Origin of the sequence: Microbacterium sp. Root180, assembly GCF_001428485.1 — a bacterium.
Classification (GTDB): Bacteria; Actinomycetota; Actinomycetes; order Actinomycetales; family Microbacteriaceae; genus Microbacterium.
The window spans coordinates 1,382,243-1,439,913 of sequence record NZ_LMHS01000003.1; the positions used below are offsets into that span (position 1 = coordinate 1,382,243).

The window sequence follows — 57,671 nt, forward strand, 5'->3', positions numbered from 1 at the left end:
TGATCCGGCCGAAGCGGCGCACCTCGTCCGGGTAGCGTGAGGGGATGCCCCAGCCGGTCGACCTGCGAACGCTCGGCCTGGTCGTCGCCGGGGGCGCCGTGGGGGTCCTCGCCCGGGCCGCCGTGCTCGCACCGATGACCGATCCCGGTGCCGTGCCGTGGGTGACGCTCGGCATCAACGCGGTCGGCAGCCTCCTGCTCGGCTTCGTCGTCGGCCTGCTCGACGGGCGCCGACCGCGGTGGCGCGCCTTCCTCGGGACCGGTGTGCTCGGCGGGTTCACCACCTACAGCGCGTTCGCGGTGGAGACGGCTGTGTGGCTGTCGACACCGTGGCTCGCGGCGGGGCTGGCGGCGGCATCCGTCCTCGCGGGCGTCGCGGGCGCCGTCGCCGGACTCGCGATCGGCCGTCGGGTCGGCGGCGATCCGGTCGGAGCCGCGGAGCCGGAGGTCGCCGAATGAACCTCCTCGTCGTCCTCGGGCTCGCGGCGGCCGGCGGCGTCGGCGCCGGACTGCGCTACGTCGTCGATCGCCTGGTGCCGATGCGCGGCGGGTTCCCGCTCGGCATCCTCGTGGTGAACGTGACGGGCTCGCTGGCGCTGGGTGTCCTCACCGGACTCGGGACGGCGGTCGCCCCCGAGGTGGCGATCGTGCTCGGCGTCGGTCTGCTCGGCGGCTTCACGACCTTCAGCACCGTCTCGGTCGAATCGGTGCTCATCGCCGAGCGGAAACGGTGGTGGGATGCCGCGGCCAACCTTCTCGGAACGCTCGTCCTCGCCGTCGCGGCAGCCGCCGCGGGAATCGGGCTGGGATCGCTCCTCGCGGCATCGCTCACCTGATTGCCCTCACAGGCCGAGTTCAGCGGGCCGGATGAGATACTGAAGCCGATACATCTCCGTATCGGTGCGCCGCTCCGCGTGCAGCCGACCGCCCCATTCCTTCGAAGGCATCTGTGTCGAACCTCGCCGTCCTCAGCCTCAAGAACCGCGCGCTCATTGCGCTCGTGACGATCATCGCCGCCCTGTTCGGGTCGCTCGCACTCGTCAACCTCAAGCAGGAACTGATCCCGTCGATCGAGTTTCCCACGCTCATCATCGTCTCGGCCTACCCGGGCGCGTCGCCCGAGGTGGTCAACAACGACGTCTCCACCCCGATCGAGAACGCGATCCAGGGGGTGCCCGGGCTTGAATCGAGCACCGCGACCAGTACGACCAACGCGTCGATCGTGCAGGCGTCGTTCACCTACGGCACCGACCTCGCCACCGCGGAGCAGAAGCTCACCCAGGCGATCAACCGGATCAGCTCGCAGCTGCCCGAGGGCGTCGAGCCGAACGTCATCACCGCGAGCATCGATGACTTCCCCGTCATACAGCTCGCCGTAACCGGCTACGACGACCCGGAGACGATCCAGGCCGAGCTCGAGGCGTCCGTCATCCCCGACCTCGAGGACGTGCCGGGCGTCAACGAGGCGCAGATCGTCGGCGGCGTCGGCCAGCGCGTGACCATCACCCCCGACCAGGCGGCACTCGCCGGCGCGGGGTACACGCAGCAGGCGATCCGTGACGCGCTCGACCAGAACGGCGTGCTGTTCCCGGGCGGCGAGATCACCGAGGACGGCGAGACGCTCACCGTCCAGACCGGGACCAAGATCGAGTCGGTCGACGAGATCGCGGCGCTGCCGCTCGTGCCCTCGGACCCGGAGCAGTTCGAGGACGGCACCATCACCATCGGCGACGTCGCCACCGTGGCGCAGGAAGAGGACCCGACCACGACGGTCTCGCGCGTCAACGGCGAGCCCGCCCTGACGATCGCGGTGACGAAGCTCCCGGCCGCCAACACCGTGGACGTCTCGCGGGGCGTGCTCGCGATCCTGCCCGAGCTGGAGGATTCGCTCGACGGCGCCACCTTCACGGTCGTCTTCGACCAGGCCCCGTACATACAGGAGTCGATCGACACCCTTGCGAAGGAGGGTCTGCTCGGCCTGTTCTTCGCGGTGCTGGTGATCCTGATCTTCCTGCTGTCGGTGCGCGCGACGCTCGTGACCGCGATCTCGATCCCGACGAGCGTGCTGATCACGTTCATCGGCATCCAGGCGTTCGGCTACTCGCTAAACATCCTCACCCTCGGCGCGCTGACGATCGCGATCGGACGCGTGGTCGACGACTCGATCGTCGTGATCGAGAACATCAAGCGCCACTATGTGGGCGATGCCGGCAAGAAGGCGTCGATCCTGCTGGGCGTCAAGGAGGTCGCCGGCGCGATCACGGCTTCGACCATCACGACGGTCGCCGTCTTCCTGCCGCTCGCCTTCGTGGGCGACGTCACCGGTGAGCTGTTCCGCCCCTTCGCGATGACCGTGACGATCGCGATGACGGCATCGCTGTTCGTCGCACTGACGATCGTCCCGGTTCTCGCATACTGGTTCCTCCGTCCGGGCAAGCCGCTTCTCGACGCCAGCGGGGCGCCGATCGATCCCGAGCACCCCGATGCGCCGCCGAGCCGCCTGCAGAAGTCGTACCTGCCGGTGCTGCGCTGGACGCTCAAGCACTCGTGGGCCACGCTGACGCTGGCGGTGCTCGTGCTCGTCGGTACGGGTGCGCTCGCGGTCGTGGGTCTGCAGCAGGGATTCCTGAAGACGAACTTCCTCGGCGACTCCGGGCAGAACACGTTCACGATGACGCAGTCCATCGGCGCGTCCCCGAGCCTCGAAGCCGAGAGCGCGGCGGCCGAACAGGTCGAAGAGGCGCTCGTCGACATCGAGGGCATCGAAACCGTCCAGGTGTCGATCGGCTCAAGCGGCTCCGCCCTGCGCGACGCCTTCTCGGGCGGCGGCAGCGGGATCACGTATTCCATCACCACCGACCCCGCCGCCGACCAGGTGGCGCTGCGCGAAGAGGTGCAGCGAGCCGTCGCCGACCTCGATGACGCCGGAACCATCACCGTCGCGTCGTCGGGCGGCGGATTCGGTTCGAGCGACATCGCGATCGACGTCACCGCGCCCGACTCGGCGACGCTGCAGGAGGCGACCGACGAGGTCGTCGCCTCGGTGGACGGCGCCGAAGGCGTGGGCCAGGTCTCGACCAACCTGTCGGCGTCGCTGCCCTACATCGCGGTGATCGTCGACCGCGACAAGGCCGCCGCCGTCGGGCTGTCCGAGGTGGCCGTCGGCGCACTCGTGTCGAACACGATGCAGCCGCAGTCGATCGGGGTCGTCGAGATCGAGGACACCTCGCTCACGGTCTACTTGGCCGCGTCACAGACCCCCGATTCGCTCGACGCGCTCCGCACGCTTCCCGTGCCCAGCGCGGCCGGCGTGATCCCGCTCGAGCAGGTCGCCACGGTGGAGCAGAGCGAGGGCCCGACCTCGATCACCACCGAGGGCGGTCAGCGCACCTCCACGGTGACGGTCACGCCGTCCACCGACGACCTCGCCACCGCGACCGCCTCGGTGACCGCCGCGCTCGAGGGCGCCGAGCTGCCCACCGGAGCCGACGCCACCCTCGGCGGCGTCGTGACCCAGCAGCAGGACTCGTTCTCGCAGCTCGGTCTCGCGCTCCTCGCGGCCATCCTGATCGTTTACATCGTCATGGTCGCGACGTTCAAGTCGCTGCGCCAGCCGCTGCTGCTTCTGATCTCGGTGCCGTTCGCGGCGACCGGTGCGATCCTGCTGCAGATCATTACAGGCGTACCGCTCGGCGTCGCTTCGCTCATCGGCGTGCTGATGCTGATTGGCATCGTGGTGACGAACGCGATCGTGCTCGTCGACCTCGTGAACCAGTACCGCGAGAAGGGCCTCTCGGCCCATGACGCGACCGTGGCCGGCGGGTCTCGACGACTGCGCCCGATCCTCATGACGGCGCTCGCGACGATCTTCGCGCTCATCCCGATGGGACTGGGCATCACCGGTCAGGGCGGTTTCATCTCGCAGCCGCTGGCGATCGTCGTCATCGGCGGCCTGGTGTCGTCGACGGTGCTGACCCTCCTCGTGCTGCCCACGCTCTACAACCTCGTCGAGGGTGCCAAGGAGCGTCGCATCGCCCGGCGTCACGGCGACGGAGGCGCCGTGGTCGCGGACGGCCCCGACCCCGATGCACCCGAGCCGGGAGCGGTTGCCATGGCTCCCGTCCTGAGCCGCCGGGAGCGTCGCCTGCTCGAGTCGGGTGGCGCCGCCGTGGCGGTCACCGAGGCCGACGTGCCGGTGATCGAAGAGGGTCCCGACGTCGAGGTGTCGGATTCGCCGGCCGCGGTCGCAGTGTCGGTGATCGAGGAAGGTCCCGACGTCGAGGTGTCGGATTCCGCGCCCGAGGGAGACGTGCCGGTGATCGAGGAGGGTCCTGACATCGAGGTGTCGGATTCGGAGGTCGTGGCGGATGCTGCGCCCGAGGCTGAACCGGAGTTCGAGGTCGAGCCGGAATCCGCGGTCGAGGTGGTCGAGGCCGGGGACGAGGCAGAACCCGAGGTCGAGCCCGGGGTGGAGGCGGAGGCAGAGGCTGAGCCCAAGACCGATGCGGATGCGGATGCGGATGCGGATACCGACCAGCCTGCGCACGACGGCGAGTCGCCCGACGGCGACGGGGTCGAGGCATACGATCAGCCGGCCGACGAGTCCGAACGCACCGAATGACCCGGAGGTTCCCCCAGCACGGGTGATGCCCGCCTCAGACCGCTCGTCCTAGGCTCCAGCCGACGGATCGGGGGGGTCTGTTCGTCCCGCCCCTTCGCAGACCGAAGGAGTGGAATGAAGCCGGAACGATTCATGTGGCTCGTCGTCATGCCGATCATCGCCGTCGCGGCCGTGATCGCCCTGATCCTCACCGGGACCGTGGGCCGTGACTCCGACGAGGAGACCGAAGGCGAAGCATCCTGGACCTTCCTGGTCTACATGATGGGCGACACGAACCTCGAGCCGTACGCACTGGACGACCTCACCGAGATGGCCTCGGTCGGTTCGAGCGGCGAGCTCAACATCGTGGCCATGGTGGACCGCAGCCCCGACTATTCGTCGGACGGCGTGCTCGATCTCGATGACTGGGAGGACACCAAGCTGCTCGAAGTGCAGCAGGACGAGTTCGTCGAGCTCGCCGACCTGGGTGAGCTCAACACCGGTGACCCCGACACGCTCGCGACGTTCGTCGAGACCGCTGTCACCGAGTACCCGGCCGACAACTATGCGCTGTTGCTATGGGATCACGGCGGGGGCTGGTTGGGCATGGGCGCAGACGAGACCGACGGTGAAGATCCGCTCGGGCTCGACGAGATCGCCGCGGGCATTGACGCGGGGCTGGCCGAGACCGGCGTCGACAAGCTGGACATGATCGGCTTCGACGCGTGCCTCATGGCGACCTACGAGGTCGTGAGCACGCTCGCGCCCTACGCCGACTACATGGTCGCGTCCGAGGAGGTCGAGCCCGGCCACGGGTGGAACTACCAGCAGCTCGCCCTGATCGAGCAGCAGCCGCAGACCGATGCTCCGGCCCTCGCGTCCGCGATGCTCGACGGGTATTCGGAGCAGGCCGTGGAGGAAGGCACTGATTCCGACATCACACTCGGAATCCTCGACCTCGCCGGAGTCGACGAGCTGCAGGCGGCGATGAGCGACGTGGCCGAGGCGTACATCGACGATCCGGGTGCGTACACCCCGGAGCTGGCGTCCGCGCAGCAGGATGTGCTCGAGTTCGGCCGTGATCCGGACCCGGCCGACAGCATGTACCAGATCGACCTCGGGGGCTTCCTCGCCAACCTCGCCGAGAGCGGCGACGGCGAACTGGCCGCACGGGCGACCGAGGCGATGGACGCCCTGGACGCGATGGTGGTCGAGCACGTGGCGGGGCCGGCGACGGCGGCGTCGACCGGTCTGTCGATCTACTTTCCGCCGCTGCAGAGCTACTTCTACGACGACTATCTCGCGCTCCAGGGCGTTCCGACATGGCCGGCGACGCTCGCGGAGTTCTTCACGAGCGGAGCGCTGCTCGACGAGTCGTCCCGCGCTGTCTTCGACGACGATGCGATGCTGGAGGCGAGCTTCGGGGAGGACGGGCTCAGCGTGTTCGTGCCTCTGGAAGAGGGCACCGATGAGTCGGTGGTCGAGGCATCCGTGGCCGTCGGATTCGAGCGCGAAGGCGACTCGGTGTACGTGCTCGAGATGCCTGCCGAGCTCGTGGATGAGGACGGGCGAGTCGGAATCCAGGCCGACTACGACCTCACCTACATGCTCATCGGAGACGGCGAGGACGAGCACCTGGTGTACCAGAGCGTCGGCATCGATCCCGGCACCGGTCATACGGTGATCGACATCCCCCTGGATTACGTCGCGCCCGGCGACGACCCGGACGAGTTCGAGGACGCCCTTCTGTCCATCGTCCTCGACGACGACGGCACGATCCTGGAGGAGGACCTGTTCGCGCGCGACGCGAGCGGCACGCTCGGGGGATTCGAGCCCGACCCCGACGGCCTCTTCTTCCCCGTCGCCCTGGTGTCGACCGCCGACGGCGAGTGGGTCTACGAGCGCACCGGCGAGGTGGGCATCTGGTCGGACTTCGAGAACCTCGAGTACATCCTCGAGACGATCGAGCCGGGCACCGAGCTCATGCTCGACGTGTCTGTGCGGGACTACGCCGGCACGGGCGACTACGCGGTGTTCAGCGTCGAGGCCGAGTGAGGCAGATCAGTCGGTGCGATCCGCGGCTTCGAGGAAGCGGATGAAGACGGCGATCCAGCCGAAGATCAGCGCGAACACGATGATCTCGAACGCGGTGAGAGAGAAGTAGCCGACCGCCGGGATGAAGAGGATCACCGACGCGATGGTCGCGGCGAAGAACGACCACGACGCGACGAAGTAGGTGCGCGGCATCCCCCGCAGCAGGTTCGGACCGCTCACGAGCAGCACGATGAACATCGCGGCCATGCCCGACGCGGAGATGTTGTGCAGGGCGAGGTTCACGTCGACCGGGAAGATGCCGACGCACGCGAGCATGATGCCCATCACGACGAAGAGCACCGGAACGACCCGGGCGCCGCGCGGGTTCGCGAGCACTCCGGCAGCGACGAGCTGGTCCATGTCGTTTGCGATATACACCGCGAAGGTCGTGACGAGAAGGCCGCCCGCGATGAGCGTGCCGTTGAAGATCCAGCTCGACAGCGCGTCGAACGAGCCGAGATGACTGAAGTGGACCGTCCACCACTCCGGGTCGGGCGTGGTCACCATGGCCGTGAGCGTGCCGATGACGATGAACGCCATCAGAAGCGAGGACATGCGCTGCGTGGTCATGCTCGACGCCGAGAGATACACGATGTATGTCGTCAGGCCGAGCGTCACGGTCATGAGCACCACGGCCCAGAACGTGACCACCGGCAGTCCGATGAAGCCGAGAGCGAGCACGCGATAGAGCGCGTAGGTGGCGAGGAACGCCAGCACGGTGTGCACGATGACGACCGAGATCGTGTTCACGGTGAACTTCCACGAGGGAAGCGTGCGGCGCCACTCCTGCCCCGGACGCCGCCGCGCCCGCCAGTAGCCGATCGTCGATGAGACCGCCGCCACGACGGCCGCGCCGATCGAGGCCCACATCGCGAACGGGTCCTCGTCGGCGAGGGTGAGCCGCGCAGCGATGAAGGCGACGACGAGTCCGTACACGGCGCCGACCACGCCGCCGGCGAAGGCGAGATAGACCGCCTCGGACTCGATGCGGCGCGTCGGCGCGGGCGTTCCGTCGGGCAGCGTCGCGGGGCTGGGCGAGGTCATGGCGCCAGTGTAGAACCGGCGGATGCCGCGTCCCCGCGACGCGCCAGACGCGTCAGCGTCAGTGCGCTCTGTGGAGCCAGGGGCGCAGCATCCTCGTGACCCACGGAAGAACGAGGTACGTCATGAGCGGCGTCAGAAGGACAGTCGCGAGGAGGACGCGGAGTACGAGCGGCCAATCCGCGAAACCCGGGACGAAGCCGAGAAGCCACGACGCGAGGAGGTTCGTGGGGAAGAAGCCGAGCCAGATCGTGACGGCTTGCTTCCAGCGGGGCGGCGCTGCGGGAATCGGCTGCTGAATCGGGCCGGTCGGGTCTGCGGCATCCGCTGGTCCGGCGTGGCGAGTCTCGACGTGTGTCGCGAAGGGAGCGTCGAACCATCCTTCGATGCCGGTGCGGCGCTCGACGCGGACTTCACTCGCGAAGGCACGACCCGAATCGAGCCACCACGACCGCTGGGACGACTGCTCCCACGCTTCGAGGGTCGGGATGTCGCTGAAGCGGTAGAGCATGTACCAGAGGTCGCTGCCTTCGCCGGCGCGTACCCATCCCGAGCCGAGGAAACCCGCGAAGCCGGTCGCGAGATCTGTGCCGGCCTGCATCCAACTGGTCGCCTCGACCGTGCGAGATGGGTCGATGCGTCGTTCGATCGCAACGGTGATGGGGTGGGCCACGGGTTCTGCCATGACACCCATTCCACAGGATCGTGCTGCCGTTCGGCGACCTCGGCCGCGAGATCGGCGCGGTGGTGAGCCGGCGAGTCGGGGCAGGCGGCGAGCGTGCGGGGGAGCGTGCTCAGCCAGGCGCCGACCGACGCGAAGCCGAAGAACTCGAAGCATGCGAGCGTGATGAAGCCCGCAGTGAGGAGCACCATCCCCGTCGCGAGCAGCACGACGCAGAGCGCGGACACCGCCCGGAAGCGCTGGGAGAATCCGGGGATCCCGAGGCTCGACGCGACGATCGCGAGAAGCGAAAGGCCCAGACCGGCCGCCGCGATGTCGTGCATGACGGTGCTCACCGGGATGGGGATCAGACCCACGACGGTCAGATGCAGACCCGCGGATACGACGGACACGCGGAAGGCGCGCGCCGTGCGGCGTCCGGTTGTGGTGGGGAGTACGGTGACGGCGAGAACACCGTAGGTGGCGAGCAGGAATCCGGATACGATCGCCGTGCCGTTGAAGACGTGTCCGGAAAGATCGTCGAAGCTGCCGAGCCGGGAGAAGTGCAACTGCCACCACAGTGGGTCGCGCGTCGTGAGGATCGCTATGATCACTCCGGCGGCAAGCGCGGCCATTGCTCCGTTGCTGAAGTGATGGGCATGGTGACGGGCCCGATGTCGCGGCGCGGACGCGCGGGCGATCGGGGTGACGCTCAAGCGTTCGGGAGGGGCGAGGAGGGTCAACGGGCTCACGTTCTTCAGGTGCGGCGAGCCCCGAAGTCCCCGACCCCCCTAGTCGATTACCTCGGGGATCGTCGTGCTCTTTGCGGACGCGATCCCCAGATCAGCGGTATTGCCGCTGCCAGTATGATAACGCCCCAATGATGTAATTCCCCAGGGCGTATCCGAAATCAGGCATGAGCCGGTTCACAGGATGCACCGATACTCTGGAGTGGTCGGCTCTGGACACCGCGCTGTGCGCGGATGGGTTTGTGAGTCCAAGGGGCCGATGGTGGAGACGGATCCGTCTCGACGACCATCATCTGAATGGCCCCCGGCCGACGACAGTCCGGGTCTCTCCCTGCCGCTCCCAGCGGCGTCGCACGTATGCGATCGCGGAGTGCTGTTCCCACGAGAACGAACCCAGAAGGACACCCCGTGCCCAAGAACAAGAAGCCCGCGGGCGGTCGCCCCGCCAAGAATTTCGACCCCCGCTACGGCGCCAAGACGAACTACCAGGACCGCAAGCGCCGGCCCGGAGAATCGTCCGCCGGCACGGCCGGCAGCAAGAGCGCCGGTCACCGGGGACACCGCCCCGAGACGACGGATGCCGCACCCAAGCGTCGCTGGACGGCGCAGGAGCGCGTCGGCCGCGACGAGTCTCGTGGCATCCGCACCCACGGCCAGGGTCGCGACGACCGGCGTTCGTTCGACGACCGTCCGGCCCGTCGGGATGATCGTCCGGCGCGTTCGTTCGATGACCGCCCGCGTCGCGACGACCGTCCGGCGCGCCCGCAGGATGACCGTCCCCGCCGGGATGACCGTGGGGCGCGTTCGTATGACGACCGCCCGCGTCGGGATGACCGTCCGGCGCGTTCGTTCGATGACCGTCCGGCACGTCGCGATGACCGTCCGGCCCGTCGCGACGACCGTCCCGCGCGTTCGTTCGATGACCGCCCGCGTCGCTCGTACGATGACCGGCCCGCGCGCCCGGCACACCTCGATCGCGTCGATCGCGACGACCGGCGCTCGTTCGGCGACGCCCGCCCTTCGTACCGCCGCGATGACCGTCCGGCGCGTTCGTTCGATGACCGTCCGCGTCGCGACGACCGGCCCCGTCAGGACGATCGTCCGCGTCGCGATGACCGCCCGCGTCGGGATGACCGTCCGGCGCGCTCGTTCGACGACCGCCCGCGTCGGGACGACCGGCCCCGTCAGGACGATCGCCCGCGCCGGGATGACCGCCCGGCCCGCTCGGATTGGAACGCTCCCGCCCGCACGGCCGCACACGAGGCGCATGTCGACGTCGTCCACGAGCGCCTGCAGGCCGAGGCTGTGCAGGCCGGCGAGGTCGCGAATGTGACCTTCGGCGACCTCGGACTGGGCGAGAACATCGTCCGCACGCTCGCCGAGCTCGGCGCCGCGACGCCGTTCCCGATTCAGGCGGCGACGATCCCGCCGATCCTCGAGGGCAAGGACGTCCTGGCACGCGGTCGCACCGGCTCGGGCAAGACGATCGCGTTCGGCGCCCCTCTCGTCGAGAGCGTCCTCCAGTCGCAGGCGGGCCAGCGTCGCGAGTTCGCGCGTGCGCCGAAGGCGCTCATCCTCGCGCCGACCCGTGAGCTCGCGCTGCAGATCGACCGCACGATCCAGCCGATCGCCCGCAGCGTCGGCCTGTTCACCACGCAGATCTACGGCGGCGTGCCGCAGGGCCGTCAGGTGGGCGCGCTCCGCAAGGGCGTCGACATCATCATCGGGACCCCCGGCCGCATCGAGGACCTCGTCAAGCAGGGCAAGCTCGATCTCTCCCAGATCCGCATCGCGGTGCTGGACGAGGCCGATCACATGTGCGAACTCGGCTTCCTCGAGCCCGTGCAGCGGATCCTCCGCCTGACGGCGGAGGGCAGCCAGAAGCTCCTGTTCTCGGCGACTCTCGACCGTGAGGTCGCGGCGCTCGTGGACGAGTTCCTCGTCGACCCGTCCGTGTACGAGGTGGCCGGTGAGGACCAGGACTCCGGCACGATCGACCACCGCGTGCTGGTCATCGAGCACCGCGACAAGGCCGAGATCCTGACGTCGCTGGTCGACCGCGACGGCAAGACCCTCGTGTTCGCCCGCACCCGCGCGTACGCCGAGATGCTCGCCGAGCAGTTCGACGACGCCGGGATCTCCGCGCTCGCGCTCCACGGCGACCTCAATCAGGCCAAGCGCACGCGCAACCTCGAGAAGATGACGTCCGGCCGGGTCCACGTGCTGGTGGCGACGGATGTCGCGGCACGCGGCATCCACGTCGACGACATCGATCTCGTGGTCCAGGCGGACGCACCCGACGAGTACAAGACGTACCTTCACCGCTCGGGGCGCACCGGTCGCGCCGGGCGCTCGGGAACCGTGGTCACGCTGATCACGCGCCAGCGTCGCCGCCGTATGACGGAGCTGCTCGACCGCGCCGAGATCGACGCGCCGTTCGAGGATGCCGCCCCCGGCGACGACGTGATCGAGGAGCTCACCGGGCGTCAGCTCGCGAACGTCGACGCCTGACGACCCCGCCCGCGACGGCCGCCCGCGATCCTCGGATCGCCGGCGGTCGTTCGGCGTTCCGGGCGTCAGGCCGCGGCGGGCACGCGATCGATCCCGGCGACCGCGGCGGGGTCGGCGCCGAGCGACAGCAGCCGGGCTCGCAGCGCGGTGGCGGCGCGGTCGTACGGGTCGGCGCTGGCGTGCAGGAGCGATCGCGTGTTCGCGGCCTCGAGGAACGAGACGATCTCGAACGTGAGCTGGCGCGCGTCGTCGAGGCCCGGAAGCTCGCCGGCGGCGATCGCGTACTCGATCGACACCGTAAGGTAGTCCTCCCAGGCGCTCGAGGCGGCCATGACGGCATCGCGCACCGGACCCGGCCGCGAATCGAACTCGACCGAGGTCGCCGCGAAGAAGCATCCGCCACGGAAGACGCGCTCGTCGGAGTACGCGAGCCACGACGAGATCAGGGCGCAGACCCGTCCCAGTCCCCGTTCTGAGCCGGCGCGTGCCGGGGCGATGACGCGCTCGATGAAGACGTCCCGTGCGGCGGCGACCGTCGCGAGCTGCAACTGCTCCTTCGAGCCGAACAGCGTCGCAACGCCGCTCTTGCTGTGGCCTGCGGCATCCGCCAGCCGTCCGATGGTGAGGCCCTCGAGACCGTCCACCGACGCGGCGTCGATGGCGGCTGCGAGGATCACGCGCCGGGACTCGTCGCCGCGCGCGCGGCGGCCATCGCGGGGCTCTTGCACCATGAGTTCAGGTTACCGTACGATCGTTCGTATTCATACGTACGATCGTACGTACATCTCGATCGGAGAAGCCATGGATCTCGCACTCTCCACCGCCGGCTCGGCCGTGCGCGCCGCCGGGCGCGTGTCCCCGCGCTGGGGCGCCGCCGTCGCCCTGCCGCTCTTCGCGCGGGTGTCGCGGCCTCGGCCGGTGCACCCCGACGACCGTCCCACCATGGGAAGGGCGCGGCGGTCCAGCATCCGCATCCCCGGTCTCGATCGGCGCGGCGTCGATCTCACGGTCTACGAGTGGGGCCGCGGGACCAACGTCGTCCTGCTCGCCCACGGCTGGAACGGCCGGGCCTCGCAATTCGCAACGCTCGTGCGCGAGCTGGTGTCGGAGGGCTGGCGCGTGGTCGCGTTCGACGCTCCCGGGCACGGCGAGACTCCCGGCGGCGGCACGTATCTCGTCGACTGGACGGATGCGCTCGCCGGGCTGCAGCGCCGCTACGGCCGCATCCACGCCATGATCGGGCACTCCTTCGGCGGCCTCGCGGCGCTCGTCGCTGCGGGCGCCGGCGTGCAGGTCGACCGCGTGGTGACGATCGCCGCACCAGGCGACGCCGACCTGCTGCTCTCCCAGTTCCAGGCGATGCTCGGGTATGACGGCCGCACCGCCGCGGCGCTGCGGGAGCGATTCGCCGCGCGCTACTTCCCGGGCGAAGCGGATCCGTTCGCGCGACTGTCGCCGCTGCAGCGCGCGCTGCCGCCCTCGGTCCCGTTGCTGGCCGTCCACGATGAGGAGGATCGCGTGGTCCCCGTCGGGGAGCTCGGGCGGATCGTGGCTGCTCACCCGACCGCGCGGGTGGTGAACACCACCGGGTTCGGGCACAACCGCGTGCTCACCGCGGATCCCGTGCTCGACGCGGTGGTCGAGTTTCTCGCGCAGCGGTCGGCCGTGCCGCATCCCGGCACCGTGCGCGCTGCCGTTTGACGGGTCAGAACAGCCGAGGTTCGGAGGCGGCCGCGGTGCGCCCGCGCGACGTCGCGATGACGCCCGCGGCCCGTGCGTCGGCCCGCGCGGCGAGCCCCGGCACGGGCGTGCCCCGCGGCTGGTCGTCCTCGTCGCGTCCGTCGAGTCCATGGACGCGCAGCAGCGGGCGCACGCGCTTGGCGAGCCATGCCTTGTATGCCTTCGGCGCGGTCGACGAAGCACCCGGGTAGAGACCGAGGTACGACGACACGAGCTCCGGATGCTCGCGCCCCAGCCACTGCATGAACCACTGCTTCGCGCCGGGGCGGAGGTGCAGGGCGCCGTACACGACCCGCACCGCACCCGCGGCGCGGATGCGCCCGAGCGCGTCGTCGATCGCGGCGATCGAGTCGGTGAGGTGCGGGATGATCGGCATGAGGAACACCGTCACGCGGAAGCCGGCCTCCGTCGCGGCGCGGACGGTCTCGAGACGCGCGGCCGCGGTCGGCGTCCCCGGCTCGATCAGATGCTGGAGGGCGTCGTCGAACACCGCGATCGACATCGCCAGTGAGACGTCGACGTGCTGCGCGGCATCCGTCAGCAGCGGCAGATCTCGCCGCAGCAGCGTGCCCTTCGTGAGGATCGAGAAGGGCGTGCCCGATTCGGTGAGCGCGCCCACGATGCCCGGCATGAGCTTGTATCGGCCTTCGGCGCGCTGGTAGGGATCGGTGTTGGTGCCGAGCATCACGGGCTGGTGCGTCCAGCTGCCGCGTCGCAGCTCCTTCTCGAGCACCTCGGCGACGTTGATCTTCACGATGACCTGCGAGTCGAAGTCGCGACCGGCGTCGAGCTCGAGGTACTCGTGGGTGCCCCGCGCGAAGCAATAAATGCACGCATGGCTGCATCCGCGGTACGGGTTCACTGTCCAGTCGAAGGGCATGGCGGACGCCCCCGGCACGTGGTTGAGCGCTGTCTTGCACAGCACCTCGTGGAAGGTGACGCCGGCGAAATCGGGCGTCGTCACCGACTGGACCAGGCCATTGAGGTGCTCGAGGCCGGGGAGGGCCGCGGCATCCGCCACCCCCAGCTCCTGCCCCTGCCACCGCATGCGTCCATGGGAACATATGTTCGACAGTGTGTCAACCCTCGGGGCGGCGCGATCGAAGTTCGAGCTCTCCGCCCCGTCCAGTCGCTCGCGAGGCGATGGTGGGCCACAATGGCATCTGTGACGGTGCCCGTACCGCCCGACTCCCCGGTGTCTCGCCGCGCGGTCAGAGTGCAGCGCGAAGAGGCCGATCGGCGTGCCCGCGAGACGCACTCGGACGTGTTCTCGCCGTTCGTGCTGCCCGCAGGACTCACCGGTCCCGAGGTGGCGCCCCCGTCCCGGCGCGCGGCACGAGCCCCCGACATCCTCGCCGCCGACGACGCGAACGCACCCCGGCGCCACGCCCGCCCTCGCCGGTTCGCTGGCGCGAGGACGCTGGCGCTCATCGTGGTGGGGGGCATCGTGCTGCTCGGAGGGGCGGCGGGGGTCACGGCGCTGATGACCGGCTCGACCAACGAACCCGCTGCCGGCGCCGACCACGTGGTCGCCGAGGCACCGCCCCCGGTCTCGCAGCTTCCCGTGCCCGTCGTCGAGCAGACGTCGATATCCACCGACATCTGCGCCGCACCCGAAGTGATCGCGGCTCTCGAGGCCGGCGACGATTCGGCTGCGATCGAGGCGGCGGGCGGCGCCGAATGGTTCCGCGTCGCCGTCGCGGGCGGCGACGCGTCGTGCATCGACCTCTCCGACCCGGCCCGGCTGTGGACCGTCATCAACAAGACGCGCCAGTACGAGCCCGTGGACTACTGGCCGGCGGACATGATGTTCCCCGAGGGCGTGCGCAGTCTCGAAGGCGGGTCGCTGCGCGCGGATGCCTCGGCCGCCCTCACCTCGATGGTGACGGCTGCACGCGAGGCGGGGGTCGGCGAGATCGCACTCCTGAGCGGCTTCCGGTCGTTCCAGTCGCAGATGGCGACGTACGGCCGCCACGTCGACTCGCGTGGCGTGGAGGGCGCGGATCTCGTGAGCGCCCGCCCCGGCTACAGCGAGCATCAGTCGGGACTGAGCGGTGACGTCGTGCCGTGCTCGGGGCCGTGCGGAACCCTCGACGACCTGGCGGCCTCCCCGCAGGGCGAATGGGTCGAGGCGCATTCGTGGGAGCACGGCTGGATCGTCCGCTACGTCGACGGTGCCACGGATGTGACCGGATACCTCCCCGAACCGTGGCATCTGCGCTACATCGGACCCGAGCTCGCCCGGGCCTACCACGACGGCGGCTGGACCTCGCTCGAGGAGTTCTTCGGCCTTCCGCCCGCGCCCGGATACGTCGGCTGAGCCCGAGGATGCCGGGTGGAGGCATCCCACAAATCGCGGTACTGAGTTCCAGAGTCTTTAGGATCCGATCCCACATCGCGCCCGCTGGCGTCGGTCCTCACCCTTAGGATTCGAGGAGGGGTCGCCCGTGTCTGCGTCGCATTCGACGACGCGGGCGTCCGCTCGAAGACGAGAGGAAGGCGCACATGGAGCGCGACATCTACGACGAGGACCACGAGGCGTTCCGCGACGTCGTCAAGGAGTTCATCAAGCGCTTCGCGTCCGAAGAGAAGCGCAAGCAGTGGGACGCCGACGGCGAGATCGACCGGGCCACGATGCTCGCGGCCGGAGAGGCCGGCATCATCGGCCTGTCGGTGCCCGAGGAGTTCGGCGGCGCCGGCATGCTGCAGGACTACCGCTTCCGCGCGGTCGTGCTCGAGGAGACGATCGGCGCCGGCCTCGGCTCGCTCGCCGGCGCCCTCGGCATCCAGGACGACCTGGCCGTGCCCTACATCGTGCACATGGGCACGCAGGAGCAGAAGGAGAAGTGGCTCCCGGGCATGGCGACCGGCGAGATCCTCGGTGCGCTCGCGATGACCGAGCCCGGCGCGGGCTCCGACCTGCGCGGCATCAAGACGACCGCCAAGAAGGTCGACGGCGGGTACATCGTCAACGGTGCGAAGACGTTCATCTCCTCGGGCAAGACCGCCGACATCGTCGTCACGTTCGTGAAGACCGGTGAGGGCAACCGCCCCGATGCCTTCAGCCTGCTGATCCTCGAGGACGGCATGGAGGGCTTCGACCACAGCAAGAAGCTCGAGAAGATGGGGTTCCACGGCTGGGACACCGCCGAGCTCTCGTTCAGCGACGTCTTCGTTCCCGACGCCAACCTCATCGGCGGCAAGGAGGGCCTCGGCTTCATCCAGCTCATGATGAACCTGCCCCTGGAGCGCCTCTCGATCGGCGTCGCCGCGGCGGCTGCCGGCGAAGCCGCCTTCGTGTGGACACGCGACTACGTGCTCAGCCGCGAGGCCTTCGGCGAGCGCATCGCCGACTTCCAGAACACCCGCTTCAAGCTCGCCGACATGGCGACGACGGTCGATGTGATGTGGGCCTACACCGACCGCGCGATGATGCTCTACAAGGACCAGAAGCTGACGGCCGAAGAGGCGGCCAAGGTCAAGTTCTGGACCACCGACCGCGAGGCGGAGCTGCTCGACGTCGGCGTGCAGCTGCACGGCGGCTACGGCTACATCACCGAGTACCCGATCGCGCGCGCCTACCTCGACGCCCGCGTGCACCGCATCTACGGCGGCACGAACGAGATCATGCGCGATCTCGTCGCGCGCCAGATCGTCGGCAAGAGGTAACAGACACCGGATGCCGCGACCCCGTCCCTCTCGAAGGCTCGGGGTCGCGGCATCCGTCGTTCCGCGGCCGTCGGCGGCCGGTTCAGTGCTGGCCGGCCGGTCCGTCCCCGCGGCCGAGCCCGCGCGATGCGAGCCCGCGGCGCCGTGCCAGCCGCGCGACGCCCGCGCGCCTGAGCTGGTCGGCGATCAGGATGCCGAGGCCGACGCCGACGAGGCATCCGACGATCGTCAGCGCGAAGAACGCGACCACCGCCCACGCGGGCATCGACCACAGGTTGAACGACACCGCGGCGGCGATCGGGTAGACGATGCCCACGAACACCGCGCCGGCGTAGTACTGCCAGGTGCGCCACGAGCGGTAGATCGCGAGCAGGAACGGGATCTCCGCGAACAGCGCCCACCACACCGCGGCGCCGAAGAACGGGAACGCGACGAGGCCCGAGATCACACCGACGAGGATGCCGGCGAGCGGCCGCTCCAGAAGGCGCAGCGCCACCGTGGCCGGCAGCAGCCACAGCCCCGCAAGAGCCACCGACGCGAACGGAACGGTGGCGAACAGCACGGTCGACAGCCAGCCGGCCGCCCACAGGAGCACTCCGCCGGCGACGCCGATCGCGGCGCACGTGAGCAGGTACGACGTGGCGACCCGGCTCACGAGTGCACCTCGGCGGACGCGAGCTGGGCCTTCGGGGTGGGCGAGGCGGCGCCGACGCGCCAGTAGCCGCAGAAGCTCACGAGCTCCTTCGGCGCCGCGCGCTCGTTCACCAGCAGGCGGCGGCCCTCGGTCGGCAGCGACTGCTCGCCGACGAGGTAGGCGTGGAAGGGAGCATCCGGAAGCGACGCCGCGCGCAGCGCCTCCAGAGCAAGAGTCCCGGGCTTGACGTCGTGGTCGCGCACGATCCACTGCACGCGCACGCCGGCGGGGTGCGCGAACTCGAGCGCGTCCTCGGTCGTGGGCACCTCGATGACGGCGAGCCCGGTCGCGTGGGCCGGGAGCGACGCGCACACCCCGGCGATCGCGGGAAGTCCGGTCTCGTCGGCGACGAGCACGACGCGGTCGGTGCCGCGCTCGGGGTTGAAGGCGAGGCCCTCGTCGATCAGGACGACGCTCTCGCCCGGCTCGCACGTCTGAGCCCACCGCGAAGCGGGTCCGGCGGTGCCGTCCTCGGCCGATCCGTGCAGGACGAAATCGACGTCGATCTCGGCGCCGCGATCATCCGCCGCGGGGCGGAATGCGCGCACCGTGTAGTTGCGCATGACCGGCCGCACGCCGTCGGGGATGCGGAGGTAGCGCAGATAGCCGAACATCTTGTTGGCCTTGGCGGGCAGCCGATCGAGCCCTTCGTCGCCGCCGAGCGGCAGGAACAGCCGGAACCACTGGTCGTAGCCCATCGCGCGGAACTTCCCGATCTCGGCACCGCCGAGCGTCACCCGCATCCAGTGCGGCGAGAGCGGCTCGCGCCGGAGCACCTTCAGGTGAACGAGCCCCTGCGTCTCGGGCTTCACGAGTCTGCTGGCCTGTGCCATGGATCCTCCGTCGGGATAGGGAGTCGGATGCTGCGGCCCGGCCTACGCCGGAGCCCCGAAGGGCGAGAAGAACCAGAAGATCGCCGCCGACGCCGCCCACAGCACCGCGATGAAGACGACGTCCCGGGCGCGGAACGGGACCAGGTGGCGCTCGGTGCGGTCGGGGTGGGCGCCGAAGGCGCGCGCATCCATCGCGAGAGCGACCCGCTCGGCGTGCCGGATCGCACCCGCCATGAGCGGCACGATGTAGCCGAACCAGCGCGCCACCGCGGCGAACGGACCGCGCCCGCCATGGGCTCCGCGCACGCGATGCGCCTGGCGGATCACCTCCAGCTCGTGACCGAACCGCGGCACGAACCGGAACGCCGCGAGCGCGGTGTACCCGATGCGGTAGGGCACGCGCAGCTGCTGCACCGTCGCCCGCACGAGGTCGGGTCCGGTCGTGGACAGTCCCGCGATGAGCGTGAGCGCCACGATCGCGGCGATGCGCAGTCCGGTCGCGAGACCCACCTCGAGCGCGCCGCCGTAGAGCGTCCAGCCGCCGACCTGCAGTACGACGACGGACTGGTCGACGCGCGAAGGGTCGGTCCACACCGAGAAGCCGATGCCGATGATCGCCGCGCCGAGGGGCAGCGCCACGAGCACGGCGGCGAGTCGCGCCGTGAAGCGCACCCCGACGAGCAGGATCGCGTAGCTCAGGGCGAGGAAGGCGAGCGGGGTCGCGGCATCGCGCACGAAGACGAGCAGCACCATCGCGGGCAGGGGCGCGCCGAGCTTCGCGAGGGGGTTCAGGGCGTAGAGGAACCGCACCGGCGCGGCGGGCGCCTGGGCGGCATAGGGATCGACGGCCGCGCGGACGCCCTGCGCCGCGGTCAGCGGACCGGTCATGCGGGCACCGCCGTTCCGCCCGGGAGGTCGGCGATCCGTGCCACCGCGGAGAGTTCCGGATGCTGCGCCAGGCCGTGCAGCGCGCGCCGCAGCGGCGGCAGCCGCAGGCCCGAGCGCTCGATCAGGTCGGCGTCGCCGAAGACCGCCGCCGTCGGGCCTGCCGCGACGACCCGCCCGTCATCGAGCACGACCGTGCGGTGCGCGTACTCGGTGACGAGCTGCATGTCGTGGGTGACCACGATCACCGTCGTGCCCTCGGCGTTGAGCTCGCCGAGCAGCCCGAGCAGCTCGTCGGCCCGCGCGCGGTCCTGGCCGAACGTCGGCTCGTCGAGCACGAGCACCGGCGCGCCCGCGACGAGCGCCGTGCCCACCGAGAGCCGGCGCTTCTGTCCGCCCGAGAGCAGGAAGGGGTGCGCCTCCGCGCGACCTTCCAGGCCGAATCGACGCAGCAGGGCCATCGTGCGCTCGCGCACCTCGTCGTCCGAGAGGCGCTGCAGCCGGAGGCCGTGCGCGACCTCGTCGAAGACCGTGTGTGCGATGAACTGGTGCTCCGGATTCTGGAACACGAATCCGATGCGCGAGGACAGCGTGCGGGCGTCCGACCGGCCGATGTCGAGTCCGCCGACGCGCACGGTGCCCCGCGGCGGGGGGATCACGCCGGCGAGTGCCTGGATCAGGGTCGTCTTCCCGGCGCCGTTGGCTCCCACGATCGCGACGAACTCGCCGGCGGCGACGTCGAGGTCGACGCCGTGCAGCACTTCGGCGCGTCCACGGCGCACGGTGAGCCCGCGCACGGCGATGAGTGGAGCGCGCGGCGTTTCGTCTCGCTGCGCTCGCTCAACGACCGGGGGGAGCGCAGCTCGCTCGACGACCGGGGGGAGCGCAGCTCGCTCGACGACCGGGGGGAACGCAGCTCGCTCGACGACCGAGGGGGGAGGGGGCTGCGCCTCGAGCGCGGCGTGCAGCTCGTCCGGGGTGAGCGGGAGGGGATCGAGCACGTACCCCGCCCGACGCAGGCGCAGAGCGGCGATCGTCGACACCGGCAGCCACACGCCCATCGCGTGGAGGTCGTCCGCGCGGCCGCGCAGGACGTCGTCGACGGGGCCGTCGGCGGCGAGACGGCCCGCGTCGTCCAGCACGACGACGCGGTCGACGAAGCCGACGGCGGCGTCGAGGTTGTGCTCGACGAGGAGGATCGCGCGATCGCCGGATGCGACGAGCTCGCCCAGCGCGGCGTAGACCTCCTCGATGCCCCGCGGGTCGAGGTTCGCCGTGGGCTCGTCCAGGACGAGCAGCGGGGATCCCATCGCGAGCGCGCACGCGATCGCCAGACGCTGGCGGCCGCCACCGGACAGGCGGTCGGGGTTCTCGGCGCGACGGTCCCAGAGGCCGACGCGGCGCAGGGCCGACTCGGCGCGCTCGAGGACCTCGGCCACCGGCATCCGGAGGTTCTCCGGCCCGAAGGCGACCTCATCGAGGACGGTACCCGTCACCAGCTGCGCGTCGGGATCCTGGAACACCATGGCGACCCGCGTGCTCAGCTCCGCGACCGTGGTGACGCTGGTGTCGAGGCCGTCGACCTCGACGGTGCCGGTCACCTCGGCCGGGACGGCGTGGGGGATGAGGCCGTTGAGCGCCAGCGTGAGCGTGGACTTTCCCGATCCGCTCGGCCCGAGCAGGAGCACGACTTCGCCGGGGGCGATGTCGAAGGTCACGGATGCCGGAGCCGCTGCCGACTCGCCGTCGTGCGTCACGCCGAGCCCGCGCACGCGGACGAAGGGTGCGGCGACGTCCGCCGCGAGCGCGGCGGAAGGGTCGCGCTCTGTTGCGGTCACGGGACTTCCAGGTGAGACGTCTACTAAGTGTCTCCTAACTTAGTAGACCCTTACCGAGTCTGAGTATCCGCGATCAGGTGCGGCCGCGCCGCGGCACTCCCGCTCGGCGCAGGGCGCGGCCGATGGCGAGGCCGACGGCAGTCCACAGCACGGGTCCGAGGATGAAGAGGGCGACGTAGACGACCTGGCCCCACAGTGGGAATCGTGAGACGTCGGCGGCGAACCAGATCGCCGCGGCGATCACCGCACCGATGATGACCGCGGACAGGAAGAACCGCCACGGCTCCCAGCGCCGGTAGCGGGATGTCGCCGCGATGAGCTCCTGCAGCCCTCCGATCAGGAGGGCGGTGCCGACGTACCGGCCGATCCACACCGGCACGATCGCGCTGGCGACGAGCGCCGCGACGAGGTGGGTGATCAGAGCGACCCACGGGGCGCGCAGGAGTTCCTGCGCGATCACTCCGGGGAGGACGTGAACGCCGAGGACGAGGCCGTAGAGGATCGGCGCGGCCGCCGAGATGGGCGCACTGATGGCGCCGGCGCCGGCCTGCAGAACCCCCGCCGCGACACCGATTGCCGCGCAGGTGAGCAGAACGCTCGTCGAGAGTCGGGAGGGGTTGGCCACATGCCAAGCGTAGTGTTCGGCACCTCGGCGTTTCTCACACTTTCCTCATCTTTGCCTCCAAAATTCACAGCTAGCTTTGAGCCTGTTGCGCTCCGAAGACGTGGCGCGACAACACTCCCCACACCAGATGGAGGACTCCATGGGTCGAACCTCCGTGAGAGCAGCAGCGGTCGTCACAATCGCCGCCCTGTTCACCGGCACCACAGCTACCGCCAGTTTCGCAGCAGCGCCGGAGGAGGTGAATTCCCCGATCCCCATCGATCTGCCGGCAGGCCGATACATCGTCCTACTGGACGAGGCGCCCGTCGCCACGTACGACGGCGGCGAGCCGGGGCTCGCGCCCACCGCGCCCGAGGAGGGCGAGAAGCTGGACGCGTCGTCCAAGGCCGCGAAGCAGTACTCGAACTTCCTGCAGGACCGTCAGACGGATGTCGCGGCCGACGCGGGCGTGACCCCCGACGGCAACCTCACGATCACCCTCAACGCGTTCACGGCCAACCTCACCGCAGGTCAGGCCGCCAAGCTCGCGGGGAGCAGGGGTGTGCAGTCCGTCGTGCCCGACGAGATCCTCCACCCCGACGCGGTGTCGTCGACCGAGTTCCTCGGTCTCGAGGGCGACGGCGGCGTGTGGGACGCCGTCGGCGGAATCGGCGCGGCCGGAGCGGGCACGGTCGTCGGCGTCGTCGACACCGGCATCGCACCGGAGAACCCCTCGTTCGCGGGCTCGCCCCTCGGCACGACCGCCGGCGCGGAGCCGTATCTGGTCGGCGAGACGATCACGTTCACCAAGGCGGACGGCGGCGTGTTCAAGAGCACGCGGGTGACCGGTGAGGAATGGGACGCCGGCGACTACTCGACGAAGCTCATCGGCGCGAAGTACTTCAGCGCCGGTGCCGCTGCATCCGGCTTCGACTTCGGCCCCGACTACCTGTCGCCGCGTGACGCCGACGGGCACGGGTCGCACACGGCCAGCACCGCCGCGGGCAACCACGGCGTCGCGGCCTCGGTCGAGGGAATCGACTTCGGGACCGTCTCGGGCGTCGCGCCGGCCGCGAAGGTCGCCGCGTACAAGGCCTGCTACGTCGGGCCCGACGAGCTCGTCACGACCGACGACGTCTGCGCGCTGAGCGACCTGATGGCAGCGATCAACGCCGCCGCGGGCGACGGCGTCGACGTCATCAACTACTCGATCGGCGGCGGCGCTGCCACGACGACGTTCGCCACCGAGGACACCGCGTTCTTCAACGCCGCCGCGGCGGGAATCTTCGTCGCCGTGAGCGCGGGCAACGACGGCCCCGGAGCATCCACGGCCGACCACGCGTCGCCCTGGTACACCACCGTCGCCGCCTCGACCATCCCGACCTACGAGGGCACCGTCCAGCTGCCCAACGGATTCGAGGAGGCGGGCGCTTCGATCTCGGTGCCGTTCGGCGAGACGGTCACCGGGCCGGTGGTCTACTCCGGCGACGTCGCCAAGAGCGGAGCCGCCCCGGCGGAGGCCGCGCTGTGCTTCCTCGGCACGCTCGACCCCGCGAAGGTCGCGGGCAAGATCGTCGTCTGCGACCGCGGCACGAACGCTCGCGTGGAGAAGTCCCAGACCGTGGCCGAGGCGGGCGGTGTCGGAATGATCCTCGTGAACGTCACGGCGGGTTCGCTCGACAACGACTTCCACTCGGTGCCGACCGTCCACATCGATGCGCAGCACCGCACGGCGCTCCTCGACTACGTGCGCAACACGGCGGGCGCCACGGCGACGCTGGTGGGCGCGAACGTGACCGGCGTGGAGACCCCGACCCCGGTGGTCGCGGGCTTCTCGAGCCGCGGACCGATGCTGGCCGACGGCAGCGACATCCTCAAGCCCGACGTCTCGGCACCGGGTGTCGCGATCCTCGCGGCCACGCACAACGCCGCGGGCGAGGAGCCGACGTTCGGCTTCAAGTCCGGCACGTCGATGTCGTCGCCGCAGGTCGCCGGCCTCGCCGCGCTGTACCTCGGCGAGCGTCCGCTGGCCACCCCGGGTGAGGTCAAGTCGGCCATGATGACCACGGCGTACGACACCGTCGACGCCGCGGGAGCAGCCAGTGCCGACCCGTTCGCGCAGGGCGCGGGCCACGTCGATCCGACCCGCTTCTTCGACGCGGGCCTGATCTACGACAACGGCCCCGGCGAGTGGCTCCAGTATCTGCAGGGCAAGAGCCTCTACGACTCCGGATCCGAACCGATCGACGGCAGCGACCTGAACCTCGCCTCCATCGCGATCGGATCGCTCTCGGGCCCGCAGACGGTCACGCGCACCGTGCGTGCGACGACCGCCGGCACCTACACCGCGACCGCTTCGGTCCCCGGCCTCACGGCGGTCGTCGAGCCTGCCTCGCTGACCCTCGCCGAGGGCCAGAGCGCGGAGTTCACGGTGACGTTCACGAAGACCACCGCCGAGGCCGAGCAGTGGGCCACGGGCTTCCTGACGTGGACCGGTCCCGAGACGGTGCGCTCGCCGATCGCCGTGTACCCGGTGACCGCCGATGCACCGGCGGATGTCAGCGGCCAGGGCATCACCGGCAGCACCGAGGTGACCATCACGCCGGGCGTCTCGGGTCAGCTCGCGCTGAACCTCGGCGGCCTCGCTCCGGCGAAGCTGCAGACGACGCCGCTGTTCCCGAACGGCGACCCGGTCCCGGGTCACACCGGCAACGAGAACACGGGTGACGAGGACGGCTACTCGTACTACATCGTCGACGTGCCCGCGAACTCGAAGCTCGCACGCTTCGACCTCGACTCGTCGGACGATGAGGGCTCCGACCTCGACCTCTTCGTGTACCGCGTGGTGTCGCCGAGCGACCTGCGCTACTACGAGACGTGGTCGTCGGCCTCGGGCGCGGCGGACGAGTCGGTCGTGCTGGACGCTCCCACCCAGGGCACGTACCTGGTCGAGGCGCACGTGTACAGCCACACGGCTCCGTTCACGTGGGATCTCACGACCGCGGTCGTCGGCGCCGGGGGCGAGGGTGCGCTGAAGGCGACCCCGAACCCGCTGCCGGTGACCGAGAGCACGCCGGCGAAGTACGCGCTGTCGTGGACCGGCCTGAAGGCGGACACGCGCTACTACGGCGTCGTGCAGTACGGCGACTCGGCGGTGCGCACCATCCTGACGGTGGACTCCGGGGCGGCGGCGCCGGTGAACACCGCGCTGCCGAAGATCAGCGGATCGCCCAAGGTGGGTTCCACGCTGAAGGCGACGGCGGGCACGTGGACGCCGAAGGACGTGGCGATCACGTACCAGTGGCTGCGCGACGGTGCGGCGATCAAGGGCGCCACCGCGACGTCGTACAAGGTGACCAAGACCGATGTCGGAACGACGCTGTCGGTCCGGGTCACCGCGACCCAGACGGGCAACATCAACGCGGGCACGGCCGACAGCGCCGGCGTCTTCGTGAAGTTCTCGTCGAAGACCGCCGTGACGATGAACCGTTACGTGGGCACTTCGGCTCAGGACTACAAGGTGACCGTCAAGGTGACGCCCTCGGGCGGCGCTGCGGCGGCCGGCACCGTGACCGTGTGGGTGAACGCCAAGAAGTACTCGGGCACGCTCACCGGGGGAGCGGTGACGATCTCGCTGCCGAAGCAGAGCAAGGGCATCCACGTCGTCACGGCGACGTACCCCGGCTCGGGCACGGTCGAGGCGTCGATCGGACTGTCGGGCTTCCTCGTCCGGCGCTGAGCGCACGCGGAGGCGTCCGGGCTTCGGCCCGGGCGCCTCTGCCGTGCGTCCGGCGATGATCCGTCGCGGCTCAGACCCGGCGGCGTCGGCGTGTGAGCCGTACGGCCGGGAGCGGTGGAGCGGGGATGCGCTCGTCGCCGTGGTCGACGACCCGCCCGAAGCGGGCGTCCCGCGACTCCCACGCTTCTCGCGCCGCGACGATCTCCTCGTGCGTGCGGCCGACGAAGTTCCACCACATCACGATGTCGTCCTCGAAGGGCTCGCCGCCCAGCAGGAACAGGGTCGCGCCGGTGACGCTCGATACATCGACCGATGAGCGACGGATGCCGAGATACAGCAGGTGCGCGTCGTCGAGGTCGGTCGGCTCGCCGCCGGGTCCGGCGTGCACCGCGGCGTCTCCGTCCACGCCGACCAGCGCGTGCTCCCACGCGGGGTCGAGCGGCAGGGAGACGCGGGAGCCGGCCGGCACGCGGATCTCGGCGCCGACGATCGGCGTGTGCGTCGTGGCGGGGGAGGTCTCGCCGGCGAATGAACCCAGCACGACCGTCGCCGACCCGGGGTCGCCGTCACCGGCGACGAGCGCGACTTCGGGCAGCAGGTCGTGCTGCTCGAACGCGGGCGGGCCGTGTCGCCGTGACTCGGGAAGGGCGACCCACAGCTGCAGCGCGTCGAGGGGGGCGGCATCCGCTCCGACGGAGTACTCGGAATGGGAGATGCCCTCACCGCTCGTCATGAGGTTCAGCGCGCCGCGGCGGACGGCGACGTCGCTGCCGACCGAGTCGCGGTGGCGCACCTCGCCGACGAAGGGCCAGGTGACGGTCTGCAGCCCGATGTGCGGGTGCGGGTCGACGCGCATGCGGGTGACCTGCGGTCCGAAGCGGTCGAGGAAGCACCATGCGCCGACGAGAGGCAGGTCGCGCTGCGGCAGCGCACGGCGCACGCTCATCGCCCGGACGCCACCCAGCGGCACCTCGCGCGCCTCGAGCAGCAGGTTGCGAGGTCCGTCGCTTCCGGATTTCGATTCCTGAGCCTGTCGAAGGGCGGTCGCGACCTCTTCGTCGGTGTCGAGCCTCGTCATGGCGCGGGAGTCACTCGGGGTGCGGGTGCTCGGGCCAGGCCACGGTGAGGCCGGGGACGTCGTGCTCGCGGAGGTACTTCGCGACCACGGGGCAGTGCGGGACGACGGTCTCGCCGCGGCGGGCGGCATCGGCCATCGCCTCGGCCACGACGGCCTGTGCCAGACCGCGGCCGCGGAAGGCGGGATCCACCTCGGTGTGCGGGAAGCGCAGGCGCCCCTGCGCGTCCGGCCGGAAGATCGTGAATCCGGCGAGGACGTCGCCGACATGGATCTCGTAGCGGCGTTCCTCGTCGTTGCGTGCGACGGTGATCTCGTCGGTGGAGGCGGGCATCGGCATCCTTTCGTCGTCGAGTTCAACGTACGGGCGACCGACCGTGTTCCGCCAGCGTGCACCGACCCCCTGGCACGGGGTGACCGGCAGGTCTAACGTCAGCCTCATCGGCGATCAGCGGCCGATTCATGGGGGAATCGATCAATCCGTTGCAGGATTCGAAGGGGAAATCATGAAGCGCCATGCTCTGGCCGCGCTCGCGGCCCTCGCTCTCAGCGCCACCGCGCTGCTGGGCACCTCGTCCGCGGCGGTGGCCGCCGTGCCGGACGGGGCTCCCTATGTCGCCGTAGGCGACTCGATCGCCGCCGGCACTGGGAACCTGCCCTACGTCGACGCCGCCTGCCTGCGCTCGAAGAAGGCCTACCCGCACCTGCTCGGGTCGATGCTCGGCGCCGCTCCGGTGAGCGCCGCCTGCTCGGGAGCGACGACGACCGGAGTCCTGCAGCAGCTCGCGGTGCTGGATGCCGCCGGCGCGATCGGCACCGACACGCGGCTCGTGACGGTGACGTCCGGTGCGAACAACACCGGCTGGCAGAACGCGCTCGCCGTGTGCGCCGTCGGCGACCCCGTCGCGTGCCAGCAGGCACTCGCCGCCATCGCCGACGTGGGCGACCTCGACGCGGACACGGTCGCGGTCCTGACGGCGATCCGCGCGGCGGCGCCGCATGCGGTGATCGCGATCACCGGGTATCCCCGCCTCTTCGGCTCGACGGGCGGCACCTGCACCATCGGCGGGTACCAGGGCGCGCCGGCCAAGGTCACCGCGCAGCAGGCCGCGATCGCGAACAGCATCGTCAACGGCATCAACCTCGAGATCGCCCAGGGCCTTCAGGGGTACCAGTTCCTCTACGCCCAGACCCACGGCGGCATGCTCGACGCCGTCGTTCCGGTGGACGTGAGCGGCGCCTTCGCCGGCCATGCCCTGTGCGACACGGGCGACCGCTGGATCAGCGGACTCTCGTCGGGCAACAAGTCCGACGGGGCGTTCCACCCGAACGCCGCGGGCCAGCAGGCGTACGCGGCCGCGATCGCCGCCGCGCTCGCTCCGTAGGACGCGGCATCCGCCTCTCCCGGGTCTGCCCCGGCGCCCGGCCTGGCAGACTCGGAGGATGCTCTCGCTCCTCGACGCCGTGCCGCGCGGCGCCGACGACGACACCGCCTATCTGGGCTTCGTCGAGTGGGCCGCCGCTCGCGGGCTGACCCTGTATCCCGCGCAGGACGAGGCGGTCATCGAGATCGTGTCGGGCTCGAACGTGATCCTGTCCACCCCGACGGGGACGGGCAAGTCGCTCGTCGCCGTCGCTGCGCACGCCGCCGCCCTCGCCCGCGGGGGGCGCACGTACTACACGGCGCCGATCAAGGCCCTCGTGAGTGAGAAGTTCTTCGCCCTCGTCGAGATCTTCGGCGCGGCCAACGTCGGCATGGTGACGGGCGATTCGTCGGTGAACCCCGACGCGCCGATCGTGTGCTGCACGGCGGAGATCCTCGCGAACCTCGCACTGCGACGGGGAGCGGATGCCGCGGTCGACCAGGTCGTGATGGACGAGTTCCACTACTACGGCGACTCCGATCGCGGATGGGCGTGGCAGGTGCCGCTGCTGCTGCTCCCGCGCGCCCAGTTCGTGCTGATGTCGGCGACGCTCGGCGATGTCACCGCGATCGCCGACGATCTGTCGCGTCGCACCGGCCGCCCGACTGCGCGCATCACCGGCGTCGAGCGCCCCGTGCCGCTCTTCTTCTCGTATGCGCGCACTCCCGTGCACGAGACCGTGGAGGAGCTGCTGCAGACCGGGCAGTCTCCGGTGTACGTCGTGCACTTCTCGCAGGCCGCCGCCATGGAGCGTGCGCAGGCCCTCTCGTCGATCCGGGTGGTCTCGCGCGAGCAGCGTGACGCGATCGCCGAGGCGATCGGCGGATTCCGCTTCACGACGGCATTCGGCCGCACGCTGTCGCGCTACGTCCGTGCCGGGATCGGCGTGCACCACGCCGGCATGCTGCCGCGCTATCGACGACTGGTCGAGACGCTCGCCCAGCGCGGCCTGCTCCGCGTGATCTGCGGCACCGACACCCTCGGCGTCGGCATCAACGTGCCGATCCGCACCGTGCTGGTGACGGCGCTCGCGAAATACGACGGACAGCGGATGCGGCAGCTCAGCGCCCGCGAGTTCCACCAGGTCGCCGGGCGCGCCGGGCGGGCGGGCTACGACACCGCCGGAACCGTCGTGGTGATGGCGCCCGATCACGAGGTCGACAACGCCGTCGCGCTCGCCAAGGCCGGCGATGACCCCAAGAAGCTCAAGAAGATCGTGCGCAAGAAGGCGCCGCAGGGATTCGTCAACTGGAGCGAGTCGACCTTCGACCGCCTCATCGAGGCCGAGCCCGAGCCGCTGGTGCCGCAGCTGCAACTTACGGCCGCCATGCTCATCAACGTCATCGCGCGCGGCGGCGACGTGTTCTCGAACGTGCGCGCCCTCGTGCGCGACAACCACGAGCCGAGGGCCCGCCAGTTCGAGCTCGCCCGCCGCGCCCTCGCGATCTTCCGCACGCTGCTGGCCGCCGACGTCGTCGAGATCGACCGGTCCACGGGCGACATCCGCCTCACCGTAGATCTGCAGCCCAACTTCGCACTCAATCAGCCGCTGTCCCCGTTCGCGCTCGCCGCCATCGGTCTGCTCGATCCGCAGGAGTCGCCGGGAGGCGCGGGGACCGGACACTACGCGCTCGACGTCGTGAGCGTGATCGAGGCGACGCTCGACGACCCGCGTCCGGTGCTCTCGCAGCAGCAGTTCCTCGCTCGCGGCGAGGCCGTCGCCGCCATGAAGCGCGAGGGCATCGAGTACGACGAGCGCATGGAGCTGCTCGAGGAGGTCTCGTACCCGAAGCCGCTCGAGGAGCTCCTCGCCCAGTCGTACGAGGTGTTCGCAACGAGCCAGCCATGGGTGCGCGACTTCGAGCTCTCGCCCAAGTCGGTGGTGCGCGACATGTTCGAGCGGGCGTTCTCCTTCGCCGAGCTGATCAACCACTACCAGCTCGCCCGCAGCGAGGGCCTCGTGCTGCGGTACCTCTCCGACGCCTACCGCGCGATCCGGCAGACCGTGCCCGCCGAGGCGCAGACCGAGTCCCTGCACGACCTCGTCGCCTGGCTCGGCGAGCTCGTTCGCCAGGTCGACTCGAGTCTCGTGGACGAGTGGGAGGCGCTGATCAACCCCGCAGCCGACCCCGACCAGCCGGTGGTGCCGCCCGCGCCACCGTCGGTGCTCACCAATCGCCGCGCGTTCCTCGTGCTCGTGCGCAATGAGCTGTTCCGCCGTGTGCAGCTGGCGGCGCTGCAGCGCGACGACGACCTCGTGGCGCTCGACCCCGACGCCGACTGGCCGGCTGCGCTCGACGCCTACTTCGACGAGCACGACGAGCTGCTGACGGGCGGCCCCGCCCGGTCGCCGCGGCTCGTGACCATCGATGAGACGCCGGCCGCGGCATCCGGTCTCTGGCGCGTCGAGCAGACGATCGACGACCCCGAGGGGAACCACGACTGGCGCATCCGCGGCGAGGTCGACCTGCCCGCGTCCGAGGAGGCCGGCACCGCTGTGGTGCGTATCACCGACGTCGTCCGTCTCTAGCCCCCTCTGCTCGCCGAGAACGCGCGTGTGTCCCCGAATCGGCCCATAGACCTGACACAGGCGCGTTCTCGGCAAGCCGGGGTCAGCCGAGGCTGAAGCCGCCGTCCGAGGACAGGACCTGGCCGATCACCCACGCCCCCTCATCGGTCGCGAGCCACGCGATGAGGTTCGCGGGGTCCTCGGGATGCCCGACGCGGCCGAACGGCGTCGTGCGGATCCAGTCCTGGATCTCGTCGAGCGGCCGGTCCGTGGTCTCGGGGTCGAGGTAGCCGGTGTTGACCGGCCCCGGATCGATCGTGTTGAGGATGATGCCCAGGTCGAGGAGCTCGGCGGCGACCGTCGGCGTGATGCCCGCCAGAGCAGCCTTGCTCGTCGCGTAGGCGACCTCGCCGCGCATCGGGCCGTGGATCTGGCCCGACGTCATCCAGAACACGCGGCCGACCGGCGCGGCGAAGGGCTCGGTGCGCGCGGTGCGCTCGCCCGGCCTGGCACCGGGAGCATCGCCCGCATGGATCGCCGCGAACGCCCGCGTGAGCAGCAGCGTGGAGCGCGCGTTCGTGGCCCAGAAGGAGTCGAGCCGGTCGGCGGTCATGTCCAGGAGCGCGCCGTCGCCGCCGGACTGCGCGTGATTGCAGACGAGGATGTCGAGCCGGCCGGTGAGTGCGCGGGCGGCGTCGATGACCCGCTCGATCGCGGTGGGGTTGCGCAGATCGGCGTCGATATCGCCGAACCGGGCGCCGTCGGCCAGTGCCGCGCGCAGCTCCGACCGCACGAGATCGAGGTCGTCACCGCCCCACGGCTGCGGAGTGTCGTGCGCGGAGAAGTGGTGGATGAAGACATCGGCGCCGAGCGCAGCGAAGCGTCGCGCGACGGCGAACCCGATGCCGCGCCGGCGCGAGACCCCGGTGATCAGCGCGGTGCGTCCGCGAAGGGGGAGGTGGTCGGAGAGGAACATGCCTCTCGGATGCTAGCGCCGCTCATCGAGAGCTGCTCGCCGAGAACGCACTTGTGTCCCCTTTTCGGGTGCGAGGCGAGACACACGCGCGTTCTCGCGAAGCCGGTGCGCACAGGCCGGGCATCATCGGGTTCCGCGTCGGGAGCCGCGGCTACCCTGGAGGGGATGAGCACTCCGCACGGCGACCCGTACGCCGACCTCGAGTGGGACCCCGACGAGTTCGCGCCGCCGCCCGAGTTCGACGAGCCCCCGTACGTCGAGCCGTCCTCGCGTTTCGGGGGGATGCCGCCCAGGCTCGGTGCTCCCGAGCCCGCGTTCGCGTCGGCTCCGCGCCGCGACTTCGTCGGCGCGGATCCGCGTGCCGTGCTGCACGAGGTCTACGGCTACGACGCCTTCCGCGGCGAGCAGGGCGCGATCGTCGAGCACGTCGTCGGCGGCGGCGATGCGGTCGTGCTGATGCCGACTGGCGGCGGCAAGAGCGTCTGCTACCAGGTGCCGGCCCTCATCCGCCCGGGAACGGGCCTCGTGGTGAGCCCGCTCATCGCCCTCATGCACGACCAGGTCGACGCGCTCCTCGCCAACGGCGTGCGCGCTGCCTACCTCAACTCCACGCAGGCGCCGCACGAGCGCGCGGCGGTCGAGCAGGCCTATCTCGCGGGCGACCTCGACCTGCTCTACGTCGCACCCGAGCGGCTCAACACCGAGGCGACGCTGCGATTCCTCGCGCGGGGCCGGCTGAGCGTCATCGCGATCGACGAGGCTCACTGCGTGTCGCAGTGGGGCCACGACTTCCGGCCCGACTACCTCGCACTGGGCGATCTCGCCGATCGCTTCCCCGGAGTGCCCCGGCTCGCCTTGACCGCGACGGCGACTCCGGCCACCCACCGCGAGCTCACGGAACGTCTCCGGCTCCCCGCGGCGCGACATTACGTATCGAGCTTCGACCGTCCCAACATCCAGTACCGCATCGACGCGAAGACCGACCCGCGGCGGCAGCTCGCCGCGTTCATCCGCGCCCAGCCCGAGGGCTCCGCCGGCATCGTGTACGCCCTGAGTCGCAAGTCCGTCGAGCAGACCGCCGAGTTCCTGCGCACGCAGGGGTTCGACGCGCTGCCGTACCACGCCGGACTCGAGGCATCCACGCGCGCGGCGAACCAGTCGCGGTTCCTCCGCGACGAGGGCGTCGTCATGGTCGCGACCATCGCCTTCGGCATGGGCATCGACAAGCCCGACGTCCGCTTCGTCGCCCACATCGACCTGCCCAAGTCCGTCGAGGGGTACTACCAGGAGACCGGGCGCGCCGGCCGCGACGGTGACCCGGCGGTCGTCTGGATGGCCTACGGTCTCGGCGACGTCGTGCAGCAGCGCCGCATGATCGATCAGAGCCCCGGCGATCGCGCGTTCAAGAATCGGCTCGGCCAGCACCTCGACGCCATGCTGGCGCTGTGCGAGACGGTCGGATGCCGCCGCCAGAACCTCCTCGGCTACTTCGGCGAACCCGCGGAACGCTGCGGCAACTGCGACACGTGCCTCGAGGCGCCCGAGACCTGGGACGGCACCGTCCCCGCGCAGAAGCTGCTCTCGACCATCGTGCGCCTGCAGCGCGAGCGCGGGCAGGCGTTCGGCGCCGGGCACCTCATCGACATCCTGCGGGGCTCGTCGACGGAGCGCATCCGTCAGCAGGGCCACGACTCGCTCTCGACCTACGGCCTCGGTGCCGATCTGTCCGAACAGGACTGGCGCAGCGTCATCCGGCAGCTGCTGGCGCGGGGCATCCTCGTCGCGCGCGGCGAATACGGCACCCTCGCGCTGGGCGAACCGGCCGCGGGCGTCCTGAAGGGCGAGATGCCGGTGCCGCTGCGCCGCGACGTGCTCGGCCGCGCGGGCGGTGCTGCCCGGGTGCGCAAGGTCGCGGCGTCCGACACCCTCGCCGAACGCGATCGGCCGCTGTTCGAGGCTCTCCGGGAGTGGCGCGCCGGCGTCGCGCGCGAGCTCGGCGTGCCCGCCTACATCGTGTTCGGCGATGCGACGCTGCGCGCGCTCGCCGAGACGCGCCCCGAGAGCCTCGCCGGCCTCGACGGCGTCACCGGCATCGGCGCGAAGAAGCGCGAGGCGTACGGCGAGGCCGTGCTCGACGTCATCCGCGCCGCCTGACGCACGGCGCCGCCTGACGCACGGCTTCGCCTGACGCACGGTGCCGCCTGACGCACGGCGCCGCCTGACGCACGGTGCCGCCTGACGCACGGTGCCGCCGGACGCACGGTGCCGCCTGACGCACGGTGCCGCCGGACGCTGTCGCCGGACGCTGTCGCCGAGCTCAGGAAGATCGCCCGAGTCAGGAGGATGTGCGCGGGATGGTCCTGACCAGGGCTGATCGCCTGATCTCGGCCGGGCGCGGCATCCGCCTCACCCCGACGGGAACGAGCGCGCCCGCTCGACCCGCAGCACATGGGGGAGCGCGGCGAGGTCGCGCGTGCCGTCGGCGCGCGGGAACTCGTAGACCTCGAGCATGAACTGCACGGGGTAGTCGAGCGACTGGACGGAGGTCTTCACCCAGCGGCCGTCGATGAAGAACCGCACGCGGTCGGGCGACCACTCCACGGCGTAGTCGTGCATCGCGGTGAGGTCGCCGTCGACGCGGATCTTCTCGAAGTCTTCGCGCAGGCGGGGGTCGTTCTGCGGCTTCACGCCGACACCGACCCAGCCGCCCTCGTCGTCGATTTCGCTCCCGAAGATCTCCGCGATGCACAGCTCGCCGCAGTCGTCGGGCTGCTCCTCGAAGCCGATCGGCCAGCACGCGACCATCGCGTCAGGGTGGCGGATCGCGGCGAGGCGCACCTCGATCACGCCGTGGCGGATGAGCCAGCCGCGGTGCTCGGGCTGCTCCTCGCGCACGACGAGGCCCGGCCGGAACCGGTGCTGGCCGGCGGTGCTTCCAACCGGCCCCGAGAACTGGCCCGACTGCACGTGCGACACCCGCAGCTCGCCGTCGAGATCGGGTGCCCACGGCGCCGTGTCCTCGTCGATGCGGAGCCGCAGACCGCCGGGCCCGACCGACCAGCGCGCGGCCGCGGCATCCTTCGACGACCAGTGCGGCGTGTAGAACGGCCACCAGCGGGACGTGTCGAGCGCGGCGCCGACGAAGCGCTCGTCGACGTCGGGCGTGCGTCCGGACACGTCGAGCGGCGACACGTCCAGCACCCAGGCGCGAAACGTCAGCTCGCCGCCGCGCCACGGCATGGTCGCGGTGTCGCCGGCCTCGAACCCGAGGCTGCGGCACAGCGCGTTCGATGCGACGTTGTCGACGCCCGGGTACGCGACCAGCAGCGTGCGGCGTCCGTCGGCGGCGGCCAGGCGCGAGAGCTGCCGCAGCGCCTCGCGCGCGACGCCCCGACCTTGGAAGCGCGGCTCGACGCTCCACCCGGTCTCGAAGGCGGGCGCGCCGTCGTGGTCGGTGGCCCAGTATCCGATTCCGCCCGCCGGCTCACCGTCGACGTCGATGCGCAGCATGCACGCCTCTCCGGTCGCGTTGAGCCGCAGGTAACGCTCATGGCGCTCACGCACCACCTCCTCCGATTCCGGCCCGCCCAGGTGCGCCGTCATCTCGGGGCTGTTCGCCCGCATGAGCACGGGCAGATCGCCCGCGTCCCACGGTCGGAGTTGGACCAGCATCCCGCCACCTCTCGTCGGCTCCCCATTGTCGGGAGGCCCTCCGACGTCGGCAACCCGCCCGTCCGACGGCTCCCGGCCCGGCACCGCGCACACGGGTCAGCCCGGCCGGATCACCCACACGTTCACGGCTACGGGCTGCTCGTCCGGATGGGCTCCAGGGAACATCCCGGTTCCCTCCAGCGAGAACCCGACCCGGCGGCAGAGGGCGTGGGATGCCTCGTTCTCGGCGTTCGCGTAGCCCACGACCGGGCGACCGCCACCCGCCGCGAGCGCCCGCTGCACGATCTCGGCGAGCGCCGCCGCCGCGACGCCGCGCCCCTGCCACGCCGGCTCCACGACGCAGCCGACCTCGTAGGCGGGTGCGCCGTCGTGGTCCTGCTCCCACCAGCCGGCGTACCCCGCGTCGGCTCCGTCGACGGCGATGCGGAACATGGCCACAGCGTCGCCGCCGGCGAGGTACTCCGCGTGGCGTGCGGCGAGCGCGTCCTCGGTTTCGGGTCCGCCGAGGTAGACGGTGAGCTCGGGCGTGTTCGCCCGCCGGAGGATGTCGAGATCGGCATCCGTCCACGGCTCGAGTGTCACGATCTGCATGCCTGCAATCCTCGTCGCCTCGGGGCCGTTTGTGCGGGCGAATGCGCGCGTCCTTGGAGGCGCAGGCAGGCAAACGCCCGCACAAACGGAGGTCTGGTGGCCCGGGCGCGGACGCGGGCGGGCAACCGCCCGCACAAACGGAGGTCTGGTGGCCCGGGCGCGGGCGTGCGCGGGGCCCGGGGCGCGGGCGCAGGGTGTGGGGTGCGCACAACGTCGCCGCGGGCGAGGGCCGGGATGGATTGTCGAACAGCTCCAATCGGTTTGATGCGGTGTTGTGGGAGTTCTACCGTCGATAGTGACTTTCCCCGCTCCAGACCGAGAGGTGACGCCCATGGCCGACGCCGCCGTCCGCTCCCCCAAGCCCTCGACCAGCAAGCGCACGCCCGCCGGTGGCGCGCCGACCGCTGCGCACACGGCGGAGGAGGCATCCGAGCCCCGCATCGACGTGGACGCGGTGACCGACCTCCTTCTCGGAACGTGGGCCGACACCCGCCGCGAGGCGCGCGAGATGATCAAGGATCCGGCCTTCTGGCGCATCGAGGGCCAGCCCATGGCCGAGCACCGGGAGCGCGTGCTCACGCAGCTGCACCTCCTGGTCGAGCACGGCGGCTCGCGCCGCGCGCTGCCCGAGGAGTACGGCGGCAGGAACGACAACGGCGCGAATCTCGCCGGCTTCCAGGAGCTCGTGCTCGCCGACCCGAGCCTGCAGATCAAGTCCGGCGTGCAGTGGGGACTCTTCGGATCGGCGATCTTCCAGCTCGGCACGAAGGAGCACCACGACAAGTGGCTCCGTGCCGTGGCTGACATGAGCCTCCCCGGTGCGTTCGCGATGACCGAGACCGGCCACGGCTCGGACGTCGCCGCGATCGGCACCACCGCCACCTACGACGCCGACACCGAGGAGTTCGTCATCCACACGCCGTTCCGCGGCGCCTGGAAGGACTACCTCGGCAACGCGGCCGTGCACGGCAAGGCCGCCACGGTGTTCGCGCAGCTGATCACCGGCGGCGTCAATTACGGCGTGCACTGCTTCTTCGTACCGCTGCGCGACGACGACGGCGACTTCCTGCCGGGCATCGGCGGCGAGGACGACGGCGTCAAGGGCGGCCTCAACGGCATCGACAACGGCCGGCTGCACTTCGATCACGTGCGCGTCCCTCGCACGAACCTGCTCAACCGCTACGGCGACGTCGCCGCCGACGGCACCTACAGCTCCGACATCCCGAGCCCGGGTCGCCGCTTCTTCACGATGCTCGGCGCGCTCGTGCAGGGCCGGGTATCGCTCGACGGTGCGGCGACGACGGGCACGGCCCTGGCACTCCACATCGCGCTGACCTACGCGAACCAGCGTCGCCAGTTCGACTCGGGATCGGGCACCGCCGAGGTGGTTCTGCTCGACTACGGCAAGCACCAGCGGCGACTGCTCCCGCTCCTCGCCCAGAACTACGCCCAGTTCTTCGCGCACGACGAGCTGCTCAGGAAGTTCGACGGCGTCTTCTCGGGCCGGGCCGACACCACCGAGGAGCGCGAGGACCTCGAGACGCTTGCGGCGGCCCTCAAGCCCCTCAGCACCTGGAACGCGCTCGACACCATCCAGGAGGCCCGCGAGGCCTGCGGCGGATCCGGCTTCCTCGCCGAGAACCGCATGGTGGGCCTTCACCAGGACCTCGACGTGTACGTCACCTTCGAAGGCGACAACAACGTCCTCCTGCAGCTGGTGGGCAAGCGCCTGCTGGCGGACTTCGCCCGGCAGTTCAAGGGTGCGGATGCCGCGAAGCTCGCCCGTTTCGCCGTCGGCCAGACGGCCGGCAAGGTCTTCCACGGCGCGGGACTGCGACAGCTCGGCCAGTCGGTCGCCGACCTGGGGTCGACGGCGCGCTCGGTCGAGCTGGGCCTGCGCGAGGACCAGCAGCACGACCTGCTCGCCGGCCGCGTCCAGCAGATGGTGTCGGATGTCGCCGCCGCGCTGCGTCCGGCATCCAAGATGTCGCCGGCCGAGGCCGCCGCCGTCTTCAACAGCCACCAGGCCGAGCTGATCGAGGCCGCCCGCGCCCACGCCGAGCTGCTGCAGTGGGAGGCGTTCACCGATGGCGTCCATCGCATCGAGGACGAGGGCACCCGCCGGGTGCTGTCGTGGCTGCGCGACCTGTTCGGGCTCCACCTCATCGAGAAGCACCTCGCCTGGTACCTGATCAACGGGCGGCTCTCGGCGCAGCGCGCGGCATCCGTCACCCGCTACATCGACCGCCTCGCCGCCCGCCTGCGCCCGCACGCGCAGGACCTCGTCGACGCCTACGGCTTCGCCCCCGAGCACGTGCGTGCGCCGATCGCCTCCGGTGCCGAGCGCGCACGACAGGACGAGGCACGCGAGTACTACGCCGCGCTCGCCACGTCGGGTGAGGCGCCCGTCAGCGAGAAGTCGCTCAAGAAGAAGTAGGGCGTCCGCTCGTTGAGCGAGCGACGCGGGACGAAACGCGTCGTACCCAGGAGGTAGGGTCGCGGCGTGACCACCGACACACGCCTGGGGCCCGACGGCATCGCGCGGTGCGCGTGGGTCGGCGACGACCCCGAGTACCGCCGCTACCACGACGAGGAGTGGGGCTTCCCGCTCCACGGCGACCGGCCGCTCTTCGAGAAGATGTCGCTCGAGGGCTTCCAGGCGGGGCTCTCGTGGATCACGATCCTGCGCAAGCGTCCGCGCTTCCGCGAGGTGTTCGCCGGCTTCGACCCCGAGGTCGTCGCGGGGTTCGGCGAGGCCGATGTCGAGCGGCTGATGGGCGATGCGGGCATCATCCGCAACCGCGCGAAGATCCTCGCGACCATCTCCAACGCGCAGCTCATGCTCGATCTCGACGAGGGCGAGCTCGACGCCTTCCTGTGGTCCTTCGCGCCCGCCGCCCGGCCGCGCCCGGTGTCGTTCGCCGAGGTGCCGGCGACCACAGCCGAGTCCGATGCGATGAGCAAGGCGCTGCGCAAGCGCGGGTTCCGCTTCGTCGGGTCCACGACGATGTACGCGCTGATGCAGTCGTCGGGGATGGTCGACGATCACGTCGAAGGATGCTGGCGCTCGTCATGAGCGCGGGTGGCACGGGTCCTGCACAGTGGGGATTTGTCCCCATCGGATGACGCTTCCCCGAGCCATAGGCTGACGAGGAGGCTGCGGCGAGAGGGGCGGATGTGGGCGATATCGAGCTCGATCTCCAGGCACTGCGCACGGCGAAGGGCCGAGTCAGCAGTGCGCTCGAGACGTTCCGCAGCGCGGACCGGGTCGGCGAGGACCTCGCCGAGCTCACCGGGGAGCACCGTCTCGCCCGCAAGGTGCGCGACTTCGCCGGCAACTGGGACCACAACAGGGGCAAGCTCGAGGAGCAGCTCGTCGCGGTGCGGGACTGGCTCGAGGCGATCGACGAGACGATGACCGAGCTCGACCGCTCGATGGGCGACGGCGTCGACACCGACGAGGACGCTCCGTGAGCTCCGGTCTGGCGGTCGAGTTCGAGGACGTCTTCGAGGGCCGCCCTGCCGAGCTCGAGAGCCGCGCGCGGCGCCTGCAGTCCACCGCCGAGGCGATCTCGCGCGCGGCCGACGCACTGCGCGACCTCGTCGACGACCAGCACAGCCGGGCGACCGAAGCGCTCGAGGAGTCGGCGGCCGAGGCATCCGCCGGGCTTCGCCGCGCCCGCCGCCGCTACGGCGGCACCGCGACCGCGCTCACGACCTACGCGGTGGAGCTCGCGCCGATCCAGGCGACGGCGCGGGCCGCCGTCGAGGACGCCGACTTCCATCAGGCGCGGTCGTACCGGCTGCAGGGCGACCTCGACGACCTCCGCAACGACATCACCCGGGCCGAGGCTCAGGGTTCGTCGACCGACGCGCTCCGTGAGGAGCTGTGGTCCAAGAGCGACGGCGCCGCCTACTCCGCGGGTCAGGTCGAGGATGCCCGCCGCACGCTGAACCAGGCACGGCAGGACATCTGGGATGCCGCCGACCGGGCGATCGACGCGATCGAGACCGCCATCGAGCACGGCGCGGACTCGTGGGGCGACAACTGGGACCAGTTCTGGGAGGGCGTCGGCGACTTCTTCGAGCTGGTCGGCGAGTGGGCGTCGCAGGTGCTCTCGGTCGTGGTCGACGTGCTGAAGGAGCTGCTGAGCGCACTCGTCTCGGCGCTGGTGGTGGCGCTGCTGCTCGTCGTCGGGCTTCTCGTGGTTGGTCTGATCTTCGTGCTGTTCGGGGTCGTCGGACTGCTCGTGCTGGCCGCTGTGCTCGCGATCGCGCTGCTGGCGCTGGCGATCGGCGAGGTCATCGCGAAGCCTCAGCAGGTGTCGGGCAGCCACAACAAGCGGAAGCCGGGGGACGACGCCCTCGAGGCGCGCGACTACCAGGGCCTGATGACCGACCTCGCGGAACAGGATGAGCAGGGCAAGCAGGACGATCTCACCCAGATCCGGGTCGTGGCCATCCGCGATGCCCAGGGCAACGTCATCTCGTGGCGCGTTCAGCTGCCGAGCACGCAGAACTGGGATCCGTTCAACAGCGACGGCGCGCTCAACGACGCGCGCACGGATGCGATGCTCTCGATGTTCCCCGGCGTGCCGACGCAGTACGAGCAGGCCGTCTGGGACGCGATGACCGAGGCCGGGGTGTTCGAGAGCGACGCGCCGATCATGTTCACGGGGTGGTCCCTCGGGGGCATGATGGCCGGCGAGCTCGCGACGAACCCCCGCGTCGCCGATCGCGTGGAATCCGTGTTCACGGCAGGATCCGCCATCGACAAGCACTACACCGACATACCGCCCGATGTGCGGGTGACGCAGATCAACAACGGCATCGATCCTGTGCACACCCTGGAGTTCCTCGGCCTCGACACCGCGGACTACGTGCGCTTCGACACGGACTGGCAGACGTATCGGCCCCTCACGTGGCCGATCCACGACGCCACTATGTATGGTGCAGAGGCGGAGCGCTATCTGCCCGCACCGCGGCCCGGCGATGAGATCTTCTTCGCTCAGGAAGGCGCAGGCAGCTACGAAGACGTCTACGTCGCCGAGTACACGAGAGGTTCCTGAGTGCACATGAAGCGGGTTCGCACCGTCCTGGCGATCGCTGCGGCGATCGGCGCTCTGACACTGACGGGCTGCGCCGCGGACCCCGACATGAGCGGCCTCGAGCAGGATCTCGCCACCATCGACGGCGTCAACGGATCGATGGCGTACGCGACCCACTCGGGTGCCCCCTGGAACACCCAGGTCGTCGTGGTGCTCTTCCTCGACGATCCCTCGGACCAGACCATCGTCACCACGACGCAGGCGGCCGCTCCGGTGCTGGCCGACGACCCCGCCTCGGCCGGACGCGAGGTGAGCATCTATTTCGTCGACGGCGATCGCGGCGACTATGGGAGGAGTTCCGAGGCGTTCCGCGACGCCGTCGTCATCACGCCGGAGCTCGCCGAGTCCCTCGGGGTCACGATGCCCGGCGGAAGCGAGCGGCTCCCGCTCACCGCGGAGGACGTCCGCCGCATCGCCGACGGCTCGTGACGGCGGTCGACGACGCGCCGCGCACGACGCCGCGCCTCACCTTCCAGCTGCCGGGACGCTGGCTCGCCGTCGACCCGCGCGACCCCGCTGCCGCATCCGCGCAGGTCGACGCCGCCGTCCGCGACCTCGTCGGTCCGGCCGACGATGCCGCGATCGCGCGGCGCCGCCTGCGTGCGGCGTTCCAGCGCGCGGTCGATACCGCGCGGGATGCTGCCGCCCATGCGCTGTTCCTGTGCATCGAGATCGTCCCCGACCTGGCGACCCCCGCCTCGCTCACGGTCCATGCCCCCGAAGGCATGCGCATGAGCCCGGCGATCGGGACGTCGGCGGATGCCGTGCTCGGCGTGCTGGGCGAGAGCTTCCGCGTGCTGGCCGTCCCCGGGATCGACACGGCGCAGCGGCTCGAGGGTCCGCGGGCGAGCATGCTCCGTATCGACCGGCTGCACGAGGAGAACGTGGAGGAGGACGGCGTGACCGCCGTCGCGACGCGGCTGGAGGCCGAGTACTGGTTCGCGGTGCCCGGATCCAAGCAGGTCGTGCTGGCGAGCTTCGCGACGCCGCTCGGCGAGCTGCGCAGCGCCATGCTGAACCTCTTCGACTCGATCGCGCTCGCGGCATCCTTCGCAACCGAGGACACCGCGGACCCGCCCGCGCACTGAGTGACGCGGCCGGCGAGGAATGATCGGCCCGTCCCCGGCGTTCGACGAGTCGGAGGATTCCATGGATTACGGCCACGCGCTCGAGTTCGGCGCGTTCATCACCCCCACCGCTGCCGCGCCCGACGCCCCCGTCCTGCTCTCGCAGGCCGCGGAGGCAACGGGGCTCGACCTCGTCACCTTCCAGGACCATCCGTATCAGCCCGCGTTCCTCGACACGTGGACCCTGATGTCTTTCGTCGCCGCACGCACCGCACGCATCCGCATCGCACCGAACGTCCTCAACGTGCCGCTGCGCCCGCCCGCCGTCACGGCGCGGGCAGCCGCGAGCCTCGATCTGCTCTCGGGCGGGCGCTTCGACCTCGCGCTGGGAGCCGGCGGCTTCTGGGACGCGATCGAGGCCATGGGCGGAGGCCGGCTCACGCCGGGCCAGGCGGTCACCGCGCTCGAAGAGGCGATCGACGTGATGCGGGAGCTGTGGGACACCTCCGAGCGCCGCGGCGTCTTCACCGACGGCACCTATCACCGCGTCCACGGCGCCAAGCGCGGGCCACGGCCGGCGCACGACATCCCGATCTGGATCGGCGCCTACAAGCCGCGCATGCTCGCGCTCACCGGCCGCAAGGGCGACGGCTGGCTGCCCTCGCTCGGGTACATGCAGCCGGGCGATCTCGCGAAGGGCAATCGCGCGATCGACGAGGCTGCCCGGGGCGCGGGTCGCGACCCGCGCGAGATCCGGCGTCTGCTGAACGTCGGACGCCTCGCGACGGATCCCGGAGAGTTCGCCGAGCGCCTCGCGCGCCTCGCCCTCGACGACGGCATCGGCACATTCATCCTCGCGGGCGACGATCCGCGCGGTCTGCAGGAGTTCGGTGAAGAGGTCGCCCCCGCGGTGCGCGAGCTCGTCGCGCGCGAGCGAGGCGATCGCGGCACGTCCGAGGCTCCCGTGCGGTCGGCGGCGGCGCTCGCCGCGCGCCACGAGGGCATCGCCTACGACGACGTGCCCGCGGGGCTGCGCGCGATCGAGCCGGGGCACTTCGAGTACGGCGACGTGCGGGCCACCTACATGCGCGGCGGCGCGCCGGGCATCGTGCTCCAGCCGGACTCTGCCGAGCAGGTCGCGGAGGCGATCGGCTTCGCGCGGCGGCATCCGGATCTCCCCCTGGCCGTGCGCAGCGGCGGCCACGGGATCAGCGGTCGCAGCACGAACGACGGCGGCATCGTGATCGATCTGCGGAGGCTCGACGGCATCGAGGTGCTCGACGCCGAGCGCCGTCTCGTGCGCATCGGACCGGGCGCGCGCTGGGCGCACGTCGCGGCGGCACTCGGCGAGCACGGCTGGGCTCTCACGTCGGGCGACTACGGCGGGGTCGGGGTCGGGGGCCTGGCGACGGCGGGCGGCATCGGGCTGCTCGCCCGCGAGCACGGCCTCACGATCGATCACCTGCGCGCTGCCGAGGTGGTGCTCGCCGACGGATCCATCGTGCGGACGGATGCTTCCACCCTCCCCGAGCTGTTCTGGGCGATCCGCGGGGCCGGCGCGAACGTCGGAATCGTGACGTCGTTCGAGTTCGAGGTCGACGAGGTCGGAGAGGTCGGGTACGCGCAGCTCGCGTTCCAGGTCGACGACCTCGCCGACTTCCTCGAGGGCTACGGCCGGATCGTCGAGGCATCCCCTCGCGACCTCACGCTGTTCCTGCTGACGGGCGCGCCGAGCCCCGGGCGGCCGCAGACCGTTCAGCTCTACGGAATCGTCGACTCCGACGACCCCGACACGATCATCGCGCGCCTCCAGCCCTTCGCCGACCTCGCGCCGCTCGTGCAGCAGTCCGTGCAGCTCACGACCTACGCGCAGGTCATGGCCAACGCCGACCTCGGCCCCCAGCACGGCGCGGGCGAGCCGCACTCGCGGTCGGGACTCATCGAGCACGTGACGCCCGCGTTCGCGGCTGCGGTCGAGCGGATGCTGGCATCCGGCGCGGTCCCGTTCTTCCAGCTGCGCGCGGTCGGCGGCGCGGTGGCCGACGTCGCGGAGGACGCGACGGCGTACGCCCACCGTTCGGCGAACTTCTCGGTCGCCGCCCTCGGGTCGCATGCGGACCGGCTCGACGCGCAGTGGCGGGTGCTGGCCGAGCACGTCGACGGGATGTACCTGAGCTTCGACTCCTCGCTGCGACCGGAGCGCATCGGCGAGGCGTTCCCGCCCGCGACGCTCGCACGCCTGCGCGCCGTCAAGGCGTCGTACGATCCCGGCTGCCTCTTCCGCGACAACTTCGCGATCGAACCGCTCGCCTCCGTCACCGCCGCCTGAGCCGCGGCATCCGCCCGTCCGTCCCACGGCGCATAACTCCTGCAGTTTCGCCGACTGCCGGGGCGCGAGCCCGGGATTCCGCGGGCGCGGCGCGGGTCGCACCCCGAAGTGCAGGAGTTATGCGCCGGGGGTGAGGTCGAGTCGGGCACGGCGGGCAGGCCGGATCCCGCAGACCCCTTCGAGCAGGAATGAGGAAGCGGGGTGTCCTCGATGGTCGGCAGAATGTAGCGTCGCCTTCGATCGAGAGGAACCCATGGCCGAGCCCCACATCGCCGATTCGCACGAGGTCATCCGTGTCGTCGGCGCTCGCGAGAACAATCTCAAGAACGTCGACGTCGAGATCCCCAAGCGCCGGCTGAGCGTCTTCACCGGGGTGAGCGGCTCGGGCAAGTCGTCTCTGGTGTTCGGCACGATCGCGAATGAGTCGCAGCGGCTCATCAACGAGACGTATCCGACGTTCGTGCAGCAGTTCATGGGGCAACTCAACCGCCCCGAGGTCGACGCACTCGAGAATGTGAGCCCCGCGATCATCGTCGACCAGGAGCGCATGGGTGCGAACTCCCGCTCGACCGTCGGCACGGCCACCGACGCCCACGCGATGCTGCGCATCCTGTTCAGCCGCATCGGCCAGCCGCACGTCGGGTCGCCGCAGGCGTTCTCGTTCAACATCCCCTCCGTCAAGGGCGCGGGCGCAGTGACGTTCGAGAAGGGCGGACAGAAGGTCAAGGAGCGCCGCAGCTTCGAGATCACCGGCGGAATGTGCCCGCAGTGCGAGGGACTGGGCGAGGCCAGCGACGTCGACCTCGACGAGCTGTACGACAAGACCAAATCGCTCGCCGGCGGTGCTCTCACCATCCCGGGGTACAACGTCGACGGCTGGATGGTGAAGGGGTTCACCGAGTCCGGCTTCTTCGACCCCGACAAGCCCATCCAGGACTACACCGACCAGGAGCGCGCGGACTTCCTCTACAAGGAGCCCACGAAGGTCAAGATCAACGGGATCAACATGACCTACGAAGGTCTGGTCCCGAAGATCACCAAGTCCATGCTCCAGAAGGATCGCGAAGCCCTCCAGCCCCACATCCGGGCGTTCGTCGAGCGGGCTGTCAAGTTCATGCCCTGCCCCAGCTGCGGGGGCACCCGGCTGAACGAGGGTGCGCGGTCCTCGAAGATCAAGGGCGTCAACATCGCGGATGCCGCGGCCATGCAGATCTCGGATCTCGCCGCGTGGCTCGACACGGTGGACGACCCCGAGGTCGCACCGCTCATGGTGGGTCTGCGTCAGACGATCGGCTCGTTCGTCGACATCGGCCTCGGCTACCTGTCGCTCGATCGCGCCTCGGGGACCCTCTCGGGCGGCGAAGCGCAGCGCACGAAGATGATCCGCCACGTCGGATCGGCGCTCACCGACATCACCTACGTCTTCGACGAGCCGACCGCCGGACTCCATCCGCACGACATCGAGCGCATGAACACGCTGCTCAAGCAGCTCCGCGACAAGGGCAACACCGTTCTCGTGGTCGAGCACAAGCCCGAGGTGATCGAGATCGCCGACCACGTCGTCGATCTCGGGCCGGGTGCCGGTCGCAACGGCGGCGAGATCCAGTACACCGGCGATGTCGAAGGCCTCCGCGCGTCGGGGACGATCACCGGCCGCCACCTCGGCGACCGCGCGCGGCTCAAGCCCGAGACCCGTGCGGGTACGGGTGCTCTCGAGATCCGCGGGGCGACGCAGCACAACCTCAAGAAGGTCGATGTCGACATCCCGCTCGGGATCCTGACCGTGGTCACGGGCGTCGCCGGATCGGGCAAGTCGTCGCTCATCCACGGGAACGTTCCGTCGTTCGACGACGTCGTCGTGGTCGACCAGTCCGCGATCAAGGGCTCGCGGCGCAGCAGCCCGGCGACCTACACCGGCATCCTCGACGCCGTCCGGGCGGCGTTCGCGAAGGCCAACGGCGTGAAGCCCGCGCTCTTCAGCGCGAACTCCGAGGGAGCGTGCATCGCGTGCAAGGGGCTCGGCGTGATCATCACGACGCTCGGCTTCACGCAGACCGTCGAGACCCTGTGCGAGACGTGCGACGGCTCGGGCTTCAGCGACGAGGTGCTCGAGTACACCCTCGACGGGAAGAACATCGCCGAAGTGCTCGCGATGTCGGCGGGCGAGGCAGCCGAGTTCTTCACGAAGGGGCCGGCGCACACGACGCTTCTGCGCATGATCGACGTCGGGCTCGGCTACATCACGCTCGGCCAGGCGCTCAACACCCTGTCGGGCGGCGAGCGTCAGCGACTGAAGCTGGCGATCTCGATGGCCAAGAAGGGCGCCGTGTACGTGCTCGACGAGCCCACCACCGGCCTGCATCTTGCCGACGTCGACAACATGCTCTCGATGCTCGACCGCCTGGTCGACGCCGGCAACAGCGTCATCGTCATCGAGCACCACCAGGCGGTGATGGCCCACGCCGACTGGATCATCGACCTCGGACCGGGCGCCGGGCACGACGGCGGGACGATCGTGTTCGAGGGCACGCCGGCCGACCTCGTTGCGAACGGCGACTCGCTCACGGCCGAGCATCTGCGGGCCTACATCGCCGGCTGAGGACTCCGTGCCGCCCATGGGTCTTTGTCCCCATGGGCGGTGCCACCAGGTTCGGAATACGATCTCCGAGGCGGGGATCCTGCGATGAGACTCCGGGTCCACCCGGGTTAGGCTGAACCGTCCCCCTGCCACTGCGCTCGCCACGCATGCACCGACCGCCGGAGGAGGCCAGGTTCGATGACGTCATTCGCGTGGCTTCGTGCGCGCCCGCGGGCGCTGGCCTCGGCGGGGGTCGTCACGGTCGCGGCGGTCGCCATCACGACCATGGCGTTCGTGTACCAGGGCAACCCGACGACCGAGGTCGACCTGCACGACGGCGGCGTGTGGGTGACCAAGCAGTCCTCCCTCCTCGTGGGGCACTTCAACCACGAGTCGCAGGTGCTCGACGGCGGTCTGCGCACGTCGAGCGGCGAGTACGACATCCTCCAGTCCGGTGAGAACGTCCTCGTGGTCGACGAGAGCGACGCAAGCGTGACCGCCGTCGACCCGGCGATGGTGGCGCTCACCGAGTCGGCCGACATCCCGGCCGGCGCGAAGGTCGTGCTCGGCGGCACGTCGGTCGGCATCCTCGATCGCGACTCCGGCGACCTGTGGGTCGTGCCGGCGAAGGCCATGGGATCCTTCGCGGTCGAGGCGACCGAGCCGCTCGCGACACTGGGAGAGGGGGCGGATGTCGCCGCCGGCCTCGACGGCACGGTCTACGCCGTGTCCCCGGAGGATTCCGAGCTCGTCACCGTGCGCACCGACGCGGAGGGATCGCCGTTCGAGCCCGAGCGCGCGGGCGTCGACGGGCTGGAGGCGGAAGCGCCGGTCACCATCACGGCGGTCGGCGACCGGGCCGCGATCCTCGACACCGACAGCGGCACCGTCTTCGTGGACGGACGCCGCATCGAGGTCGAGGGTGGGCAGACGGCCGTGCTGCAGCAGCCTTCCGGGCAGAACGACGCGGTGACCCTCGCGACCGCGTCCTCCCTCGTGCACGTGCCGCTCGACGGCTCCGAGCCGGTCTCCCAGAGCACAGGCGCCCAGGGCGAGCCGGCGGCGCCGGTCTTCCTCGAGGGATGCTCCTACTCGGCGTGGAACGGCTCGGCGAAGTTCCTCCGCGACTGCGCGGGCGACGCCGACGACTTCGCCACCGACATCGACGGCATCGACCAGACCTCCGTGCTCCGCTTCCGGGTGAACCGCGACGTCGTCGTGCTCAACGACGTCATCGGCGGCGCCGCCTGGATGGCCAGCGACAGCATGCAGCGCGTCGACAACTGGAACGAGATCACCCCGCCCGAGGGCGAGGCCGAGGAGGACGAGCAGACCACCGAGGAGACGGTGGAGACGACCCTGCCCGAGCGGTCCGACAAGAACACCCCTCCCATCGCGACCGACGACGACTTCGGTGTCCGCCCCGGACGCACGACCCTCCTCCCCGTGCTCGACAACGACAGCGACGCCGACGGCGACGTGCTCATCGCGTCGGTCGCCGACGGCGGACCCTCGTTCGGAGAGGTCACCGCGATCAACGACGGCGCCGCGCTGCAGATCGCGGTGCCCGAGAACGCGTCCGGCACGACCTCCTTCGCGTACGACATCGACGACGGCCGCAAGGGCACGGACACCGGCACGGTCACGCTCAGCGTCCACGACTGGAGCGTCAACGCGGCGCCGGTGCAGAAGCGCGTGACCACCGTCGTGGTCGAGGCCGGCGGCGTCGTCTCCTACAACGTGCTGCCCGACTGGCTCGACCCCGACGGCGACGACGTGTTCCTCCAGGCGGTCACGCCCGCACCCGGCGACGAGGCCGACTTCACGTCAGACGGTCGTATCACCTACCGCGCCGTCGGAGGGACGCAGGGCCGCAAGGACGTCGAGATCGTCGTCTCGGACGGCAACGACGAGGCCGTCGGCATCGTGAGGTTCGATGTGCGGCCCCTCGGCTCGACGGATCCGGTGACCAACGCCGATCGCGTCGTCGTGCAGGCCGGCCAGGTCGCGACCGTGGCGCCGCTCGCGAACGACACCAGCTCGGGGCGCGAGCCCCTGCGGCTCGTGCGCGTCGACGAGGTTCCCGGCGCCACGATCACGCCCGACTTCGCGAACAAGACCTTCGCGTTCCGCTCCGAGGCGCCGGGCACGTACTACGTGCAGTACCTGGTCGCCGCGGGTTCGAAGAACGCGGAGGGCCTCGTCCGCGTCGACGTGCTCGCCGAGGCCGACACGACGCTTCCGCCGGTCGCGGTGCGGGATGTCGCCCTCCTGCCGAGCGGCGGCGAGGTGCTCGCGAACGTCCTCACGAACGACTCCGACCCGGCCGGCGGCATCCTCGTCGTGCAGTCGGTCACGGTCCAGCCGAACGCCGGCATCTCGGTGGCAGTCCTCAACCACGAGACGCTGCGCATCAGCGACCAGGCCGCACTCGGCACGCAGGTGCGCATCTCGTACCGCGTCTCGAACGGGCTGCGGTCGGCCGAGGGCGAGGTGATCGTCATCCCGATCCCCGCCCCCGCGCAGCTGCGACCCCCGGTCGCGAACGACGACCAGGTCGTCGTCCGAGCCGGCGACGTCGTGAACATCCCCGTCCTGGACAACGACTACCACCCCAACGGCGATGCGATCCACGTCGCGCCCGACCTCGTGCCTCCGCTCATCGAGCCGGAGGACGGCGAGATGTTCGTCTCGCAGGACCTGCTGCGCTTCCGGGCCTCCGATGAGCCCGGAACCGTGTACGCGACCTACGAGGTCATCGACAGCAGCGGTCAGAAGGACGCCGGGTACGTGACCATCCAGGTCCTCCCGGTCAACGAGGAGACCAACGCCGCGCCCCGCCCCCGTGACATCGTCGCCCGGGCCCTGGCCGGCAGCGAGGTGCGGATCGCCGTGCCGCTGGACGGCATCGACGCGGACGGGGACTCGGTGCGCCTCGAGGGCATCGCCTCGCCGCCCGGCAAGGGCCGTGTGGTCGAGATCGGCTCGAACTACATCGTCTACGAGGCGTTCGACGACGCGGGCGGCGCCGACGCGTTCACGTATCGGGTTCGCGACCGTCTCGGCGCCGAGGCCACGGGCTCGATCCGCATCGGCGTCGCGCCCGCCGAGAGCGCCAACCAGGCTCCATACGCCGCGAAGGACGCGGTCGTGATGCGACCGGGCCGCACGGTGGCGGTGCCGGTGGCCGCAAATGACTCCGACCCCGACGGCGATCTCTTCTCGGTCCTGAAGGACGGGCTCATCCTTCCCGACGTCGACGGCCTCGAGGCCCGGGTATCGGGCGACCGCGTGCTCGTGACGGCGCCCGAGGAGGAGATCGAGACGTCGCTGCAGTACACGATCCGCGACGATCGGGGCGCGAAGGCCACCGCCGTCCTGCAGATCACCGTGTCGGAGGACGTGCCGCTCCTGCGTCCGATCGCTCGCGACGACTACGTGCAGGCGGTCGACGTCGAGGGGACGTCGGTCGACATCGAGGTGCTCGCGAACGACGAGGACCCCGACGGCACGGTCGAAGATCTCGCGGTGTCGGTCGCCGGCTCGGGCGCGCGCGTCCTCGGCGACGGCACGGTGCGGATCGAGCTCGACGACACCGACCGCATCCTCATGTACACGATCACGGACCGGGACGGGTCCGAGGCATCCGCTTTCATCCACGTCCCCTCGCTGTCGTCGCTGCCGCCGACCCTGATCTCGACCGACGCGATCGAGGTGCCCAGCGGCGAGACCATCGAGCTCCCGCTCGAGGAGCACGTCCGCGCCGCAGGCGGCGGGAGCGTCGTGATCACCGAGGCGGCGAAGGTGAGCGCGGTGAACTCCGACGGCTCGAACCTCGTCAAGGATCAGACGACGCTCGTCTACACGTCGAAGAAGGGCTACTTCGGCCAGGACGCGCTGACGTTCGAGGTCACGACCGGGTCGGGTCCCGACGACCCGAACGGGCGCAAGGCGACGCTGACCATGCCGATCACGGTGCTCCCGCCGGAGAACCAGCAGCCCGAGTTCGTCGACGGGCAGATGGACGTCGCCCCCGGCGAGGACCCGACGAGTCTCGACCTCCGCGCCCTCACGACCGATCCCGACCCCGAGGACATCGACGGCATGCGGTACGAGATCGTGGGCGGCGTGCCCAGCGGGCTCACGGCCACCGTCGCCGACCAGGAGCTGCGGGTGAGCGCCGGGTCCGATGCGCCGAAGGGCACGACCGAGCGCCTCACGATCCGCGTATCCGACGGCGAGACCGAGCCCGTCGAGGGAACGGTCACCGTGCGGGTGACGGCATCCACCCGCGAGCTCCCGACCGCGAACGACGACATCGTCGAAGAGGCGCACCAGGGCGACACCGTGCGGGTGCCGGTGCTGCGCAACGACGTCAATCCCTTCCCCGAGACGCCGCTGCGGATCGTGGGCGTGTTCCCCGAGACCGGACGCGGGACCGCCGAGGTCTCCGGCGACCAGGTGAGCGTCACCCCGGCCGCGGACTTCTTCGGCACGATGGTGGTGCGCTATCGCGTGACGGACGCCACGAATGATCCCGACCGCGAGGTCGAGGGCCGCATCCGGCTCACCGTGCAGGGCAAGCCCGACGCGCCGGGCACGCCGGTGGTCTCGAGCGTGCAGGACCGCACGGTCGTGCTGTCGTGGACGCCGCCCGCCAACAACGGTGCAGCCATCACCCACTACGAGGTGTCGTCCACCGCGGGCAACTTCGATCAGCGATGCGACGCGACGACGTGCACACTGACCGGCCTGACGAACAACGTCGAGTACAACTTCACCGTGGTCGCGGTGAACCGCGTCGGCCCGTCCGATCCGTCGGCGCCCTCCGAGACGGCGCGTCCGGACGCCCGTCCCGACACGCCGAACCCCCCGACGCTGGTCTTCGGCGACCGGAGCCTGCAGGTGGCGTGGGTCACGCCGTCGACGCCCGGATCGCCCGTCGAGACGTTCACGCTCGAGATCTCGCCCGCTCCGCCGTCGGGCATCGTTCAGAAGACCGCCCTCACCGGCAACAGCACGGTCTGGGACGGTCTCGAGAACGGCGTCGCGTACCAGGTGCGCGTCCAGGCGCACAACCGTGCGCCTGAGCCCTCGAGCTGGAGCGCGTGGTCGGCGACCGAGATCCCCGCGCGGGCTCCGGATGCCGCGGCCGCCCCCTCGACCGAGCGCCTCGACCCGGTCGGCAGCCAGGCGCAGATGCGCGTGTCGTGGGCGGCTCCCGCCAACAACGGCGACGCGATCGCGGAGTACCGCCTGAACGTGCTGCGCGGCGGCGCGGTCGTCAACACGCTGAGCGTGCCGGGCGGACAGACGTCGCAGGCACTCGCGATCGATGCCTCCACCAGCGACTACACGTTCACCGTCGCCGCGCGGAACAAGGCCGGCTGGGGCGCCGACAGCGCCCCGTCCGCGCCGCGCCGGGCCTTCGTCGCCCCGGGGGCGCCCACGAACGTGCAGGCCAGCACCCCGAGCGGCAACTCGGCGATCGTCGTGACCTACAACGCGGCGCCGGGCAACGGCGCCAACGCCTCGGAGCTGCGGTACGAGTTCTCCCTCAACGGCAACGCCTGGCGCGCGGACTGGGACGGCCGAACGATCGGCGGCCTCAACAACGGTCAGACCTACACGGTCCGGGTGCGCGCCTTCACCGCGCTGGACGGCGTCCGCTACGACGGCCCTGCGTCGGCCGCGTCGAACCAGGCAGTCCCCTACGGACCGGTGCTCAACCCGGGCGCGCGGGCGACGAGGGACGGCACCGCGATTTTGTTCGAGTGGAGCGCGCCGGCGAACAACGGCCGCGCGATCGACCGCGTCCAGGTGAACATCGCCGGCGGCGGGTGGGAGAACGTCTCCAACAACGGCTCCCGCCGCGTCGACTACGGCTACGACCAGACGCGAACGATCCAGGTGCGGGCCTACGACACCGCGGGCCAGGTCTCGGCGGTCGCCTCCGACTCGGCGACGACCGCGCCGCGCCCCAACCCGCGCGCGTGGGTGGAGCGCGGGGCGAGCGCCCAGGGTGAGGCTAACTGCAGCCATTCCTCCTGCGCGTACTTCGAAGTCAATACGCGAGACTTCCCCGCCGGCAGCTACCGGTACGAGTGCTGGGGGAACGGGAGCAAGTTCAACACGTGGGAGGGCCCCGTGAACTTCCCCGCGAACGGCACCACGCAGCTGCAGTGCTACTACGGGCAGCCCGGCGCGAACGTGTGGGTGGTCCTGAACGGGACGAGATACGAGACGACGCAATGGTGACGCGCCCGCGCGCCGCCACGAGAAGGAAGACACGACGATGACCATGACCCCCGAACAGGCCGCCTGGTTCCAGGGGACCTTCGCCCGCCTCGTCGACAACGTCGACCGTGCGCTGCTGGGCAAGCGCGAGGTGGTGGGCCTGGTGCTGTCGGCCATGCTCGCCGAGGGCCACGTGCTGCTGGAGGATGCTCCGGGAACCGGCAAGACGAGCCTCGCGAAGGCGCTCGCCGCCACCGTGCAGGGAACGAGCAGCCGCATCCAGTTCACTCCCGATCTGCTGCCCTCCGACGTCACCGGAGTGACGATCTACGACCAGACGTCGCACCGCTTCGAGTTCCACAAGGGACCGGTGTTCGCCTCGATCGTGCTGGCCGACGAGATCAACCGCGCCTCGCCGAAGACGCAGTCCGCGCTCCTCGAGGTCATGGAGGAGTCCCGCGTCACGGTCGACGGCGTGACCCACGACGCGGGTCGCCCGTTCCTCGTGATCGCGACGCAGAACCCGATCGAGCAGGCGGGCACGTACAAGCTTCCCGAGGCGCAGCTCGACCGTTTCCTCGTGCGCACATCGATCGGCTACCCCGATCTCGCCGCGGCCGAGCGCATCCTCGCCGGCGCCGCCGACCGCAATCCGTCCGCCAGCCTGTCGGCGATCATCACGACCGGCGCCGTGGCCGACATGGCCGACCTCGCCGCGACCGTGCACACCGAGGCGGCGGTCCTGCGCTACACGGCGCAGCTCTCCGAGGCGACGCGAGCGGATGCCGCCACCAGGCTGGGGGTGTCGGTGCGCGGTTCGCTCGCCATGATCCGCATCGCGAAGGTGTGGGCCGCCTCCCAGGGGCGCCACTTCGTCACCCCCGACGACATCAAGACGCTTGCCGCCGCGGTGTGGACGCACCGCCTCGTGCTCGACCCCGAGGCCGAATTCGCCGGAACGACCGCCGACACGGTGATCGCGCGCGTGCTCGAGGACGTTCCCGCTCCGCAGGCGAGGTCCGCCGCCTGATGACGACGGAAGCACTCGGTCAGGCGGCTCCCGCGAGGGACCGCCGGGAATGGTGGGGGGAGCTCGCCGTGCGCGTCTGGCGACGCCTGCGCGCCGTGCTGGGCGTCGTGCGCCCCGCCGCCTGGGTGCTCATCGTCGGGGCCGCCGTGCTGTGGATCGCGGGCGCCTCGCTCGGCTGGTGGGAGCTCACCGTCGCGGCGGTCGTCCTCGCGGTGCTGCTCGCGCTGTGCGCGCTGTTCCTGATCGGCCGCACGGCCTACGACGTGACGCTCGACCTGACCCGCACGCGCGTCGTGGTGGGCGAGCGCGCGGTCGGCGCCCTCACCCTGTCGAACTCCGGCGCGCGCGCCATCCTGCCCTCCCGCGTGGTGCTGCCCGTCGGCGCGGGACGAGGCGAGTTCCAGGTGTCCCGTCTCGCCCCCGGCGCCGCGGCGGAGGAGCTCTTCGCGATCCCCACGACGCGCCGTGCCGTCGTGGCGGTGGGGCCGGTGAGCGTGGTGCGCGGCGACCCGCTCGGCCTCTTCGAGCGCGTGCACCGCAAGGACGAGCCCGTCGACCTCTTCGTTCACCCGCGCACCGTGCTGTTCGACGGTCAGTCGCTCGGCTTCCTGCGCGACCTCGAAGGCCTGCCCGCGACCGACCTGTCGCGCGACGACGTCTCGTTCCACGCGCTGCGCGAGTACCAGCCCGGCGACGATCTCCGCCACGTCCACTGGAAGTCGACGGCCCGCACGGGCACCGTGATGGTCCGCCAGTACGAGGAGACTCGGCGATCGCACTTCGTGATCGGGGTGTCGACGCACCCGGGGGACTACCGCGACGATGACGAGTTCGAGCTGGCGATCTCGGCCGCGGGATCCCTCGGCCTGCGCGCCCTGCGCGACTCCCAGCGGGTCGAGGTGCGCGTGCAGGAGCGCTCTCTCCCCTCGGGGACCGGAAAGCAGTTCCTCGACTCGCTGAGCGGCGTCGTTCACTCGCGACCGCGCGCGGGCGGCGTCGTCGAGCTCGCCGGGGTGGTCGCCGCAACGCTGCCGCTCGCGAGCGTCGTCGTCCTCGTGTGCGGCAGCGGCGTGGACGCCAACAGCCTCCGCGCGGCCTGCGCGCGCCTGCCGTTCGGCGCCCGCACCCTCGCGGTCGTGGCCGAGTCGGGCGCCTCCCCGAGCCTGCGCCGGATCGCCGACGCGGACGTCGTGACCGTCGGATCGCTCGAGCAGCTCCCGGCAGCGCTGCGGAAGGTGCTGGCATGAGCGGCGCGTCCACGACGCTGTCCACGCGGCGCTGGATCCTCGACCTCGGTGCCGTCGCGGCGCTGCTCGCCGTCCCCATCGTGGGCTTCTGGCCGACCTTCGGCGGCCCGTCGTACCTGCCCGCGGCCGTCGGCGGCGCGCTCCTGGGCATGGGGCTCGCGGTGCTCTGCACGTGGCTGCGGTGGGGCATCCTCCCCCTCGCGGGCCTGACGGTGCTGGCCTACTTCCTCTTCGGCGGCGCGCTCGCCCTGCCTCACACGACCGTGCTCGGCTTCGTGCCCACCATCGACACGCTCGGCAGGCTGGCGACGGGGATCGTCACGTCGTGGAAGCAGCTGCTCACCACGGTGGCGCCGGTGGCGGCATCCGATGGTCACCTCCTCGTCCCGTTCGTGCTCGCCCTCGTCGCCGGTGTGCTGACCACATCGCTCGCGCTGCGGCTGCGCACGCCGGCGTGGGCGCTGATCCCTGCGGGTGCCTTCCTGGCCGTGCAGATCGCCCTCGGCACCTCGCAGCCGGCCGTCCCGGTCGTGCAGGGCGTCGTGTTCGCTCTGGTCGCCGCGGTCTGGCTGGCGGTGCGGCAGAGCTGGGAGCACGGCACGGGGGCGATCGCACTCGGCGAGGACGAGACCCCGGCGCGCGGCATCGCGATGCGCCGGATCCTGATGGGCGGCGCCGTGGTCGTCGTCGCGACGCTGATCGGCGTCGGCGCGAGCGCGTTCGCTGCGCCGCAGACACCGCGCTACGTGCTGCGCGACGTCGTCATCCCGCCCTTCGACGTGCGCGAGTACCCCAGCCCACTGCAGTCGTTCCGTGCCTACGTGCGCGATTTCCCCGACGAGCCGCTGTTCACTGCGTCCGGACTGCCGAAGGAAGCCCGCGTACGACTGGCGACGATGGACGCCTACGACGGCACCGTCTACAACGTGTCGGATGCCGGAGCGGGCACCTCGAGCGCGTTCGGACCGGTGCGGGGGAACATGTCGGCCGAGGCCGAAGGCACGTCCGCGACCGTCCGCGTCGAGATCGGAGCGCTGGCAGGGGTGTGGATGCCGGAGGTCGGCGCCGTGCGCAGCATCGCCTTCGACGGCGAACGCGCCGAGGATCTGCGGCGTTCGGCGTACTACAACGAGGGCACCGAGACGGCCGTCGTGACCGAGCGCCTCGGCACCGGCGACGCCTACACGCTCGAGACCGTCATTCCCGCCTCGCCGAGCGACGACGCGCTCGCCGACGACGATTTCGCACCGCTCTCGCTGCCGGATCAGGTCGGCGTGCCCCAGGACCTCGTGGAGATCGCGTCGCAGGCGGTCGCCGAGGCGACGACGCCGGTCGAGCAGGTGCGCGCGCTGCAGACCATGCTCGCTGAGGGCGGGTTCTTCAGCCACGGGCTCGAAGGCGAGGTCCTCTCGCGAGCCGGTCACGGCGCCGAACGCATCTCGACGCTGCTCGGCAGCGACCAGATGGTCGGCGACGACGAGCAGTATGCGACGGCGATGGCGCTGCTCGCCCGCGAGCTCGGCATCCCCGCCCGCGTCGTGATGGGGTTCTACCCCGACGAGGATCTCGCCGGCCAGGGGGTCTTCACCGCGACCGGCGACACGCTGCACGCGTGGGTCGAGGTGGCGTTCGCCGAGCACGGCTGGGTGACCTTCGACCCGACTCCGCCGGACGACAAGGTCCCCAACGACCAGACGACGAAGCCGAAGGCCGACCCGAAGCCGCAGGTGCTTCAACCGCCGCCGCCGCCGCAGGAGCCGGTCGACCTTCCGCCGACGGTGCCCGACGACCGCGAGTCCGAGGACGAGAGCGGCTTCGACGCGGCGCTCCTCGGGCTCATCGTGGTGATCGTCGTCGGCGTCGCGGGGCTGCTCGCGCTGCTGGCCGCTCCGTTCATCGTGATCGGCGCCCTCAAGGCATCCCGTCGCCGGAAGAGGCGCGACGCCGAGCGCGCGGCCGATCGCATCAGCGGCGGATGGAACGAGCTGATCGACCGAGCCACCGACTACGGCACGCCGGTGCGGCCGGGCGGCACGCGGCGCGAGGACGCGGGCGTCGTCGGCACGGCGTTCGCGGAACCCCGAGTCGCGACGCTCGCCGACCGGGCCGACTTCGAGGTGTTCGGTCCGACCGAACCGAGCGCCGACGACGTGTCGGAGTTCTGGCGCCAG

Annotated in this window: 38 protein-coding genes and 1 pseudogene (1 of these 39 cut by a window edge); 24 read left to right on the forward strand and 15 right to left on the reverse strand. The window is 70.7% G+C overall.

The window, feature by feature from the left end; translation table 11 throughout:
- Positions 1 to 44: 44 nt before the first annotated feature.
- The 4 genes from ASD93_RS13995 to ASD93_RS14010 all read left to right on the forward strand — a co-directional run bounded on the left by ASD93_RS13995 (position 45) and on the right by ASD93_RS14010 (position 6,654).
- Positions 45 to 458 (forward strand): fluoride efflux transporter FluC, encoded by a 414-nt coding sequence (locus ASD93_RS13995; protein ID WP_056123798.1) that lies wholly within the window; start codon positions 45 to 47, stop codon positions 456 to 458.
- Complete coding sequence (locus tag ASD93_RS14000) at positions 455 to 835, forward strand: fluoride efflux transporter FluC (protein WP_056123800.1); 381 nt, start codon at positions 455 to 457, stop codon at positions 833 to 835. Before ASD93_RS13995 ends, ASD93_RS14000 begins: the two co-directional genes overlap by 4 nt.
- A gap of 113 nt (positions 836 to 948) precedes the next feature.
- Positions 949 to 4,620 (forward strand): efflux RND transporter permease subunit, encoded by a 3,672-nt coding sequence (locus ASD93_RS14005; protein WP_082569342.1) that lies wholly within the window; start codon positions 949 to 951, stop codon positions 4,618 to 4,620.
- A 114-nt stretch (positions 4,621 to 4,734) separates the two neighbouring features.
- Positions 4,735 to 6,654 (forward strand): clostripain-related cysteine peptidase, encoded by a 1,920-nt coding sequence (locus ASD93_RS14010; RefSeq protein WP_056123802.1) that lies wholly within the window; start codon positions 4,735 to 4,737, stop codon positions 6,652 to 6,654.
- Between the two features lie 6 nt (positions 6,655 to 6,660).
- On the opposite strand, the gene ASD93_RS14015 is transcribed toward ASD93_RS14010, so the two are convergent.
- The 3 genes and pseudogenes from ASD93_RS14015 to ASD93_RS16320 form a co-directional block, all read right to left on the reverse strand.
- The gene (locus tag ASD93_RS14015) at positions 6,661 to 7,737 is read right to left on the reverse strand and encodes a DUF998 domain-containing protein (RefSeq protein WP_056123806.1); all 1,077 of its coding nucleotides are present in this window, start codon (positions 7,735 to 7,737) and stop codon (positions 6,661 to 6,663) included.
- Positions 7,738 to 7,795: 58 nt separating this feature from the next.
- Positions 7,796 to 8,428, reverse strand: a complete 633-nt coding sequence (locus ASD93_RS14020) for an antibiotic biosynthesis monooxygenase (protein ID WP_082569343.1) — start codon at positions 8,426 to 8,428, stop codon at positions 7,796 to 7,798.
- A gap of 152 nt (positions 8,429 to 8,580) precedes the next feature.
- Positions 8,581 to 9,030: pseudogene (locus ASD93_RS16320) on the reverse strand (DUF998 domain-containing protein); the annotation flags it as partial.
- Positions 9,031 to 9,552: 522 nt separating this feature from the next.
- Here ASD93_RS16320 and ASD93_RS14030 point away from each other — a divergent pair.
- Positions 9,553 to 11,655 carry a DEAD/DEAH box helicase gene (locus ASD93_RS14030; RefSeq protein ID WP_056123809.1) on the forward strand — a complete coding sequence of 701 codons (2,103 nt, stop codon included), beginning with the start codon at positions 9,553 to 9,555 and terminating at the stop codon, positions 11,653 to 11,655.
- Between the two features lie 65 nt (positions 11,656 to 11,720).
- Here ASD93_RS14030 and ASD93_RS14035 read toward each other — a convergent pair whose 3' ends face one another.
- On the reverse strand, positions 11,721 to 12,386 hold the full coding sequence (locus ASD93_RS14035; RefSeq protein ID WP_056123812.1) for a TetR/AcrR family transcriptional regulator: 666 nt from the start codon (positions 12,384 to 12,386) through the stop codon (positions 11,721 to 11,723).
- Positions 12,387 to 12,456: 70 nt separating this feature from the next.
- On the opposite strand from ASD93_RS14035, the gene ASD93_RS14040 reads away from it, so the two are divergent.
- Positions 12,457 to 13,356, forward strand: coding sequence for an alpha/beta fold hydrolase (locus ASD93_RS14040; protein ID WP_056123815.1), 900 nt, complete (start codon positions 12,457 to 12,459; stop codon positions 13,354 to 13,356).
- Positions 13,357 to 13,360: 4 nt separating this feature from the next.
- Here ASD93_RS14040 and ASD93_RS14045 read toward each other — a convergent pair whose 3' ends face one another.
- Positions 13,361 to 14,443, reverse strand: a complete 1,083-nt coding sequence (locus tag ASD93_RS14045) for an Rv2578c family radical SAM protein (protein WP_056123817.1) — start codon at positions 14,441 to 14,443, stop codon at positions 13,361 to 13,363.
- A gap of 108 nt (positions 14,444 to 14,551) precedes the next feature.
- Between ASD93_RS14045 and ASD93_RS14050 the strand changes: the two genes are divergently transcribed.
- Both ASD93_RS14050 and ASD93_RS14055 read left to right on the forward strand, forming a co-directional pair.
- Positions 14,552 to 15,715 carry a M15 family metallopeptidase gene (locus tag ASD93_RS14050; RefSeq protein WP_162253399.1) on the forward strand — a complete coding sequence of 388 codons (1,164 nt, stop codon included), beginning with the start codon at positions 14,552 to 14,554 and terminating at the stop codon, positions 15,713 to 15,715.
- Between the two features lie 185 nt (positions 15,716 to 15,900).
- Entirely contained in the window at positions 15,901 to 17,064 is a 1,164-nt protein-coding gene (locus ASD93_RS14055; protein WP_056123823.1) for an acyl-CoA dehydrogenase family protein, read from the forward strand.
- An 82-nt stretch (positions 17,065 to 17,146) separates the two neighbouring features.
- Here ASD93_RS14055 and ASD93_RS14060 read toward each other — a convergent pair whose 3' ends face one another.
- From ASD93_RS14060 to ASD93_RS14080, 5 genes are all read right to left on the reverse strand, one after another.
- A complete protein-coding gene (locus tag ASD93_RS14060; RefSeq protein WP_056123826.1) occupies positions 17,147 to 17,719 on the reverse strand; it encodes an ECF transporter S component in 573 nt (190 codons plus the stop codon).
- Positions 17,716 to 18,591, reverse strand: coding sequence for a siderophore-interacting protein (locus ASD93_RS14065; RefSeq protein ID WP_056123830.1), 876 nt, complete (start codon positions 18,589 to 18,591; stop codon positions 17,716 to 17,718). The genes ASD93_RS14060 and ASD93_RS14065 overlap by 4 nt, the downstream gene beginning before the upstream one ends.
- A gap of 42 nt (positions 18,592 to 18,633) precedes the next feature.
- Positions 18,634 to 19,479 (reverse strand): energy-coupling factor transporter transmembrane component T, encoded by an 846-nt coding sequence (locus ASD93_RS14070; protein WP_082569345.1) that lies wholly within the window; start codon positions 19,477 to 19,479, stop codon positions 18,634 to 18,636.
- Entirely contained in the window at positions 19,476 to 21,314 is a 1,839-nt protein-coding gene (locus ASD93_RS14075; RefSeq protein WP_056123833.1) for an ABC transporter ATP-binding protein, read from the reverse strand. Before ASD93_RS14075 ends, ASD93_RS14070 begins: the two co-directional genes overlap by 4 nt.
- A 73-nt stretch (positions 21,315 to 21,387) precedes the next feature.
- The gene (locus tag ASD93_RS14080; RefSeq protein ID WP_056123835.1) at positions 21,388 to 21,939 is read right to left on the reverse strand and encodes an ECF transporter S component; all 552 of its coding nucleotides are present in this window, start codon (positions 21,937 to 21,939) and stop codon (positions 21,388 to 21,390) included.
- 238 nt (positions 21,940 to 22,177) lie between these two features.
- Here ASD93_RS14080 and ASD93_RS14085 point away from each other — a divergent pair, with 238 nt between their 5' ends.
- Positions 22,178 to 25,657 carry a S8 family serine peptidase gene (locus ASD93_RS14085; RefSeq protein ID WP_162253400.1) on the forward strand — a complete coding sequence of 1,160 codons (3,480 nt, stop codon included), beginning with the start codon at positions 22,178 to 22,180 and terminating at the stop codon, positions 25,655 to 25,657.
- Between the two features lie 70 nt (positions 25,658 to 25,727).
- Here ASD93_RS14085 and ASD93_RS14090 read toward each other — a convergent pair whose 3' ends face one another.
- Positions 25,728 to 26,735 carry a pirin family protein gene (locus ASD93_RS14090; RefSeq protein WP_056123838.1) on the reverse strand — a complete coding sequence of 336 codons (1,008 nt, stop codon included), beginning with the start codon at positions 26,733 to 26,735 and terminating at the stop codon, positions 25,728 to 25,730.
- Positions 26,736 to 26,745: 10 nt separating this feature from the next.
- Entirely contained in the window at positions 26,746 to 27,066 is a 321-nt protein-coding gene (locus tag ASD93_RS14095; RefSeq protein WP_056123840.1) for a GNAT family N-acetyltransferase, read from the reverse strand.
- A 172-nt stretch (positions 27,067 to 27,238) separates the two neighbouring features.
- Here ASD93_RS14095 and ASD93_RS14100 point away from each other — a divergent pair, with 172 nt between their 5' ends.
- Positions 27,239 to 28,117 carry an SGNH/GDSL hydrolase family protein gene (locus ASD93_RS14100; protein ID WP_056123843.1) on the forward strand — a complete coding sequence of 293 codons (879 nt, stop codon included), beginning with the start codon at positions 27,239 to 27,241 and terminating at the stop codon, positions 28,115 to 28,117.
- 58 nt (positions 28,118 to 28,175) lie between these two features.
- Positions 28,176 to 30,686 (forward strand): DEAD/DEAH box helicase, encoded by a 2,511-nt coding sequence (locus ASD93_RS14105; RefSeq protein WP_056123846.1) that lies wholly within the window; start codon positions 28,176 to 28,178, stop codon positions 30,684 to 30,686.
- Between the two features lie 82 nt (positions 30,687 to 30,768).
- Here ASD93_RS14105 and ASD93_RS14110 read toward each other — a convergent pair whose 3' ends face one another.
- Positions 30,769 to 31,641 carry an SDR family oxidoreductase gene (locus ASD93_RS14110; protein WP_056123850.1) on the reverse strand — a complete coding sequence of 291 codons (873 nt, stop codon included), beginning with the start codon at positions 31,639 to 31,641 and terminating at the stop codon, positions 30,769 to 30,771.
- Between the two features lie 165 nt (positions 31,642 to 31,806).
- Between ASD93_RS14110 and recQ the strand changes: the two genes are divergently transcribed.
- The gene (gene recQ / locus ASD93_RS14115; RefSeq protein ID WP_056123853.1) at positions 31,807 to 33,795 is read left to right on the forward strand and encodes a DNA helicase RecQ; all 1,989 of its coding nucleotides are present in this window, start codon (positions 31,807 to 31,809) and stop codon (positions 33,793 to 33,795) included.
- A 252-nt stretch (positions 33,796 to 34,047) separates the two neighbouring features.
- On the opposite strand, the gene ASD93_RS14120 is transcribed toward recQ, so the two are convergent.
- Together ASD93_RS14120 and ASD93_RS16010 are read right to left on the reverse strand one after the other, a co-directional pair.
- A complete protein-coding gene (locus ASD93_RS14120; protein ID WP_056123857.1) occupies positions 34,048 to 35,313 on the reverse strand; it encodes a GNAT family N-acetyltransferase in 1,266 nt (421 codons plus the stop codon).
- A 96-nt stretch (positions 35,314 to 35,409) separates the two neighbouring features.
- Complete coding sequence (locus tag ASD93_RS16010; RefSeq protein WP_056123860.1) at positions 35,410 to 35,904, reverse strand: GNAT family N-acetyltransferase; 495 nt, start codon at positions 35,902 to 35,904, stop codon at positions 35,410 to 35,412.
- A gap of 331 nt (positions 35,905 to 36,235) precedes the next feature.
- On the opposite strand from ASD93_RS16010, the gene ASD93_RS14130 reads away from it, so the two are divergent.
- The 12 genes from ASD93_RS14130 to ASD93_RS14185 form a co-directional block, all read left to right on the forward strand.
- On the forward strand, positions 36,236 to 38,341 hold the full coding sequence (locus tag ASD93_RS14130; protein WP_056123863.1) for an acyl-CoA dehydrogenase: 2,106 nt from the start codon (positions 36,236 to 36,238) through the stop codon (positions 38,339 to 38,341).
- Between the two features lie 66 nt (positions 38,342 to 38,407).
- Entirely contained in the window at positions 38,408 to 38,980 is a 573-nt protein-coding gene (locus ASD93_RS14135) for a DNA-3-methyladenine glycosylase I (RefSeq protein ID WP_056123866.1), read from the forward strand.
- 101 nt (positions 38,981 to 39,081) lie between these two features.
- Positions 39,082 to 39,378 (forward strand): hypothetical protein, encoded by a 297-nt coding sequence (locus ASD93_RS14140; protein WP_056123868.1) that lies wholly within the window; start codon positions 39,082 to 39,084, stop codon positions 39,376 to 39,378.
- The gene (locus tag ASD93_RS14145; RefSeq protein ID WP_056123871.1) at positions 39,375 to 40,973 is read left to right on the forward strand and encodes a hypothetical protein; all 1,599 of its coding nucleotides are present in this window, start codon (positions 39,375 to 39,377) and stop codon (positions 40,971 to 40,973) included. Before ASD93_RS14140 ends, ASD93_RS14145 begins: the two co-directional genes overlap by 4 nt.
- A gap of 6 nt (positions 40,974 to 40,979) precedes the next feature.
- Positions 40,980 to 41,441 carry a hypothetical protein gene (locus ASD93_RS14150; RefSeq protein WP_082569405.1) on the forward strand — a complete coding sequence of 154 codons (462 nt, stop codon included), beginning with the start codon at positions 40,980 to 40,982 and terminating at the stop codon, positions 41,439 to 41,441.
- A complete protein-coding gene (locus ASD93_RS14155; protein WP_056123877.1) occupies positions 41,438 to 42,100 on the forward strand; it encodes a hypothetical protein in 663 nt (220 codons plus the stop codon). Before ASD93_RS14150 ends, ASD93_RS14155 begins: the two co-directional genes overlap by 4 nt.
- A gap of 61 nt (positions 42,101 to 42,161) precedes the next feature.
- On the forward strand, positions 42,162 to 44,408 hold the full coding sequence (locus ASD93_RS14160) for an LLM class flavin-dependent oxidoreductase (RefSeq protein ID WP_056124592.1): 2,247 nt from the start codon (positions 42,162 to 42,164) through the stop codon (positions 44,406 to 44,408).
- Between the two features lie 253 nt (positions 44,409 to 44,661).
- A complete protein-coding gene (locus tag ASD93_RS14165; RefSeq protein ID WP_056123880.1) occupies positions 44,662 to 47,007 on the forward strand; it encodes an ATP-binding cassette domain-containing protein in 2,346 nt (781 codons plus the stop codon).
- A gap of 177 nt (positions 47,008 to 47,184) precedes the next feature.
- Positions 47,185 to 53,244, forward strand: a complete 6,060-nt coding sequence (locus ASD93_RS14170; protein ID WP_056123883.1) for an Ig-like domain-containing protein — start codon at positions 47,185 to 47,187, stop codon at positions 53,242 to 53,244.
- 37 nt (positions 53,245 to 53,281) lie between these two features.
- The gene (locus ASD93_RS14175; RefSeq protein ID WP_056123886.1) at positions 53,282 to 54,253 is read left to right on the forward strand and encodes an AAA family ATPase; all 972 of its coding nucleotides are present in this window, start codon (positions 53,282 to 53,284) and stop codon (positions 54,251 to 54,253) included.
- Positions 54,253 to 55,500, forward strand: coding sequence for a DUF58 domain-containing protein (locus ASD93_RS14180; protein ID WP_056123888.1), 1,248 nt, complete (start codon positions 54,253 to 54,255; stop codon positions 55,498 to 55,500). The genes ASD93_RS14175 and ASD93_RS14180 overlap by 1 nt, the downstream gene beginning before the upstream one ends.
- On the forward strand, positions 55,497 to 57,671 hold the 5' portion of the coding sequence (locus ASD93_RS14185) for a transglutaminaseTgpA domain-containing protein (RefSeq protein WP_082569347.1). The gene runs 231 nt beyond the window's last position; 2,175 of the gene's 2,406 nt are visible here — the first part of the coding sequence; the start codon lies at positions 55,497 to 55,499; the stop codon falls past the right edge of the window. Before ASD93_RS14180 ends, ASD93_RS14185 begins: the two co-directional genes overlap by 4 nt.

Coding starts and splice junctions, on each gene's coding strand:
- ASD93_RS13995 (WP_056123798.1), top strand. CDS start 45: ATGCCCCAGCCGGTCGACCTGCGAACGCTCGGCCTGGTCGTCGCCGGG.
- ASD93_RS14000 (WP_056123800.1), top strand. CDS start 455: ATGAACCTCCTCGTCGTCCTCGGGCTCGCGGCGGCCGGCGGCGTCGGC.
- ASD93_RS14010 (WP_056123802.1), top strand. CDS start 4,735: ATGAAGCCGGAACGATTCATGTGGCTCGTCGTCATGCCGATCATCGCC.
- ASD93_RS14015 (WP_056123806.1), bottom strand. CDS start 7,737: ATGACCTCGCCCAGCCCCGCGACGCTGCCCGACGGAACGCCCGCGCCG.
- ASD93_RS14020 (WP_082569343.1), bottom strand. CDS start 8,428: ATGGGTGTCATGGCAGAACCCGTGGCCCACCCCATCACCGTTGCGATC.
- ASD93_RS14035 (WP_056123812.1), bottom strand. CDS start 12,386: ATGGTGCAAGAGCCCCGCGATGGCCGCCGCGCGCGCGGCGACGAGTCC.
- ASD93_RS14040 (WP_056123815.1), top strand. CDS start 12,457: ATGGATCTCGCACTCTCCACCGCCGGCTCGGCCGTGCGCGCCGCCGGG.
- ASD93_RS14045 (WP_056123817.1), bottom strand. CDS start 14,443: ATGCGGTGGCAGGGGCAGGAGCTGGGGGTGGCGGATGCCGCGGCCCTC.
- ASD93_RS14050 (WP_162253399.1), top strand. CDS start 14,552: ATGGCATCTGTGACGGTGCCCGTACCGCCCGACTCCCCGGTGTCTCGC.
- ASD93_RS14055 (WP_056123823.1), top strand. CDS start 15,901: ATGGAGCGCGACATCTACGACGAGGACCACGAGGCGTTCCGCGACGTC.
- ASD93_RS14065 (WP_056123830.1), bottom strand. CDS start 18,591: ATGGCACAGGCCAGCAGACTCGTGAAGCCCGAGACGCAGGGGCTCGTT.
- ASD93_RS14070 (WP_082569345.1), bottom strand. CDS start 19,479: ATGACCGGTCCGCTGACCGCGGCGCAGGGCGTCCGCGCGGCCGTCGAT.
- ASD93_RS14090 (WP_056123838.1), bottom strand. CDS start 26,735: ATGACGAGGCTCGACACCGACGAAGAGGTCGCGACCGCCCTTCGACAG.
- ASD93_RS14095 (WP_056123840.1), bottom strand. CDS start 27,066: ATGCCCGCCTCCACCGACGAGATCACCGTCGCACGCAACGACGAGGAA.
- ASD93_RS14100 (WP_056123843.1), top strand. CDS start 27,239: ATGAAGCGCCATGCTCTGGCCGCGCTCGCGGCCCTCGCTCTCAGCGCC.
- ASD93_RS14105 (WP_056123846.1), top strand. CDS start 28,176: ATGCTCTCGCTCCTCGACGCCGTGCCGCGCGGCGCCGACGACGACACC.
- ASD93_RS14110 (WP_056123850.1), bottom strand. CDS start 31,641: ATGTTCCTCTCCGACCACCTCCCCCTTCGCGGACGCACCGCGCTGATC.
- recQ (WP_056123853.1), top strand. CDS start 31,807: ATGAGCACTCCGCACGGCGACCCGTACGCCGACCTCGAGTGGGACCCC.
- ASD93_RS14120 (WP_056123857.1), bottom strand. CDS start 35,313: ATGCTGGTCCAACTCCGACCGTGGGACGCGGGCGATCTGCCCGTGCTC.
- ASD93_RS16010 (WP_056123860.1), bottom strand. CDS start 35,904: ATGCAGATCGTGACACTCGAGCCGTGGACGGATGCCGATCTCGACATC.
- ASD93_RS14130 (WP_056123863.1), top strand. CDS start 36,236: ATGGCCGACGCCGCCGTCCGCTCCCCCAAGCCCTCGACCAGCAAGCGC.
- ASD93_RS14150 (WP_082569405.1), top strand. CDS start 40,980: ATGAAGCGGGTTCGCACCGTCCTGGCGATCGCTGCGGCGATCGGCGCT.
- ASD93_RS14160 (WP_056124592.1), top strand. CDS start 42,162: ATGGATTACGGCCACGCGCTCGAGTTCGGCGCGTTCATCACCCCCACC.
- ASD93_RS14165 (WP_056123880.1), top strand. CDS start 44,662: ATGGCCGAGCCCCACATCGCCGATTCGCACGAGGTCATCCGTGTCGTC.
- ASD93_RS14170 (WP_056123883.1), top strand. CDS start 47,185: ATGACGTCATTCGCGTGGCTTCGTGCGCGCCCGCGGGCGCTGGCCTCG.
- ASD93_RS14175 (WP_056123886.1), top strand. CDS start 53,282: ATGACCATGACCCCCGAACAGGCCGCCTGGTTCCAGGGGACCTTCGCC.
- ASD93_RS14180 (WP_056123888.1), top strand. CDS start 54,253: ATGACGACGGAAGCACTCGGTCAGGCGGCTCCCGCGAGGGACCGCCGG.